This window comes from Flavobacterium sp. (assembly GCF_025352425.1).
Lineage (GTDB): Bacteria > Bacteroidota > Bacteroidia > Flavobacteriales > Flavobacteriaceae > Flavobacterium.
In genome coordinates this window covers 1-57,671 of sequence record NZ_JANXTI010000008.1, presented here as the reverse complement: position 1 = coordinate 57,671, position 57,671 = coordinate 1, and the positions used below count along the sequence as shown (strand labels likewise).

At 37.1% G+C, this 57,671-nt stretch carries 58 protein-coding genes and 1 pseudogene (1 of these 59 running past the window's edge); 52 read left to right on the top strand and 7 right to left on the bottom strand.

Annotated features, from left to right (window positions below; all coding sequences use genetic code 11):
• On the bottom strand, positions 1-5,868 hold the 5' portion of the coding sequence (locus tag Q0Q99_RS01035; RefSeq protein ID WP_293890079.1) for a PKD-like domain-containing protein. The gene continues 105 nt to the left of window position 1, outside the view; only the first 5,868 of its 5,973 coding nucleotides appear in the window; its start codon is at positions 5,866-5,868; the stop codon falls past the left edge of the window.
• A 325-nt stretch (positions 5,869-6,193) separates the two neighbouring features.
• Here Q0Q99_RS01035 and Q0Q99_RS01030 point away from each other — a divergent pair, with 325 nt between their 5' ends.
• From Q0Q99_RS01030 to Q0Q99_RS01010, 5 genes are read left to right on the top strand one after another with little or no spacing between them, the layout of a single operon-like run.
• A complete protein-coding gene (locus Q0Q99_RS01030; RefSeq protein ID WP_293890077.1) occupies positions 6,194-6,856 on the top strand; it encodes a lipopolysaccharide assembly protein LapB in 663 nt (220 codons plus the stop codon).
• Position 6,857: 1 nt separating this feature from the next.
• Complete coding sequence (murC, locus tag Q0Q99_RS01025; protein WP_293890076.1) at positions 6,858-8,213, top strand: Mur ligase family protein; 1,356 nt, start codon at positions 6,858-6,860, stop codon at positions 8,211-8,213.
• A 35-nt stretch (positions 8,214-8,248) separates the two neighbouring features.
• Positions 8,249-8,941 (top strand): DNA repair protein RadC, encoded by a 693-nt coding sequence (gene radC / locus Q0Q99_RS01020; RefSeq protein WP_293890074.1) that lies wholly within the window; start codon positions 8,249-8,251, stop codon positions 8,939-8,941.
• Between the two features lies 1 nt (position 8,942).
• A complete protein-coding gene (locus Q0Q99_RS01015; protein WP_293890072.1) occupies positions 8,943-9,626 on the top strand; it encodes a YjjG family noncanonical pyrimidine nucleotidase in 684 nt (227 codons plus the stop codon).
• Positions 9,627-10,367 (top strand): hypothetical protein, encoded by a 741-nt coding sequence (locus Q0Q99_RS01010; protein ID WP_293890070.1) that lies wholly within the window; start codon positions 9,627-9,629, stop codon positions 10,365-10,367.
• Here the strand turns inward: Q0Q99_RS01010 and Q0Q99_RS01005 are convergent.
• Entirely contained in the window at positions 10,364-11,641 is a 1,278-nt protein-coding gene (locus tag Q0Q99_RS01005; RefSeq protein ID WP_293890068.1) for a replication-associated recombination protein A, read from the bottom strand. The two genes, Q0Q99_RS01010 and Q0Q99_RS01005, sit on opposite strands and share 4 nt — an antisense overlap.
• A 168-nt stretch (positions 11,642-11,809) precedes the next feature.
• Between Q0Q99_RS01005 and Q0Q99_RS01000 the strand changes: the two genes are divergently transcribed.
• Positions 11,810-12,577 carry a rhomboid family intramembrane serine protease gene (locus tag Q0Q99_RS01000; protein WP_293890066.1) on the top strand — a complete coding sequence of 256 codons (768 nt, stop codon included), beginning with the start codon at positions 11,810-11,812 and terminating at the stop codon, positions 12,575-12,577.
• A 128-nt stretch (positions 12,578-12,705) separates the two neighbouring features.
• On the opposite strand, the gene rlmB is transcribed toward Q0Q99_RS01000, so the two are convergent.
• The 4 genes from rlmB to Q0Q99_RS00980 form a co-directional block, all read right to left on the bottom strand.
• The gene (rlmB, locus tag Q0Q99_RS00995) at positions 12,706-13,440 is read right to left on the bottom strand and encodes a 23S rRNA (guanosine(2251)-2'-O)-methyltransferase RlmB (protein WP_293890064.1); all 735 of its coding nucleotides are present in this window, start codon (positions 13,438-13,440) and stop codon (positions 12,706-12,708) included.
• Positions 13,441-13,510: 70 nt separating this feature from the next.
• Positions 13,511-14,965 carry a SusD/RagB family nutrient-binding outer membrane lipoprotein gene (locus Q0Q99_RS00990; RefSeq protein ID WP_293890062.1) on the bottom strand — a complete coding sequence of 485 codons (1,455 nt, stop codon included), beginning with the start codon at positions 14,963-14,965 and terminating at the stop codon, positions 13,511-13,513.
• Positions 14,966-14,967: 2 nt separating this feature from the next.
• The gene (locus tag Q0Q99_RS00985) at positions 14,968-18,243 is read right to left on the bottom strand and encodes a SusC/RagA family TonB-linked outer membrane protein (protein WP_293890060.1); all 3,276 of its coding nucleotides are present in this window, start codon (positions 18,241-18,243) and stop codon (positions 14,968-14,970) included.
• 208 nt (positions 18,244-18,451) lie between these two features.
• Positions 18,452-20,119: a hypothetical protein gene (locus Q0Q99_RS00980; protein WP_293890058.1), complete on the bottom strand. Its 1,668-nt coding sequence runs from the start codon at positions 20,117-20,119 to the stop codon at positions 18,452-18,454.
• Between the two features lie 276 nt (positions 20,120-20,395).
• On the opposite strand from Q0Q99_RS00980, the gene rpsL reads away from it, so the two are divergent.
• From rpsL to carA, 33 genes and pseudogenes are all read left to right on the top strand, one after another.
• Positions 20,396-20,779 (top strand): 30S ribosomal protein S12, encoded by a 384-nt coding sequence (gene rpsL / locus Q0Q99_RS00975; RefSeq protein ID WP_007136570.1) that lies wholly within the window; start codon positions 20,396-20,398, stop codon positions 20,777-20,779.
• Between the two features lie 23 nt (positions 20,780-20,802).
• Positions 20,803-21,279 carry a 30S ribosomal protein S7 gene (gene rpsG / locus Q0Q99_RS00970; RefSeq protein WP_136151630.1) on the top strand — a complete coding sequence of 159 codons (477 nt, stop codon included), beginning with the start codon at positions 20,803-20,805 and terminating at the stop codon, positions 21,277-21,279.
• Positions 21,280-21,289: 10 nt separating this feature from the next.
• Positions 21,290-23,446 (top strand): elongation factor G, encoded by a 2,157-nt coding sequence (gene fusA, locus Q0Q99_RS00965; protein ID WP_293890052.1) that lies wholly within the window; start codon positions 21,290-21,292, stop codon positions 23,444-23,446.
• Positions 23,447-23,457: 11 nt separating this feature from the next.
• Positions 23,458-23,763: a 30S ribosomal protein S10 gene (gene rpsJ, locus Q0Q99_RS00960; RefSeq protein WP_136151632.1), complete on the top strand. Its 306-nt coding sequence runs from the start codon at positions 23,458-23,460 to the stop codon at positions 23,761-23,763.
• Between the two features lie 101 nt (positions 23,764-23,864).
• A complete protein-coding gene (gene rplC, locus Q0Q99_RS00955) occupies positions 23,865-24,482 on the top strand; it encodes a 50S ribosomal protein L3 (protein WP_293890051.1) in 618 nt (205 codons plus the stop codon).
• Positions 24,482-25,111, top strand: coding sequence for a 50S ribosomal protein L4 (rplD, locus tag Q0Q99_RS00950; protein ID WP_293890050.1), 630 nt, complete (start codon positions 24,482-24,484; stop codon positions 25,109-25,111). Before rplC ends, rplD begins: the two co-directional genes overlap by 1 nt.
• 7 nt (positions 25,112-25,118) lie before the next feature.
• On the top strand, positions 25,119-25,409 hold the full coding sequence (rplW, locus tag Q0Q99_RS00945) for a 50S ribosomal protein L23 (RefSeq protein WP_293890049.1): 291 nt from the start codon (positions 25,119-25,121) through the stop codon (positions 25,407-25,409).
• A gap of 6 nt (positions 25,410-25,415) precedes the next feature.
• On the top strand, positions 25,416-26,240 hold the full coding sequence (gene rplB, locus Q0Q99_RS00940; RefSeq protein WP_293890048.1) for a 50S ribosomal protein L2: 825 nt from the start codon (positions 25,416-25,418) through the stop codon (positions 26,238-26,240).
• A gap of 6 nt (positions 26,241-26,246) precedes the next feature.
• Entirely contained in the window at positions 26,247-26,525 is a 279-nt protein-coding gene (gene rpsS / locus Q0Q99_RS00935) for a 30S ribosomal protein S19 (RefSeq protein WP_007136562.1), read from the top strand.
• Positions 26,526-26,531: 6 nt separating this feature from the next.
• Positions 26,532-26,942: a 50S ribosomal protein L22 gene (gene rplV, locus Q0Q99_RS00930; protein WP_293874525.1), complete on the top strand. Its 411-nt coding sequence runs from the start codon at positions 26,532-26,534 to the stop codon at positions 26,940-26,942.
• Between the two features lie 5 nt (positions 26,943-26,947).
• The gene (gene rpsC / locus Q0Q99_RS00925; protein ID WP_293890008.1) at positions 26,948-27,706 is read left to right on the top strand and encodes a 30S ribosomal protein S3; all 759 of its coding nucleotides are present in this window, start codon (positions 26,948-26,950) and stop codon (positions 27,704-27,706) included.
• A 19-nt stretch (positions 27,707-27,725) separates the two neighbouring features.
• Positions 27,726-28,151, top strand: a complete 426-nt coding sequence (rplP, locus tag Q0Q99_RS00920; protein WP_136151639.1) for a 50S ribosomal protein L16 — start codon at positions 27,726-27,728, stop codon at positions 28,149-28,151.
• A gap of 13 nt (positions 28,152-28,164) precedes the next feature.
• Complete coding sequence (rpmC, locus tag Q0Q99_RS00915) at positions 28,165-28,356, top strand: 50S ribosomal protein L29 (RefSeq protein WP_293890005.1); 192 nt, start codon at positions 28,165-28,167, stop codon at positions 28,354-28,356.
• 14 nt (positions 28,357-28,370) lie between these two features.
• Positions 28,371-28,631, top strand: a complete 261-nt coding sequence (gene rpsQ, locus Q0Q99_RS00910) for a 30S ribosomal protein S17 (protein WP_293890003.1) — start codon at positions 28,371-28,373, stop codon at positions 28,629-28,631.
• Between the two features lie 2 nt (positions 28,632-28,633).
• Positions 28,634-29,002, top strand: coding sequence for a 50S ribosomal protein L14 (rplN, locus tag Q0Q99_RS00905; protein ID WP_007803649.1), 369 nt, complete (start codon positions 28,634-28,636; stop codon positions 29,000-29,002).
• An 11-nt stretch (positions 29,003-29,013) separates the two neighbouring features.
• A complete protein-coding gene (rplX, locus tag Q0Q99_RS00900) occupies positions 29,014-29,298 on the top strand; it encodes a 50S ribosomal protein L24 (RefSeq protein WP_293890001.1) in 285 nt (94 codons plus the stop codon).
• Between the two features lie 2 nt (positions 29,299-29,300).
• Complete coding sequence (rplE, locus tag Q0Q99_RS00895; protein WP_293889999.1) at positions 29,301-29,852, top strand: 50S ribosomal protein L5; 552 nt, start codon at positions 29,301-29,303, stop codon at positions 29,850-29,852.
• A gap of 3 nt (positions 29,853-29,855) precedes the next feature.
• Positions 29,856-30,125, top strand: a complete 270-nt coding sequence (gene rpsN, locus Q0Q99_RS00890; protein ID WP_293889997.1) for a 30S ribosomal protein S14 — start codon at positions 29,856-29,858, stop codon at positions 30,123-30,125.
• 72 nt (positions 30,126-30,197) lie between these two features.
• Positions 30,198-30,596, top strand: coding sequence for a 30S ribosomal protein S8 (gene rpsH / locus Q0Q99_RS00885; protein ID WP_293889995.1), 399 nt, complete (start codon positions 30,198-30,200; stop codon positions 30,594-30,596).
• 15 nt (positions 30,597-30,611) lie between these two features.
• Entirely contained in the window at positions 30,612-31,154 is a 543-nt protein-coding gene (rplF, locus tag Q0Q99_RS00880) for a 50S ribosomal protein L6 (protein ID WP_293889993.1), read from the top strand.
• 11 nt (positions 31,155-31,165) lie between these two features.
• Positions 31,166-31,519, top strand: coding sequence for a 50S ribosomal protein L18 (rplR, locus tag Q0Q99_RS00875; protein WP_293889991.1), 354 nt, complete (start codon positions 31,166-31,168; stop codon positions 31,517-31,519).
• A 3-nt stretch (positions 31,520-31,522) separates the two neighbouring features.
• Complete coding sequence (gene rpsE, locus Q0Q99_RS00870; protein ID WP_121312864.1) at positions 31,523-32,047, top strand: 30S ribosomal protein S5; 525 nt, start codon at positions 31,523-31,525, stop codon at positions 32,045-32,047.
• A 12-nt stretch (positions 32,048-32,059) separates the two neighbouring features.
• Entirely contained in the window at positions 32,060-32,242 is a 183-nt protein-coding gene (rpmD, locus tag Q0Q99_RS00865) for a 50S ribosomal protein L30 (RefSeq protein WP_136151647.1), read from the top strand.
• Positions 32,243-32,253: 11 nt separating this feature from the next.
• Entirely contained in the window at positions 32,254-32,706 is a 453-nt protein-coding gene (gene rplO, locus Q0Q99_RS00860; RefSeq protein ID WP_293889988.1) for a 50S ribosomal protein L15, read from the top strand.
• A 10-nt stretch (positions 32,707-32,716) separates the two neighbouring features.
• On the top strand, positions 32,717-34,060 hold the full coding sequence (gene secY / locus Q0Q99_RS00855; RefSeq protein WP_293889986.1) for a preprotein translocase subunit SecY: 1,344 nt from the start codon (positions 32,717-32,719) through the stop codon (positions 34,058-34,060).
• 6 nt (positions 34,061-34,066) lie between these two features.
• On the top strand, positions 34,067-34,282 hold the full coding sequence (infA, locus tag Q0Q99_RS00850) for a translation initiation factor IF-1 (protein ID WP_026714631.1): 216 nt from the start codon (positions 34,067-34,069) through the stop codon (positions 34,280-34,282).
• 11 nt (positions 34,283-34,293) lie between these two features.
• A complete protein-coding gene (gene ykgO / locus Q0Q99_RS00845; RefSeq protein ID WP_081932050.1) occupies positions 34,294-34,410 on the top strand; it encodes a type B 50S ribosomal protein L36 in 117 nt (38 codons plus the stop codon).
• Between the two features lie 2 nt (positions 34,411-34,412).
• A complete protein-coding gene (gene rpsM, locus Q0Q99_RS00840) occupies positions 34,413-34,787 on the top strand; it encodes a 30S ribosomal protein S13 (RefSeq protein WP_264520636.1) in 375 nt (124 codons plus the stop codon).
• An 8-nt stretch (positions 34,788-34,795) separates the two neighbouring features.
• On the top strand, positions 34,796-35,179 hold the full coding sequence (rpsK, locus tag Q0Q99_RS00835; RefSeq protein WP_293889974.1) for a 30S ribosomal protein S11: 384 nt from the start codon (positions 34,796-34,798) through the stop codon (positions 35,177-35,179).
• An 82-nt stretch (positions 35,180-35,261) separates the two neighbouring features.
• Positions 35,262-35,867 (top strand): 30S ribosomal protein S4, encoded by a 606-nt coding sequence (gene rpsD, locus Q0Q99_RS00830; protein ID WP_293889972.1) that lies wholly within the window; start codon positions 35,262-35,264, stop codon positions 35,865-35,867.
• Between the two features lie 21 nt (positions 35,868-35,888).
• A complete protein-coding gene (locus tag Q0Q99_RS00825) occupies positions 35,889-36,881 on the top strand; it encodes a DNA-directed RNA polymerase subunit alpha (RefSeq protein WP_136151653.1) in 993 nt (330 codons plus the stop codon).
• A 62-nt stretch (positions 36,882-36,943) separates the two neighbouring features.
• Positions 36,944-37,351 (top strand): annotated as a pseudogene (gene rplQ, locus Q0Q99_RS00820) (50S ribosomal protein L17); the annotation flags it as partial.
• 707 nt (positions 37,352-38,058) lie between these two features.
• Positions 38,059-39,186 carry a glutamine-hydrolyzing carbamoyl-phosphate synthase small subunit gene (gene carA, locus Q0Q99_RS00815; protein WP_293889968.1) on the top strand — a complete coding sequence of 376 codons (1,128 nt, stop codon included), beginning with the start codon at positions 38,059-38,061 and terminating at the stop codon, positions 39,184-39,186.
• Here the strand turns inward: carA and Q0Q99_RS00810 are convergent.
• Entirely contained in the window at positions 39,183-40,256 is a 1,074-nt protein-coding gene (locus Q0Q99_RS00810) for a hypothetical protein (RefSeq protein ID WP_293889966.1), read from the bottom strand. The genes carA and Q0Q99_RS00810 overlap by 4 nt on opposite strands.
• Positions 40,257-40,476: 220 nt before the next feature.
• Here Q0Q99_RS00810 and eno point away from each other — a divergent pair, with 220 nt between their 5' ends.
• The 13 genes from eno to Q0Q99_RS00745 form a co-directional block, all read left to right on the top strand.
• Positions 40,477-41,769, top strand: coding sequence for a phosphopyruvate hydratase (eno, locus tag Q0Q99_RS00805; RefSeq protein ID WP_293889964.1), 1,293 nt, complete (start codon positions 40,477-40,479; stop codon positions 41,767-41,769).
• A 245-nt stretch (positions 41,770-42,014) separates the two neighbouring features.
• On the top strand, positions 42,015-43,544 hold the full coding sequence (gene guaA / locus Q0Q99_RS00800) for a glutamine-hydrolyzing GMP synthase (RefSeq protein WP_293889962.1): 1,530 nt from the start codon (positions 42,015-42,017) through the stop codon (positions 43,542-43,544).
• Positions 43,545-43,640: 96 nt separating this feature from the next.
• Positions 43,641-45,701, top strand: coding sequence for a LysM peptidoglycan-binding domain-containing protein (locus Q0Q99_RS00795; RefSeq protein WP_293889960.1), 2,061 nt, complete (start codon positions 43,641-43,643; stop codon positions 45,699-45,701).
• Positions 45,701-46,105: an OsmC family protein gene (locus Q0Q99_RS00790; RefSeq protein ID WP_293889958.1), complete on the top strand. Its 405-nt coding sequence runs from the start codon at positions 45,701-45,703 to the stop codon at positions 46,103-46,105. The genes Q0Q99_RS00795 and Q0Q99_RS00790 overlap by 1 nt, the downstream gene beginning before the upstream one ends.
• A gap of 93 nt (positions 46,106-46,198) precedes the next feature.
• Complete coding sequence (locus tag Q0Q99_RS00785; protein ID WP_293889956.1) at positions 46,199-46,432, top strand: DUF3820 family protein; 234 nt, start codon at positions 46,199-46,201, stop codon at positions 46,430-46,432.
• Positions 46,433-46,487: 55 nt separating this feature from the next.
• The gene (locus Q0Q99_RS00780) at positions 46,488-48,101 is read left to right on the top strand and encodes a CTP synthase (RefSeq protein ID WP_293889954.1); all 1,614 of its coding nucleotides are present in this window, start codon (positions 46,488-46,490) and stop codon (positions 48,099-48,101) included.
• 26 nt (positions 48,102-48,127) lie between these two features.
• Positions 48,128-50,023 carry a membrane protein insertase YidC gene (yidC, locus tag Q0Q99_RS00775; RefSeq protein WP_293889952.1) on the top strand — a complete coding sequence of 632 codons (1,896 nt, stop codon included), beginning with the start codon at positions 48,128-48,130 and terminating at the stop codon, positions 50,021-50,023.
• A gap of 71 nt (positions 50,024-50,094) precedes the next feature.
• Positions 50,095-50,895 carry a pyrroline-5-carboxylate reductase gene (proC, locus tag Q0Q99_RS00770; protein WP_293889950.1) on the top strand — a complete coding sequence of 267 codons (801 nt, stop codon included), beginning with the start codon at positions 50,095-50,097 and terminating at the stop codon, positions 50,893-50,895.
• A gap of 63 nt (positions 50,896-50,958) precedes the next feature.
• Positions 50,959-51,732 (top strand): hypothetical protein, encoded by a 774-nt coding sequence (locus tag Q0Q99_RS00765; RefSeq protein ID WP_293889949.1) that lies wholly within the window; start codon positions 50,959-50,961, stop codon positions 51,730-51,732.
• 102 nt (positions 51,733-51,834) lie between these two features.
• Positions 51,835-53,022: a tRNA 2-thiouridine(34) synthase MnmA gene (mnmA, locus tag Q0Q99_RS00760; RefSeq protein WP_293889947.1), complete on the top strand. Its 1,188-nt coding sequence runs from the start codon at positions 51,835-51,837 to the stop codon at positions 53,020-53,022.
• Between the two features lie 26 nt (positions 53,023-53,048).
• Positions 53,049-54,674, top strand: coding sequence for a S8 family serine peptidase (locus Q0Q99_RS00755; protein ID WP_293889945.1), 1,626 nt, complete (start codon positions 53,049-53,051; stop codon positions 54,672-54,674).
• Positions 54,675-54,722: 48 nt separating this feature from the next.
• Complete coding sequence (locus Q0Q99_RS00750; protein WP_293889943.1) at positions 54,723-55,667, top strand: nitronate monooxygenase; 945 nt, start codon at positions 54,723-54,725, stop codon at positions 55,665-55,667.
• A 384-nt stretch (positions 55,668-56,051) separates the two neighbouring features.
• A partial coding sequence (locus Q0Q99_RS00745) for a hypothetical protein (protein WP_293889941.1) occupies positions 56,052-57,671 on the top strand: 1,620 nt, incomplete at its 3' end.

Below are 57,671 nucleotides of genomic sequence, written 5' to 3'. Positions count from 1 at the left end.
TTCATTTGTTTTAATTCCGGAATTAATCCCTTGAATCTGATTTAATGTCGCACTATTAAAGGTAACAGTTCCTTGTCCAGGTGTAAAAGTACCGCTGTTTTTCCAATCCCTGCTAACATACAAATTCGAGCTGGTCGCCATGGTCACTGATGCGGCATTGGCAATTATTACGTCCTGTGCGTTGGCGATACCGCTATACAATGACGCATAGCTTGAAGTTGAAGGGTCAACAATTGGATATCGGGATAATCCGTTAGGAATTTGTGCATTTATGGTTGCCGATGGTAATCCGCCAGCCCAGTTTTTACAATCAAACCAATCGTTGCTTACTAATCCTGTCCATAGTCCTGCAACGCCGTTTAGTGTAGTAACCACCGCTGAACCAGTCAAATCTTGCGGTTTTGCAGTACATTTTGAGTCGCTTAAAGCTGTTATAGTATAGGTTTGATTAACGGTGATCCCTGAGATACTAAATACATACGGATTCGTATTGATATTATTTACTGTCGTTGAAGTGGTTCCATTACTATAGGTTACGCTCCAAGGTGCGACACCGGTTAAAGCCACGCTAAAAGTTGCCGTTCCTCCGTTACAAATGGTTTGTGATGGGCCAATAGAGGCGGTTGGCCGCTGATTGACGGTAACTGTTATATAAGTAGTTCCATTAGGGCCGGTACTTGTACATCCGTTTAAGTGAGAGGTAATAGCGTATGTTGTAGTTATTGTTGGACTTACTACTGCAGTTGCTGTCGTACTTATTACCAACCCTGTCGAGGAATCTACCCATTCTGATGTCAAATTTAAAGGAGCGTCCGGGATATCAATATTGTCGATCGCCCAGGAGCTATTGGCATTTCCATTATATACAAACCTAATTCTTAAATTTGTTTGCCCAATATAATTGCTCAAATCAATAGTTTCAAGCGGGAAAGCGTTATACGGACTTCTTGTGCTTGCACCCAAATATTGAGCTAATACGACTGTATAGGTTACACCGCCATCCAATGATAACTCTACCGATATGGATGCACCGGTTTGAAGATTAAAGGCATGATTGAAACTTAAAGTACCAGATGAGAGTCCCAAAGTGCTGAAAATAGGCGTTTGCATTATTGAGTTAAAATTTCCGCTAGCGATAGCAAATTTACCAGATGCCGTATAATTAATACCTGCATAGGTACCTCCGTTGCTGGCACTTAATCTAAAAGGGCCGGTAGAGTTGTTACTTGCATTTAAACAATTCCCGCAGCCATCAACTAACCAGTTAACAGGATTAGAGTTGCTAAATGTACCGCCCGTTGCGATGAACGCATTAGTAGCAAACCCACTTTCTGAATATAAATTTGATGAATCGCCAGCACAAATAGTCTGAGGTGTAGCAGTTACCGGCGTGGGTTTGATATTTGGAATAACATTTACCATTGTTACCAGTGAATAAGCCAAATTACAGGCAGCACCATTTTGTATCACAGCTCTAAATATAGTTGACTGTGTAATGTTTGTGTAAGTATTGCTTGCAGTCGTGTTTGCAATAGGCACCCATATTGATCCTCCATTACTACTATATTCCCAACGTACGACATTGCCAACATGACCGGTTAGATAAACTGTTCCGGTAGCGAAGTGACATTCTGTTATGGTTCTGACAACCGGAGTAACTCCCGGTAAGGAACTTGAAACAGTACCGCCAACAGAAGAATTATTAACAATAACGGTAGATGTAATTTGATTTCCGACACAACCATTAGATGTAGGAGTGAAAGTATAGATAACACTTTGCGCAATTGCGGTATTATTGGTCAAAATTTGAGAAAGTGAAAACGTGCTACCGGCAGCAATTACCCCCGAAGTTCCACTTGTGGTGCCGGACACATTAGTAGTATTATCTCGCGTCCAGGTATAAGTCGTAGCTAGGTTATTAGTATTGCCGACAACAATCGCTGAAAATGCAATTCCGGAACAAGCTGTTTGAGTAGCTATATTTACGGTTGTTGTCGGTTTTGGGTTGACAGTAACCGTTAAGGTGAATGTACTTCCATTACAATTTCCAGAAGTTGGAGTTATGGTATAAGTCGCTGTTTGCGCACTAGTTGTAGGGTTTGTTAAAGTCTGAACAACCGAAGCCTGATTACTTCCAGCTGTTCCACCCGTAATTCCGCCTGTAACCACAGGAATTCCCCATGAATATAAAGTTCCAGTTGGAATGATATTTCCACTGCCATTTGTTGGCGTAAAAGTTAAACTGTTTTCGGTACAAACTGTCGCAGTTACATTTTGTACAAATGGTTTAGGTTCTACCGTTACAATTACAGTGAACGATGAGCCGCTACAAATTGGCGAAATTCCGGAAGCAGGTGTAACAGTATAGGTGGCTGTTTGATTTACGTTGGTATTATTGGTTAAAGTTCCGACAATAGAAGTTTGTCCGTTCTGTAAAGCGCCACCCGTCATTCCGCCGGTAACACTCGGTGCTGACCACGAATATAAAGTGTTCGATGGCACAACGGTACTCGCGTTTGGAACTCCGTCAATAGGTGTAAGACTAAATCCACTTTGACTACAGGTAGTAACGGTTTGAGTTGGAATAACCGCCTTTGGACTGACTATGAGTTGCGCATCATTTGAGGTAACACTAGGAGCACAGCTTCCGCTAACGACACATTTATAATTCGATGAAGCATTTGATGCGCTTATAGGATTTATTGTTAAGCTTGCGGATGTTGCTCCTGAAACTGAACCACCATTAGTCATAGTAGTCGCTCCATTAAACCATTGGTATGTTAAATTAGATCCCGTCGCAGTTACCGAAAAGCTAACGGAACTCCCGGAACATATAGTTTGAGAAGCTGCCGGTTGGGCGGTAATTGCAGGAAGTTGGCTGACAACCAAAGCCGCGTTATTTGAAGTTGCCGCAGCACACGGACTTGTTCCTGAAACAACACATTTATAATTGGTTGCCGCATCTCCGGTAACGACTGGATTAATTGTTAAGGCTGCCGATGTTGCGCCTGAAATCGATCCGACATTAGTTAAGGCAATTGCTCCTTTATACCACTGATAACTCAATCCGGTTCCGGTTGCCGCAACTGAAAAAGTAGCTGAGCTTCCAGCACATATAGTTTGGGTAATGACAGGTTGACTTGTTATGGAAACAATTTGGTTAACTATTAATGCCGCATCATTTGAAGTAACACTAGGAGCACAACTTCCGCTAACAACACATTTATAATTTGTTGAAGCATCTGAAGTGCTTGCGGGATTTATCGTTAAGGTTGCTGATGTGGCTCCTGAAACCGAACCACCATTAGCAATAGGAGTCGCTCCATTGAACCATTGGTATGTTAAATTAGTACCTGTTGCCGTTACCGAAAAGCTAACGGAACTCCCGGAACATATAGTTTGGGAAGCAGCCGGTTGGGAGGTAATTGCAGGAAGTTGATTCACAACCAAAGCCGCATTATTTGAAGTTACCGCCGCACACGGACTTGTTCCTGAAACCACACATTTATAATTCGTTGCTGCATCGCCGGTCACGACAGGATTTATTGTTAACGTTGCCGATGTTGCACCTGAAATGGATCCACCGTCAACTAAGGCTGTCACACCTTTATACCACTGATAACTTAATCCGGTTCCTGTTGCCGCGACTGAAAAAGTAGCTGGGCTTCCAGCACATATAGTTTGGGTAAGGACAGGTTGACTTGTTATGGAAACAATTTGGTTAACTATTAATGCCGCATCATTGGAAGTAACATTAGGAACGCAGCTTCCGCTAACGACACATTTATAATTTGCTGAAGCATCTGAAGTGCTTGCAGGATTTATTGTTAAGGTTGCTGATGTGGCTCCTGAAACTGAACCACCATTAGTCATAGTAGTCGCTCCATTAAACCATTGGTATGTTAAATTAGATCCCGTCGCAGTTACCGAAAAGCTAACGGAACTCCCGGAACATATAGTTTGAGAAGCTGCAGGTTGGGAGGTAATTGCAGGAAGTTGGTTGACAACCAAAGCCGCGTTATTTGAAGTTGCCGCAACACACGGACTCGTTCCCGAAACCACACATTTATAATTGGTTGCTGCATCGCTGGTCACCACTGGATTTATTGTTAACGTTGCTGATGTTGCACCTGAAATGGACCCGCCGTCAACTAAGGCTGTAACACCTTTGTACCACTGATAACTCAAACTGGTTCCAGTAGCAGCAACTACAAATGTTGCAGTATCTCCTGTACATAAAGTTTGAGTTGCAACAGGTTGAGAAGTTATAATAACTTTTTCTATTACTATCAACTCAGCATTTGCTGAAGTTGCAGCTGGAGAACAAGTTCCGCTTACAATGCAATTGTAATTTACTGATGCATCGCCTAAAGCAACTGGATTTATAGTAAGAGTAGCACTTGTTGCACCCGCAATTGAACCCACATTATTTAATGCAGTAGCGCCATTGTACCATTGATAGGTCAATCCTACTCCAGTCGCACTTACCGAAAAGCTAACTGAACTTCCTGAACAAATAGTTTGTGTAGCAATAGGTTGTGAACTTATTGCAGGTAATGCCAATACATTTACAGTATTGGTTGTTTTACTACAATTTGTGGTTGAATTGGTAAAAGTGAAAGTTGTACTTCCTGGTGCAAGACAATTTACAAGTCCGGTATTATCAATCGTTGCTTTGGTATTATCACTGCTAGTCCAAGTTCCTCCTGAATTGGGGCTTAATTGAATAGAATTTCCAATACATACACTGGTTGGTGATGAAACCACAGGAAGTGCATTAACAGTAACTGTAGTATTTACAGAACTTGTACAACCATTTCCATTAGTATAAGAATAAGTGATAATTGAAGTACCTGCGGAAACAGTCGAAACAACGCCACTTGAATTTATGGTGGCAACTCCAGTTGAAGCACTATTCCAGCTACCGCCCGAAGTTGAATTTGACAAGGTAGTAGTAGAACCAATACAAACTGATGTGGTTCCTGTAATAGGATTTAAAACAGGTAAAGGATTTACAGTGAAATTACTGGCACTGGTTCCTGTTCCTGACGGCGAGTTAACTGTTATAGTTCCGGTTGTAGCACTAACAGGTAAGGTTGCCGTAATTTGTGTATTGCTGTTAACTGTAAATGAAGCAGAAACACCATTAAAACTAACATTAGTAGCTGTATTAAAATGATTTCCTGTAATAACTATTGAAGGAGTTGAGCCAATACAGGCATTTGTAGCTGTAAAACTTGAAATCGTTGGCGCAGGTGTATAATAGACCTTAATTTGAATATAATCCACAGAAGCAGTAAGCGAATTGTTCGCAGTTACGGATAATACAGCGCCGAAATTTGAAGCATTAATATCAGAAGCTAACCATGTTAAACCCCATTTATCAGTCGGGCTTCCATACGTTGCAGTAGTTAAGGCAGTTGGATAACCAACGCCAATTGCCGCATTGTTATTGCCAAGAACAGAACCGTTTTTTACTAATTTAACAACACTGTCACTAGTAACCCTGCCACCATTATTAGCACTTGTTCTTCTATTGATTATAACTTCAATACCATTAATTACTACACCAGCCGGAATAGAAAAACCATAATTGCTTCCATGGATATAATTGGTGAATGCACCACTTGTAACAGCAACTGTAGCATTAACGCCGTCAGCAGCAGTAATATTTCCTGAATTTGTCCATCCGATTGTTCCGGTTGCAGCATTGTTAGCACCAGTTCCGGCATTGTTTGGTCCGGCTGTTTGAGCTATCGTAAAGTTTCCTGGGAAAAGAATGAGCGTAGCTAGAAGTAAGATATATTTTTGTTTCAAAAATAATTCTAGCAGAAATTTTGTTTTTTGTGATAAGTAGTTTTTTTTCATTGGGCAATGAATTTTAAACTATTAATAATAATGCGAAGGTATGTCGAGTTTTTAACCTTAAATAATTTTTCGGACACACTGCTTTAAAAACCCGATAAAGTGCATTTTCCTATTTTTTTATTGTTATATTAATTTTAAAAATCTGTTATTCAACAACATGCATATTTTAGTAAGGCGCATTTCAACGAACGAAATAGAACTTTCATAGATATTTTGGATTATCAATCCTTCTATCAATCTTAACAATTACTATTTCAACAAATAGGATTAATCACTTATATTTGTTTCGATGAAAATTTCTAGCGCTTTTTTACTTTTTTTGCCCATGGCAATCTTTTCCCAAACTAATTTTGAGAAAGCCGAAAAACTATTTAAGCAAGAAAAATTTGCTGCAGCAAAGCCTATTTTTGAAAGCAGTTACAAGGAAAATCCAAATCAGTTAAAGACTATTGAGTATCTTGGCGATATTGCCAGTAATACTAAAGATTGGGATAAAGCGGCTTTTTATTATGAAAAACTAAAAACATTAAAGCCTAATGAAGCGGATTATTACTATAAGTATGGTGGCGCTTTAGGAATGAGAGCACAAACTGGCGGAAAATGGGTTGCCATCAAACTCATAAGTGATATTAGAGGATCATTTGAAAAAGCACTGAGCCTTAATCCAAACCATATCGGAGCACGATGGGCTTTAATAGAATATTATCTTCAGTTACCCGCTTTTGTTGGCGGTAGCGAAAGAAAAGCGCAACGATATTCGAATGAATTATTTAAAATTTCGCCTGTAGATGGATATCTTTCCAAGGCACATATTGACGAATATTTTAAGCGATATAAAAGTGCTGAAAAAAACTATATTAAAGCTCTACAAATGGGCGGCTCAAAAAACACCTATCAACGATTAGCAGATTTATATAGGGAAAAACTACATCAACCCGAAAAAGCCCTTCAGGTTTTACAGGAATATAAAGAAAAAAACAAGTCATAAAATGCGTACACATTTCATAGCCATTGGAGGAGCGGCAATGCACAATCTTGCTTTAGCATTACACAATAAAGGATATCAGGTAACCGGAAGCGATGATGCTATTTTTGAGCCTTCAAAAACAAGATTGGAAAAGAAAGGCTTACTGCCAAATGAATTTGGCTGGTTTCCCGAAAAAATAACTTCAGAAATCGAAGCCATTATTCTCGGTATGCATGCAAAAGCAGATAATCCTGAATTATTGAAAGCTCAGCAATTAGGTTTAAAAATCTATTCCTATCCGGAATTTTTATACGAACAATCCAAAAACAAAACCCGCGTCGTTATTGGCGGTTCACACGGAAAGACAACCATCACATCAATGATTCTGCATGTTATGCATTATCACAATATTGAAGTCGATTATATGGTTGGCGCACAATTGGAGGGCTTTGACACTATGGTTCATTTGACTCATGAAAATGATTTTATTGTTTTGGAGGGCGACGAATACCTGTCGTCTCCAATTGACAGAAGGCCAAAGTTTCATTTGTACCAGCCAAATATCGCTCTAATTTCGGGCATTGCCTGGGATCATATCAATGTGTTCCCGACGTTTGAGAATTATGTAGAGCAATTTGAAATCTTTGTTAACCAAATCACCAAAGGCGGAATTTTGGTGTACAATGAAGAAGACGAAATGGTTAAAAAAGTCGCCGAAGAAACTACAAATACCATCAGAAGAATACCTTATAAAACACCAAGTTATAACGTTGAAAGTGGAACCACTTTATTAGACACACCTGAAGGACAAATGCCAATTGAAGTTTTCGGAGCACACAATCTCAATAATTTAGCTGGTGCCAAATGGATTTGTCAAAACATGGGCGTTGACGAAGCCGATTTCTACGAAGCCATTGCCAGTTTCAAAGGCGCATCCAAACGTTTAGAAAAAATTGCGGAAGGCAAGGGCAAAGTCGCTTACAAGGATTTTGCGCATTCACCAAGCAAGGTATCGGCAACAACCACAGCTGTTAAAGCACAATATCCAAACAGAAAATTAGTGGCTTGTCTGGAACTTCACACGTACAGTAGTTTGAATGCCGAATTCTTGAAAGAATATGAAGGCGCACTTGATGCTGCAGATGTTGCGGTGGTTTTCTATTCGCCTGATGCAGTGAAGATAAAGCAACTGGAAGAAGTGACTTATAACCAAATTGCGCAATCCTTCAAACGCGATGATTTGATTATTTATACCAATCCCGCTGAGTTTAAGGATTTTCTTTTTAATTATGATTTAAGTAATTCGGCGCTGTTATTAATGAGTTCCGGGAATTATGGCGGATTGAATTTTGATGAGGTGAAAGCGTTAATTATTTAAATCAAATTCTTACATTTATCATTAATTAAATAATGATGAGTGAACAAAAATTTTCCATAAAGAATTGGGCGGAAGATGATAAGCCACGAGAAAAGCTGATGCTAAAAGGAAAAACTGCTTTGAGTGACGCCGAGTTGGTTGCTATTCTCATTGGTTCGGGAAGCAGAAACGAAAGTGCTGTCGGTTTAAGCAAAAGGATTTTGTCTAGTGTAGATAATAACCTAAATGCATTAGGAAAATTATCATTGAAGCAATTAATGGAATTCAAAGGAATAGGCGAAGCGAAAGCTGTTTCAATCGTTGCCGCTTTAGAATTAGGCCGACGACGTAGAGCAGAGGAAACTGTCGACCTCCAAAAAATAACTTCAAGCAAAGCTGTTTTTGAAATTATGCAACCCATAATTGGCGAGCTGCCACACGAAGAATTTTGGGTGTTGTATCTTAATAATTCTAATAAAGTAATATACAAGTCACAGCTTTCCAAAGGCGGAATTACAGGAACTGTGGTCGATGTGCGATTAATATTCAAAACTGCTTTGGAACAAGGCGCAATTTCCATAATTTTGACCCACAATCATCCTTCGGGCAAACTTCAAGCGAGCGATGCGGATAAGGATATTACCAAAAAACTAAAAGTGGCTGGCGAACAATTAGATATCAAAGTCCTCGACCACATTATAATTACCGAAACTGGCTATTTCAGTTTTCAGGACGAAGGCATTTTTTAAAATGAAAAACATAACAGATATTTTCTTCGATTTAGATCACACGCTTTGGGATTTTGATGCAAATTCGGTTTTGGCTTTTGATAAAATCTTTGCAGAACATCATCCAACAATTGCCACCAATGCGTTTATCAAAATCTACGCACCAATAAACCAGGCGTGCTGGAAGTTGTATCAGGTTGATGAAATTACGCATGAAGAGTTGCGATATAGTCGTTTGCGACAATCTTTTGATGCTTTAAATTATACTATTTCTGATGAAGAAATAAATCACATTGCCCATTATTACATCGAGTATATGCCCGATAACAATCAGTTATTTGATGGCGCAATTGAAGTTTTGGAATATTTAAAGCCAAAATACAACCTTCATATTATTACCAATGGGTTTGCCGAAGTGCAAGGGAAGAAGATCAATAATTCGGGTTTAGGGAAGTATTTCAATACCATTACCAATTCGGAAATGGCAGGTGTGAAAAAACCACACGCTACCATATTTGAATATGCGCTATCTTTGGCGAATGTTAAAAAAGAAAATGCTATCATGATTGGTGACTGCATTGATGCGGATATTCGCGGCGCGATAAATTTTGGTATGAAAGCTATTTTGTTTGATGAAAAAGGAATCTACGCTGCAGAAGGGTTGCAAACTATAAATCATTTATTAGAATTAAAAAAAATATTGTAAATGAAGAAAATTGTATTGTTGTTTATTTTAATCTCGGGTTATGCATTTTCGCAAAACATTAATGATTTCCAATATGTAATTGTGCCTGTAAAGTTTGATTTTTTAAAAAAAGATGACCAATACGGACTAAATACATTAACCAAATTATTGCTGCAGAAATATGGTTTTAAAGCTTATTTAAGCTCTGAAGAAATTCCGTTAAATGTTGACAATCAGAGATGCAATTTTTTATATGCTGATGTTACAGATGACAGCGGAATTCTGATGACTAAAGTTAAGGTAGCCTTGAAAGACTGTAAAGAGCAACTGCTTTTCGAAACTCAATTTGGTAGTAGCCGAGAGAAAGAATATGCAGCGGCATATAATCAGGCATTGCGTGAAGCTGGAAAATCATTTGATAAACTGGATTATAAATATAGTGGAAAAAGTGAAGCTACGCTTGAAGTAATAGAGACCAAAACAGCAGTTACAATTCCTAAAAAATCAATTGAACCAACTGAGATTTCTTCATTGTATTCGGAGCCGCTTTTTGCAAAACCATATGGTGAAACTGGATTTCAATTACTGACGAATAACACCGACGTTCCCCGATTCGTAATGACAATTTATAAGACATCATCACCCGATTGTTATCTTATAAATAATGGTGTTTTGCTACGAAAATCGGGTAAATGGTTTTTAGAATATTATAAAGAAGACAAATTAATTTCCCAACTAGTATCTATAGTAAACCTTAATTAATAACCATACTTATCCTTCCAGCGATTCTTTAAGAAGTTACCCAATTCATTTTCACGTGCATTATTCCCAGGTTTGTAAAAAGCGGTATTTTTGATTTCATCAGGCAAATATTCCTGGGCCGAAAAATTGTTTTCATAGCTGTGTGAATATTGGTATTCTTCACCATAACCCAATTCTTTCATCAGTTTTGTTGGCGCATTACGCAAATGTATCGGCACCGATAAATCGCCGGTTTGTTTTACCATTTGCTGCGCCTCGCCAATAGCCATATAACTTGCATTGCTTTTAGCCGATGTTGCCAAATAAACAGCACATTGGCTCAGGATAATCCGGCTTTCGGGATAACCAATGGTCGAAACTGCCTGAAACGTACTATTTGCCATAATGAAGGCTGTTGGATTTGCGTTTCCGATGTCTTCGCTTGACAAAATTAGCATTCTTCGGGCAATGAATTTCACATCTTCGCCGCCTTCAATCATTCGGGCCAACCAATACACCGCGCCGTTTGGATCGCTTCCGCGTATGGATTTTATAAATGCCGAAACAATATCGTAATGCTGTTCGCCGGTTTTATCATAAAGAACCGTGTTTTGTTGCACCAATTGCAAAACTTTAGCATTGGTTATTGTAATTAGGCCTTCTGGGCTGGCGTTAACGACAAGTTCAAAAACATTTAATAGCTTTCGTCCATCGCCGCCGGAAAGCCTGATTAGCGCTTCGGTTTCTTTTAGTTTTATTTTTTTGGAAACCATAAATACATCTTCCTTCATGGCTCGATTTAATAAAGCCAACAAATCATCTTTTGAAAACGGATTTAAGACATACACCTGACAACGTGACAAAAGCGCGGGAATGACCTCAAAGCTTGGGTTTTCGGTTGTGGCTCCAATAAGCGTTATCCACCCTTTTTCTACAGCGGCCAAAAGCGAATCCTGCTGCGATTTGCTAAACCGGTGAATCTCATCAATAAACAGGATTGGGTTTTTTGCAGTGAATAAGCCGCCGCTTTGTTTGGCTTTGTCAATCACATCGCGAATGGCTGCCACACCACTATTTATGGCGCTTAACTCATAAAACGGACGATTACTTTGCTTAGCTATAATCTGTGCCAAAGTAGTTTTTCCGGTGCCGGGTGACCCCCAAAATATCATAGATGGAATTATACCACGGGCAATTTGTTGGGTCAACGAACCATTTTCACCAACAAGGTGTAATTGGCTTATATAATCCTCCAATTTTTGTGGTCGAATGCGCTCGGCAAGTGGTGCTTCCATGATGTAAAAATACGGCTTTACCAATCAATGGGCAACAATTCTTTCCCGAAACCTTCTCGCTATGTATCGGCAAACTTTCGGGAAGCTTTGGTTTAAACTGACAAATTAGCATTACTTTTAGTTTGGCTATATTTTTGACAATAGCAAAAAATAATTTTAGCTTTAGCAATGAACGATTACCATCATTTTAAGTTTACCCCTTCTGTTTGGCTGGTGCCTTCATTGCTGCTTATTCTGATGTGGGCAGTTTTCTTCTTCGAAAATAGTTTCAATATTGATTTGACTTCACACGGAATTTTACCAAGAACCGTATCAGGCTTGCAAGGTGTAATCTTCAGTCCGTTTCTTCATGGCGATTTGAACCATATTGCTAACAATTCGATTCCTTTATTTATTTTGGCAACGGCACTTATTTATTTCTACAGGGATATTTCGTTGAAAATTTTGTTTTATGGGATTTTCCTTTCCGGATTAATAACCTGGATAATTGGACGGGATTCCTATCATATTGGTGCCAGCAGTTTAATATATGTACTTGTTTCCTTTATTTTTTTCAAAGGAATGATGACGCAATATTACCGATTAATGTCGTTATCGTTGACAGTTGTGATGCTCTACGGTGGATTGATTTGGTATGTTTTTCCAGAAGTGGATAAGCAAATTTCCTGGGAAGGACATTTGGCAGGTTTGATTACGGGTTTCTTTTTCGCTATAAAATTTAAAACACCCGATTATAAAAAAGCGATACAATACAATTGGGAAAAACCCGATTTCAATCCGGAAGATGATGCTTTCATGAAGCACTTTGATGAGAATGGAAACTTTGTCAATACTCCGAAGCCTGATGAAGAAACGGAAGAAATTATTGCATCTCCGGCGATTGGTTATTCTTATGTTTATAAGGAAACGACAAACGATACCAAACCAAACGATTAGTTCTTTTCTAGCCCCGATAGTAATGAAAATAAAAATGTCACGACACTTCGTGACATTTTTATTGTATTGAATAGCGGGAATAAGGATAACTGATAATCCCGAACCATTCGCTTCTAAATATCAAATATTTACTGTCTTTGACGAACAGCTTCATAAAGAAAAGCACCACAAGCCACAGAAACATTGAGCGAGCCAATACTTCCAAACATAGGAAGCTTTGCTTTTTCATCTACGATTTTTAATACGGATGGATTGATTCCTCTGTCTTCACTTCCCATGATAATTGCGACGGGTTCGTTTAACGAAATATCGTAAATGTTTTGGTCTGTTTTTTCGGTGGCGGCTACGGTTTTTATTCCGCTTCCCTGAAGATGAAAGATAGCATCTTTGATATGTTCGACTTTGCAGATTGGAACATTAAATACAGCGCCGGCTGAAGTTTTTACGGTATCACCATTAACAGGAGCAGAACCCGCTTTTTGAACTATGATTCCATCAACACCGGTACATTCAGCGGTTCTTATGATGGCACCGAAATTTCGGGCATCGGATATTTGGTCAAGTATCAGGAATAAAGGTGTTTTTCCCGATTCCAGCACTTTTTCGATTAAAGTTTCCAAATCGTGGAAGGCAATAGGGGAAATTGTAGCAACCGCGCCTTGATGATTGTTGGAAGTTAATCGGTTTAGTTTTTCAACGGGAACATAGGAGAAATTGATGCTTTTTTGTTTCATCACTTTCATAAGTTCCTTCATTAATTCGCCTTGCGTGTCCGATTGAATAAACACTTTGTCAATAGCTGCACCCGACTGTATTCCTTCAATAATTGCTCTAATCCCGAAGATTTGATGTTCTTTTTCCATGGCGCAAAGATATAAAAAAACCATCCCGTTTTAGAACGAGATGGTTTTGATTATAAAAACATTCTTAAGATTAATTAACGTCCCAGAATATATGAGTTGTCAGCGTATTTCCTCCAATAGCCGTAGAAGCAGCTTCCACATTAGTTGCATTTAAAGTTTCTTCTCTAGCAGGGTAAGTTAAACGTGTAGGCACTTCAGTTTCATTTGCATCTGCCGGAGCAATTAAAACTGGGTAATTCAATCTTCTCCAAGATATCCATGCTTCGAAGCCTCTGTTGTAAAGAGCCAGATAAGCTTGTTCGCCTATTTTTTGCTGCCATGGTCCTGTTGCTGTTGCATAGGCTACGCTTGGCTGCGCTAAATAAGCTGCAATGGCTACAGGGGAAACACCCCAGTAACTCATTGATGCAGTAATCGCCGCATTATAATGGGATTCAGCGGTACCCGCGATAGGTATTCCTCTTTCAACAGCTTCCGCTAATAAAAACTCGACTTCAGCAGCATCCATTATGGTTCCTTCAAATGTTGGTTCCACTATCATGGTACCAATATGTGAAAAATTGGCAAAGTTGTTACTGTCTCCAGGAGTACCACCTTCATAAATGCCGCCAATCTGTGTGAAATACGCAGCTCTTCTTGGGTCATTCAGGGCATTCATTTTATCAATAATAGTACTTGTTGGAACAAAGTCGTCTCTTCCTGTAGATATTACATCCACAAAAATAGGATTCGTATTTGGTTTTGCTGCTAAGTACGACAGGTCAGTGTTATCATTATTAGTTAAAATTACACCATCCGTTACCGCAGAAACAACCTGAGCAGAAGCATAAGTATGATCGATGTCATCCATATTGATAGCCATTCTTAAACGTAAAGAGTTAGCAAATTTTTGCCATTGCGAAGTGTCGCCACCATAAATCAAATCTTGTGTGTCGAAACTTCCATGACTGGTGTCTAATCCATGCGAAGCAATGGTTAACTTTGAAATTAAATCTTTATATATAGTTTTAGCATCATCATAAGCAGGCAGAGGATGATCTAAAGGATCTAATGCTTCAGTATATGGAACATTACCAAAAGTGTCTACTAATACAGAATAAGCATAAGCCGTCATGATGTCTATCAAGTGCCCTTTATTTGTTCTTTCAATTTCCTTATCGGCAATTTCCTGAGTTGTACCTGTATAGACTTCAGTAGCCAAAACTTTTCTGGATTCTTTTAAATCTCTTAATACATCTCTGTAGATAGCTTGCCAGTGATTGTCTGGAATTGTTCTTGTAGCGACATCATAGTTACTTTCATCAGTATATGTTGTTTCAGTCCATTGTTGCATAAACAACCTGAACACATTAAGATTAACACTCGTATTGACCATTTGGTCCACCATGTTTTTCTCAGCATTGGAAAACAAAAACTCCGCCGGAACCGCGGTAGGGTTTACAGTGTCTTCGTTTAGATCTGTTATATCGTCTGTGCAGGAATAAAAACCCGCAAAAACAAACATTAATAAAAATATCTTTTTCATAATTAAAATTTAAGCGTTAAGTTACCTCCAATATTTCTTGTGGTTGGTAATGACCCCACTGAATAACCAGATGAAAGATTACCTGAGCCTAGACCACTTTCGGGGTCAGCATCTGGTAAGTTTTTGTGAATTATCCATAAATTGGTTCCAACCAAGCTGAACGTCATGTTGTCTATCCTCAAGTTGTCTATCCATTTTTTAGGGAAATTGTACGATATAGAAACTTCTCTTAATTTAACATAGGAAGCGTCATAAATAAAAGCTTTGTTTGGCTGTCTTCTGTATCCAAAACTGTTTCCAAAGTTAAACGGTCCAGGGGCTCTTGTTTCGTTTGGAGTTCCATCTGCATGAACACCTGGAAGTATAATACCTCCGGAGTCAGTTCCTGTTGTTATAGGATTCCGGATTGGGTTTCCAAGGTCATTTAGTGCCGCGGTTTCATCAGGTAAACCGGTTGCTAAACCATACGATCTGTCCAAAGAGAAAATATCTCCTCCTTTTTGTGAATCAATTAAGAAACTGAATGCAAAATCCTTATAAGTAAATTTGTTTCTAAGACCACCTGTCCAATCCGGATTGATATCACCAATATTGTTATTAGAGCTGGAGTTTAGTACATATCTACCATTAGCTCCAACAATTCTCTGACCGTCTAAATAAGTAAAGTCAGTTCCTTTAATAATACCGTAAGGTTGTCCTACACTGGCGTTGATAGATACACCACCTTGGAAGCTTCCTAATTGCAGATTATCAATACCTTTTGCAAGTGAAACAACTTCATTTCTGTTTCTTGCCCAGTTTACATTAATATCCCATTGGAAATTTGCGGTCTTTACTGGTGTAATGTTCAATTGTACTTCAACTCCTTTGTTTTCTATGGAGCCTGCATTAACGTATCTTGAAGTAATACCTGTTGCCTCAGAATATGGAACCCTGTAAATTTGATCCTTACTCAAAGAACGATAGTAACTCACATCAAATCCCAATCTTTTATCAAACATCTGCATTTCTATACCCGCTTCATAACTGGACGTTACAGTTGGTCTTAAATTTGGATTGTTTTTGATAGAATTTACAGAGAATAATCCATTCCCATTAAACGCGGGGAATTTAGAATAAGTATCAGCTAAAGCTTGGTCCGGCGCGCCGTTACCTACTTCTGCCCAATTTAATCTTAATTTACCAAAGGACATCCATTTTTGTTTAATTAAGTTAGAGAACAATAAACTACCTGAAATTGATGGATAAGTTACAACATTATTATCTTTAGGCAAGGAAGAGTAAGCATCACGTCTCACGGTACCGTCTAAAAATATAAAGTCATTAAAACCGAAAGAAGCCTGAGCATAGTAACTGTTAATTCCGCTTTTTGGACGCAATTCATAAGGATCATTAATAGGCTGAACTGAGTTTAATAAACTATATACTCCAGGAACAATGAGCCCACCATTTGTGGAAGCAAATAAAATATTTTGGTTTATTCTGTTGATTGTACCTCCAAATAAACCTGTAAAATTAATTTTGTCCCAAGTTTTTTTGAAATTGAACATCAAATCATAGTTGTTTTCACGGTAGTTTTTTTCAAATCTTTGATAACCAGATTTCTCATCTTGGCGAACATTATCAGCATTTGGGACTCCAAACTCGGAAGAAACTGAGCCTTTGGCTCTTCTTTCTTCCTGTGTTTCAAAGTAAGTGTCCGTAGATACTCTCGTTGTAGCTGATAACCAACTGTTAATCTTATAATCAAATTTAGCATAACCTAAGAATCTGTCTCGGCTATCATTTTGATAGTTTTTATATCTTTGGAAATAGGGGTTATCCCAGTATGCTGGTGATAAGTCTGTTGGTGACTTGATATTCCAGGTAACATTTTGGCCGCCCGAGGCATTGTAAACTTGTTCCAATTCTTTTATGTCAACGTTTGTTTGCCACCATTGACGGAAGTTTGACATGATGTTGTCGTTATATCCTGTGGAGTTTCTACCAACGGCTTTTTGTGTAGTGTAATTAGCAAAAACTGATACAGTAAACCTGTCGGTTAAATTATGGTTTAATTTTACGCTAAAGTTATTTTTGTTGATTTCGCTATTTGGTAGTAGCCCAGTTTGTTTTAAATTACTAAAGTTAAAAACAAAATTGGACTTCTCATTCCCATCTTCTATAGAGATGCTATTATTTAAAGAAAGAGGAGTTTCGAAAAAAGTAATCGGACCATTTTTTGCCACTTTCCACTCTGTTTTTTGACCAAAGTTTGGAGAATATGGAGTGAAGGCATCCCATTGGTAAACAAGACTATTGTCAAAAGGAGCTCCAAAAGAGGCATCTTCATAAAAAGGAACTAAATTATCTAAAGTTCCATCACCATCAATATCTTCTTGATTGAAGTAACCATCTTCGTCTGGTCCGTAATACAATCCATATCCTGCACCATACTTGTTTTGATATTTGATAAAAGTACTTTTGTCAATACTTCCTACAACGGCTTCAGTTGAGAAAGTTACTCCCATACCTTTTTTACCCGCTTTTCCTTTTTTAGTAGTAATTAATAAAACCCCGTTACCCGCTTGATAGCCATATAAAGCACTCGCAGCAGCACCTTTAAGTACATTTACAGATTCGATATCTTCGGGATTAACATCCGCAGCTGCATTACCGTAGTCAAAAGTTGTTCCTCGACCTGTTACCTGGGCTCGTGAATTGGTATTCGAATTATTTACAGGAACACCATCAATTACCACCAGCATCTGATTGTTACCAGTCAAACTTTTTACACCACGTGAAACAAGATTAGTAGAACCTCCAAAGTTGTTGTTTCTTCTAACCTGTAGACCAGCAACTTTCCCCGACAAGTCGTTTAAAAAGTTCCCTCCTGCGGTACCTGAGTTTAAATCGGCTCCTTTAATTTCCTGAGTGGCATAACCAAGAGATTTTTTTTCTCGTTTAATACCCAAAGCAGTAACAACAACACCTTCTAATTCGATAGCGTCATCACTCATCTTTGCATTAACTGTTGTCGACGAAGCCACAATTTCTTGGGATTTCATTCCAACAAAATTAAAGATAAGTGTTTGGGTTGGACTAGCACTAATGGAATATCTTCCATCAATATCGGTTTGAGTACCCGACGTAGTTCCCTTCACGAGAACATTTACTCCAGGGATTGGTAAGCCGCTGTTGTCTGAAACAACTCCAGTAACAATCCTTTCTTGTGCAAAAGAGATTTGCACCAACAACGCTATAAAAAGCGTCAAGAATCCATTTAACTTTGTTTTCATCTTATAATTTGGTTATAATTAGTCTATCAAATGTCATAAACATTTATCAGAAATCCTAATGAATAGTTAAAATACCGTGTTAAATTTTACAAAAAATGGGAATTATGTAAAATAACTCAGAAATTATGCAAAATCACCTAAAAATTCGCAACGAAACGTCGTCGAACTACATATTTTATTAACGATTGATTGAGGTAGAATTTCGGAATTAAAAACTTGCTTTAAAACTGATGTGTACAATGGAGTTTGAAAGTTTTATGACTTGCTCATTCGTGCTTCCGTTAGCGTAGACGATGTTAAAAAGTCCATTTTTAGTTGATAAACCAAAGCCAAAACCCAAACCGAGAAGGTTTTGATCGCTATTTGAAGTTTTGTCCTGAAGATAGCCGTAGTCAATAATCGAGTGAACATAAAGGTTGGAGGTGAGAACATATCGATATTCAGAGAGAATTGAATTAAACAAATTTCCCTGCAAACTATTTTCGTTAAAACCCCGAATGGAGTTTATTCCGCCAAAGCGTTGTAATTCATTTATTATGTAGTTACCACTTTGAAGATAAAAATTTTGAGATTTGATATTTACGATGTTTTTCTGATTAAGATAGAAATTGTGTTTTACAAATAGACTTCCGAAAAACTGATTGTCAGAAAGAAGTTTTGTATCTCTTTTCCCGGTGCCTATTTTCAAATCGAAAGAAGTTTTCTCTGGAAAAAGAAAATCATCATTCTTGAAATCGAGATATTCTAGCGCAGTTGTTATATACGAATTATTAAAATCACTTAAGGTGGAAGTATTTACATTCTGAATATCGCTTGACTCTGTAGATTGATAACCCAGAAACAACCTCGTATTATAATTAAAAAAATAACCTAAGTTTATGGACGTTTTTGTGTTCTGAAAAGTGCTGTCCTGCTTAAATATATTTAATTCTGCTTTTATTCCCAATGGGCTTTTAAAAATATAGGGCAATTCAACACCAAGATTAAATGTTTTTTGGTCCTGCCCGTCACTCTTCCAATATAAGGCCAATTTTTCTCCGGAATTCAAAATATTGTTCAAAACCAAATCCACATAACCGCTAAAAACCACTTTCTTGTTTTCATCATTGGTAAAACCGACGTAACCGTCAAAAGTATTTGGCTTTGTCTTTTCTAAATAAACGTAAATTTTTGTTGAGTCTTTTGTAAAAAGAATTTCGGGATATTTACTTTGCTTGACGAATCGGAATTTTTCAAAATCATTATAGAGCTTATCCAAATTCTTTTGATTAAAAACTTTATTGCGATATAAGCGTATGATATTTTTTTTATGACTTTCAGGAAATTTATCATAGCCATTAATTACAATATCGTTTACTTGCCTTTTTATTTCTGTTTCAATTGATAAGTCAGCAGTAATGGAGTTATTTTTCTTTTGTAGATTTATGAGTTTGACTTTTGCCATGGAAAAACCATTGCTTTCTAATTTTTTTATAGTTGCATTTAAAAAGCCCTCGGTTTCATCGTAAGGAAGTGTTAAGGTATCATTTTTTATACTGTAATTTCCAGCGATATTTTCTTTTGATTTTACACCTATATATATGCGCGCATATTTTATTTTATTTCCAAGGCTGTATTTGAAGCTAAAAGTAGAGTCATTTAGCTTGAAATTTTCTATAAGCTGACTTTCCAAATAGCCTACTTTGCTAAGCTTTTCGTAAAATAAATTGTTTTCATCCAGAATTGATTTTGCATTTTTATGTTTCAGAACATAGCCAATACTGTCAATAATTTTGGTTTCTTTTTCGGTTTGCCCTATAATTTTCAGATGGAATTCCTGGGCAGAAATATTTCCGCTGATGATAATTATGAAAAAAAAGAGCAAAATCTTTTTCAAAATCTCTAATTGTTTGCTTCAAAATAACGCAAAAAATCTGTTTTTATTGTTGTTAATGATTGCGAATAACAATTTGTTTGAAATAGCCATTCGCGGGACTTAGGTTTTTAAAGGCATAGGCAATTTAATGGCTATTCTTTATCTCATTAAAAGACAAATATTTAATTGATAAAAAAATTAATTAATTACGATTTGTTTCATTCAAAATAATTACTACATTTGCAACCCCTAAAAAAGCGGGAATTTAATAAATAAAAGAAAAATTAGTATTTAATTATGCCAACAATTCAACAATTAGTAAGAACAGGAAGAACTCAGATCACTAAGAAGAGTAAATCGGTTGCTTTAGATTCTTGTCCTCAACGAAGAGGTGTTTGTACGCGTGTTTACACTACTACTCCAAAAAAACCAAACTCTGCAATGCGTAAAGTTGCGCGGGTACGTTTGACTAATGGAAATGAGGTAAATGCATACATCCCCGGAGAAGGACACAATCTACAAGAGCACTCGATAGTATTAGTGCGAGGCGGAAGGGTAAAAGATTTACCAGGAGTTAGATACCACATTGTGCGTGGTGCGCTTGATACATCAGGTGTAGCAGGAAGAACACAACGAAGATCTAAGTATGGTGCTAAACGCCCAAAAGAAGCAAAAAAGTAATCTAAAAACTTTAAAGTAAAGACATGAGAAAAAGAGCGGCAAAGAAAAGACCACTTTTACCAGATCCAAAATTTAACGATCAGTTAGTAACACGTTTCGTGAACAACTTAATGTGGGATGGTAAGAAATCGACAGCTTTCAAAGTATTTTATGATGCTATGGAAATTGTAGAAACAAAAAAGAACAATGATGAAAAATCGTCATTAGAAGTATGGAAAGATGCTTTAACAAACGTTATGCCTCACGTAGAAGTACGTAGCCGTAGAGTTGGTGGAGCTACATTCCAAATCCCTATGCAAATTCGTCCGGACAGAAAAATCTCTATGGCCATGAAGTGGATGATACTTTATGCTCGTAGAAGAAACGAGAAATCGATGTCAGGTAAATTAGCTTCTGAAATTTTAGCAGCGGCTAAAGAAGAAGGTGCTGCTGTTAAAAAGAGAATGGATACTCACAAAATGGCAGAAGCAAATAAAGCTTTCTCTCACTTCAGATTTTAATATTTAAGAAATGGCTAGAGATTTAAAATTTACAAGAAATATCGGAATTGCTGCTCACATTGATGCTGGTAAAACAACAACAACGGAGCGTATATTATTCTATACCGGAAAATCACACAAAATTGGTGAAGTACACGATGGTGCTGCAACAATGGACTGGATGGCACAAGAGCAGGAAAGAGGTATTACCATTACTTCGGCTGCTACTACTTGTGAATGGAATTTTCCAACAAAACAAGGTACAGTTTTGCCTGAATCTATTCCTTATCACTTTAACATTATTGATACCCCGGGTCACGTTGACTTTACCGTTGAGGTAAACCGTTCGTTACGTGTGTTGGATGGTTTGGTTTTCTTGTTTAGTGCTGTTGATGGTGTCGAACCACAATCAGAAACTAACTGGAGATTGGCTGATCAATACAGAGTGCCACGTATGGGATTCGTAAACAAAATGGACAGACAAGGGTCTAACTTTTTGATGGTTTGTCAACAAGTTAGGGATATGTTGAAGTCGAATGCTGTTGCAATTACATTGCCAATTGGTGATGAAATCGATTTTAAAGGTGTAGTAGATTTGGTTAAAAATCAAGCTATTGTATGGCATGATGAAACTTTAGGTGCTACTTTTGATATTGTGCCTATCCCGGAAGACATGCTCGCAGAAGTAAAAGAATACAGATCAATTCTTATTGAAGCAGTTGCGGATTATGATGAAAATCTTTTGGAGAAATTCATGGAAGACGAAAACTCAATCACTGAGGAAGAAATCAACAACGCATTACGAGCAGCTACCATGGACATGGCCATCATTCCTATGATTGCCGGTTCTTCTTTCAAAAACAAAGGAGTTCAATTCATGTTAGATGCAGTGTGTAAATACTTGCCATCTCCAATGGATAAAGAAGGTATTGAAGGAATTCACCCTGATGATGCTGATTTATTAGAAGAAGATCAAACTAAAATATTACGTAAACCAGATGTAAAAGAGCCGTTCGCTGCTTTGGCATTTAAGATTGCTACCGATCCATTTGTTGGGCGTTTGGCTTTTTTCCGTGCTTATTCTGGCCGTTTGGATGCAGGTTCGTATGTTTTAAACACACGTTCTGGAAACAAGGAAAGAATCTCACGTATCTACCAAATGCACGCTAACAAGCAAAACCCAATCGATTATATCGAAGCAGGTGATATTGGTGCAGCAGTTGGATTTAAGGATATCAAGACCGGAGATACATTGTGTGATGAAAAACATCCAATTATTCTTGAGTCAATGAAATTCCCGGCACCGGTAATTGGTATCGCTATCGAACCAAAAACTAAAGCTGACGTTGATAAAATGGGTATGGCTTTAGCAAAATTAGCCGAAGAAGATCCAACATTTACAGTAAGAACTGATGAAGCTTCAGGTCAAACGATTATCTCAGGAATGGGTGAGTTACACTTAGACATTCTTGTAGATCGTATGAAAAGAGAATTCAAAGTTGAAGTAAACCAAGGTGAGCCTCAGGTTGAATACAAAGAAGCTTTCACAAAATCTGCTCAACACAGAGAAACTTACAAGAAACAATCTGGAGGTCGTGGTAAATTCGGTGATATCGTATTTATTCTTGCGCCAGCGGATGAAGTGGATGGTAAAATACCAGTTGGTTTACAGTTTGTAAATGCAGTTAAAGGTGGTAACGTTCCCAAAGAATTTATTCCTTCTGTGGAAAAAGGCTTCAGAGAAGCTATGAAAACGGGTCCGTTAGCCGGATACCAGGTTGATAGTTTAAAAGTAACTTTATTAGATGGATCTTTCCACCCAGTGGATTCTGATGCTCTTTCATTTGAATTAGCAGCAAGAATGGGTTACAGAGAAGTAGCAAAAGCTGCCGGAGCTGTAATTCTTGAGCCAATCATGAAAATGGAAGTTATTACTCCGGAAGAAAACATGGGAGATATCGTAGGTGATATCAACCGTCGTAGAGGCCAGGTGAATGATATGGGTGACAGAGCCGGAGCTAAAACTATTAAAGCTAATGTTCCTTTATCTGAAATGTTTGGTTATGTAACCACATTAAGAACACTGTCTTCAGGTAGAGCAACTTCTACAATGGAATTTTCACACTACGAACAAACTCCTTCTAACATTTCAGAAGAAGTAATCAAAAAAGCAAAAGGTAACGCTTAATATTTATCAAGATGAGTCAAAAAATTAGAATTAAATTGAAGTCTTACGATCACATGTTGGTAGATAAATCTGCTGAAAAAATCGTAAAAACTGTGAAAAGCACAGGTGCTGTTGTAACAGGTCCAATTCCGTTACCTACGCACAAAAAAATATTTACTGTTCTACGTTCTCCGCACGTTAACAAAAAAGCAAGAGAGCAGTTCCAGGTAAGTTCATACAAAAGATTACTTGACATCTATAGTTCTTCTTCGAAAACTATTGATGCGTTGATGAAACTTGAATTACCAAGTGGCGTTGAAGTAGAAATCAAAGTATAATTATACTTGAATACAAAACAGGAATTAAGTGTTGGATTCTGTCCGACACTTAATTCTTTTTAAAAGAAAAAATAAATTTATTAATTAATAATTAGTTTAATATGTCTGGGTTAATAGGAAGAAAAATCGGCATGACTAGCTTATTCGATGAGAACGGGAAGAACATTCCTTGTACAGTAATCGAAGCTGGACCTTGTGTCGTTACCCAAGTCAGAACCAAAGAGGTTGACGGGTATGAAGCACTTCAACTTGGTTTCGATGACAAAACAGAAAAACACGCAACTAAAGCTGCTCTCGGGCACTTTAAAAAAGCGGGTTCTTCTGCTAAGAAAAAAGTCGTTGAATTCCAAGGTTTCGAAAGTGATTTTAAATTAGGTGACAATGTTACCGTGGAAGTATTCAGCGAAGGAGAATTTGTTGATGTACAAGGTGTATCAAAAGGAAAAGGTTTCCAGGGTGTTGTTAAACGTCACGGTTTTGGTGGTGTTGGACAAGCAACTCACGGACAACACAACCGTTTGAGAGCGCCAGGTTCTGTAGGAGCATCTTCTTATCCATCACGTGTATTCAAGGGAATGCGTATGGCAGGAAGAATGGGAGGAGATAATGTGAAAGTACAAAATCTTAGAGTTTTAAAAGTAGTAGCTGAAAAGAACCTGCTTGTTGTTAAGGGAGCAATTCCAGGATGCAAAAACTCTTATGTAATCATTCAGAAGTAATGGAAGTAAAAGTAATAGATATCAACGGAAAAGAAACTGGAAGAAAAGTTCAACTTTCTGATTCAGTTTTCGCAATCGAGCCAAATAATCATGCGGTTTATCTTGATGTTAAACAATATTTAGCAAATCAAAGACAAGGAACGCACAAAGCTAAAGAAAGAGCTGAAGTTGCAGGTTCTACTCGTAAGATTAAAAAACAAAAAGGTACTGGTACAGCTCGTGCCGGTAGTGCAAAAAACCCTTTGTTCAAAGGTGGAGGTACTGTATTTGGACCGCGTCCAAGAAGTTATTCTTTCAAATTGAATAAAACGGTAAAGAGATTAGCAAGAAAATCTGCTTTCTCTATCAAAGCAAAAGAATCAAATATAGTAGTTGTTGAAGACTTCAATTTTGAAACGCCAAACACCAAAAATTTCATCAATGTTTTGAAAGCATTGGGGTTAGAAAACAAAAAATCTTTGTTTGTGTTGGGGGAATCAAATAAAAATGTATATTTGTCGTCACGTAATTTGAAAGCTTCTAGCGTCGTAACTAATTCAGAACTAAGTACTTATGCAATTTTAAATGCAAATAACTTAGTTCTTTCAGAAGGCTCTTTAGAAGGTATTGAAGAAAATTTAAGTAAATAACAGCGTCATGAGTATCATAATTAAACCTATCATAACAGAAAAAATCACCAAAGAAGGTGAAGTTTTCAATCGTTTTGGTTTTGTTGTTGACAAAAAAGCAAACAAAGTTCAAATTAAGAAAGCTGTTGAGGCTGCTTATGGAATTTCTGTTGTTACTGTAAACACGATGAACTATAGAGCTGACAGAACTACGAAATTCACAAAAAGTGGTTTGATCAGCGGAAAAACGAATAGCTATAAGAAAGCTATCGTTCAAGTAAAAGAAGGAGAAACAATAGATTTTTACAATAATATCTAATAGAAAATGTCAGTTAGAAAATTAAAACCTATTACCCCGGGTCAGCGTTTTAGAGTTGTGAATGGTTTTGACGCCATCACGACTGATAAGCCGGAGCGTTCATTGATCGCACCGATAAAAAACTCAGGCGGTAGAAATAGTCAAGGAAAAATGACCATGCGTTATACGGGCGGTGGTCACAAGCAAAGGTATCGTATGATTGATTTCAAAAGAACTAAAGATGGTATTCCAGCTTCAGTGAAATCAATTGAATATGATCCAAACCGAACGGCGTTTATTGCTTTATTAGCTTATGCTGATGGACAAAAAACGTATATCGTTGCTCAAAACGGATTGCAGGTTGGTCAGACAGTTGTGTCTGGTGAAGATGCTTCTCCGGAAATTGGAAACACGTTGCCATTAAGTAAAATTCCTTTGGGAACAGTTATTTCTTGTATTGAGTTACGTCCGGGTCAGGGAGCAGTTATTGCTCGTTCGGCTGGAACTTTTGCTCAGTTAATGGCGAGAGACGGAAAATACGCTACAATCAAAATGCCTTCAGGTGAAACAAGATTAATCTTGTTGACTTGTTCAGCAACTATTGGAGCTGTATCAAATTCTGATCACCAACTTATTGTATCTGGTAAAGCAGGTAGAACAAGATGGTTAGGAAGAAGACCAAGAACAAGACCTGTTGCAATGAACCCTGTCGATCACCCAATGGGTGGAGGAGAAGGACGTTCATCAGGAGGTCATCCACGTTCTAGAAAAGGACTACCAGCTAAAGGTTACAGAACTCGTTCTAAAGTTAACCCTAGTAATAAGTATATTGTAGAACGTAGAAAGAAATAATAAGATATGGCACGTTCATTAAAAAAAGGACCTTTTGTTCATTACAAATTAGATAAAAAAGTTCAGGAAAACATTGCAGGTGGAAACAAAGGAGTAGTAAAGACTTGGTCTAGAGCTTCTATGATTACTCCGGATTTTGTTGGACAAACTATCGCAGTACACAATGGTCGTCAGTTTGTACCGGTTTACGTAACAGAAAACATGGTAGGTCACAAATTAGGAGAGTTTTCACCAACTAGATCTTTTAGAGGTCACGCTGGAGCAAAAAATAAAGGTAAAAAATAAGAAGCAATGGGAGTTCGTAAAAGAGAAACAGCAGATGCGAGAAAAGAGGCTAATAAGTCGATTGCTTTCGCGAAATTGAATAACTGCCCTACTTCACCTAGAAAAATGCGCTTAGTAGCGGACTTGGTAAGAGGTCAGAAAGTGGAAAGAGCTTTGAATATTTTAAGATTCAGCTCAAAAGAAGCTTCAAGAAAATTAGAGAAATTAGTATTATCAGCTATCAACAATTGGGAGCAGAAAAATGCTGACGGAAACGTTTCAGAAGCAGGCTTATTTATAAAAACGATCACTGTAGATGGTGGAATGATGTTGAAAAGACTTCGTCCAGCTCCACAAGGAAGAGCACACAGGATTAGAAAACGTTCAAACCACGTGACAATCGTGTTAGGAGCTAATGATAACACACAAGCAAATTAATTAAGATGGGACAAAAGACAAATCCAATAGGAAACAGACTTGGTATCATCAGAGGATGGGATTCAAACTGGTATGGTGGAAATGATTACGGTGACAAAATCGCCGAAGATTATAAAATCAGAAAGTATATCCATGCTCGTTTATCAAAAGCTAGTGTATCAAAAGTAATCATCGAGAGAACTTTGAAACTTGTAACCGTTACTATCACAACTGCCCGTCCTGGTATCATTATCGGAAAAGGTGGTCAAGAGGTAGACAAGTTGAAAGAAGAACTTAAGAAAGTTACTGACAAAGAGGTTCAAATCAACATCTTTGAAATTAAAAGACCGGAGTTAGATGCATATTTAGTTGGAACTAGTATTGCACGTCAAATCGAAAGCCGTATTTCATACAGAAGAGCTATTAAAATGGCTATCGCAGCAGCAATGCGTATGAATGCAGAAGGTATTAAAGTTTTGATTTCTGGTCGTTTGAACGGAGCTGAAATGGCACGTTCAGAACAATTCAAAGAAGGAAGAATTCCTCTATCAACTTTCAGAGCCGATATTGATTATGCTTTGGCTGAAGCACATACTACTTATGGTAGAATGGGTATCAAAGTATGGATCATGAAAGGTGAGGTTTATGGAAAAAGAGATCTTTCTCCACTTGTAGGCATGGACAAAAAACAAGCCGGTAAAGGTGGCGATTCTCCTAGAGGTGGCGGTGACCGTAAGCCTTTCAACAAAGACAGAAAACCTGCGGGAGACCGTAAAAGAAAGTAAATTTTTAAATTAAAGAAAAATGTTACAGCCTAAAAGAACAAAATACCGTAAGGTACAGAAGGGTAAAATGAAAGGGAATGCTCAAAGAGGGCACGAACTTTCTAGTGGAATGTTTGGAATTAAATCTGTACACGAAAACGGAATGTTTTTAACTTCACGTCAAATCGAAGCTGCGCGTATTGCTGCAACCAGATATATGAAAAGAGAAGGTCAATTATGGATCAATATTTTCCCAGACAAACCAATCACCAAAAAGCCTCTTGAGGTACGTATGGGTAAAGGAAAAGGTGCGGTCGAATATTGGGCTGCAGTTGTAAAACCAGGAAGAATAATGTTTGAAGTTGGTGGAGTTCCACTTTCTGTCGCTAAAGAGGCACTACGTCTTGCAGCTCAAAAACTTCCGGTAAAAACTAAGTTTGTCGTTGCTAGAGATTTCGAAGCATAATCTAAAATTAATTATGAAACAATCAGAAATTATAAATCTATCCGCAGCTGAGTTACAAGAAAAACTTAGTCAATTGAGAAAAGCATACGCTGATCTAAGAAATGCTCACGCTATTTCACCAATTGCCAATCCACTTCAAATTAGAAGTGCCAGAAGAGCAGTTGCCAGAGTGGCAACAGAGCTAACTAAAAGAGAGTTACAATAATTGTATTCTGCAAAATGGAAGATAAAAGAAATTTAAGAAAAGAAAGAATTGGTGTGGTTACCTCAAACAAAATGGACAAGTCTATTGTTGTGGCACAGGTTACCAGAGTAAAACACCCATTATACGGTAAGTTCGTATTGAAAACTAAAAAGTTTCATGCACACGACGAAACAAATGACTGTAACATCGGCGATACAGTAAAGATCATGGAAACAAGACCTTTATCAAAAACCAAATGTTGGAGATTAGTTGAAATCATGGAAAGAGCTAAATAATTATGGTACAACAAGAATCAAGACTAAAAGTCGCAGATAACACAGGAGCAAAAGAAGTTTTGACTATCCGTGTATTAGGAGGAACGAAACGTCGTTATGCCTCTGTTGGAGATAAAATTGTAGTTTCTATCAAAGATGCAACACCAAACGGCAACGTTAAGAAAGGTGCTGTTTCAACTGCAGTAGTTGTACGTACCAAAAAAGAAGTGAGAAGAGCTGATGGTTCTTATATCCGTTTCGATGACAATGCATGTGTTCTTTTGAATGCTGCGGGTGAAATGAGAGGAACTCGTGTTTTTGGTCCGGTTGCAAGAGAACTTCGTGAAAAACAATTCATGAAAATTGTATCATTAGCACCAGAAGTGCTTTAATTCATAGTAAGATGATAAAGTTAAAAGTAAAATCTGGCGACACTGTAAAAGTAATAGCTGGTGACCATAAAGGGTTAACAGGAAAAATTACGCGTGTTTACAGAGAGAAAAACAAAGCGATCGTTGAAGGTGTGAACATGGTGTCGAAACATACGAAACCAAGTGCAAAAAGCCCTCAAGGAGGAATCGTTAAGAAAGAAGCTCCTATCCACATCTCAAACCTTTCATTGGTGAGCAGTGCTGATACAGCTAAAGGCGGAGCAAAAAAAGATTCAAAAAAAGCTAATAAAGCATAGTTATGGCATATACACCCAGACTTAAGCAAGAGTATAAGGACAGAGTAATTGCTGCCCTTAAGGAAGAATTCGGTTATAAAAACGTAATGCAGGTTCCTAAATTGGAGAAAATCGTTTTAAGCCGTGGCGTTGGAGCAGCCGTATCTGATAAAAAACTTGTTGACTATGCAGTTGATGAGTTGACAAAAGTTACCGGACAAAAAGCAGTATCTACAATCTCAAAGAAAGACGTTGCGTCTTTCAAATTGAGAAAAGGTATGCCAATTGGAGCGAAAGTAACGCTTAGAGGAGAGAGAATGTATGAGTTTTTAGACAGACTTATCACATCATCTTTACCACGTGTTAGAGATTTCAGCGGTATCAAAGCGACTGGTTTTGACGGAAGAGGTAATTACAACCTTGGTGTTACTGAGCAAATCATTTTCCCTGAAATTGATATTGACAAAGTAAACAAAATATCAGGTTTGGATATTACATTCGTAACTTCAGCAGGCACAGATAAAGAAGCAAAATCATTGTTGGCAGAATTAGGTTTACCTTTTAAAAAGAATTAAGACATGGCTAAAGAATCAATGAAAGCCCGTGAGGTTAAGAGAGAAAAAACGGTGGCAAAGTATGCTGAAAAAAGAAAGGCTTTATTAGAAGCCGGAGATCGCGAAGGCTTACAAAAATTACCTAAAAATGCTTCACCGGTTCGTTTACACAATCGTTGTAAATTAACAGGTAGACCAAGAGGGTACATGAGACAATTCGGTCTTTCACGTGTAACATTCCGTGAAATGGCTAACCAAGGATTGATACCGGGAGTTAGAAAAGCTAGCTGGTAAAAAAAATTATAAATTGATTAAAGGTTCAATTAGTGAGTACTTTTTGAAAACCATAGTCGCAAATTAATACAAATGTATACAGATCCAATTGCAGATTATCTTACGAGAGTTAGAAATGCAGTGATGGCAAACCACAAGGTGGTTGAAATCCCAGCTTCGAACCTTAAAAAAGAAATCACAAAAATTTTATTCGATCAAGGGTATATTTTAAGTTACAAATTTGATGACAATTCCGTTCAGGGAACCATCAAAATTGCTCTTAAGTATGATAAAGATACTAAAGACTCTGTAATTAAAGATATCCAAAGAATTAGTAAACCAGGTTTACGTAAGTACGCAGGTGCTTCAAAATTACCTAGAATCCTTAACGGTTTAGGAATTGCCATTGTTTCAACTTCAAAAGGTTTAATGACCGGGAAACAAGCTAAGCAATTAAATGTTGGTGGAGAAGTAATTTGTTACGTATACTAATTAAAACAGAAAACAATGTCAAGAATAGGTAAAAATCCAATTTCGATTCCTGCTGGTGTTACTGTTGAAGTTAGCGATACAGTAATTACAGTTAAAGGAAAATTAGGTCAACTTACACAGAACTACGCAGACGTAACTGTTAATGTTGAAGAAGGTCAACTAGTAGTAGAAAGACCATCTGATAGTAAAGATCACAGAGCAAAACACGGATTGTACAGATCATTAATCAATAATATGGTTATGGGTGTATCCGAAGGGTTTACTAAAGAATTAGAATTGGTTGGGGTAGGTTACAGAGCTTCGAATCAAGGTCAAAAATTAGATTTAGCTTTAGGTTTCTCTCATAATATTGTTTTGGAAATTGCTCCAGAAGTAAAACTAGAAACAATATCTGAGAAAGGTAAAAACCCAATCGTGAAGTTAACATCTTTCGACAAACAATTAGTAGGTCAAGTCGCTGCCAAAATCAGAGGTTTCCGTAAACCAGAGCCTTACAAAGGTAAAGGAGTTAAGTTTGTTGGTGAAGTATTAAGAAGAAAAGCAGGTAAATCAGCTTAAAAATTAGCATTATGTCATTAACAAAATCTGAAAGAAGACAAAGGATACAATACAGAATCAGAAAGATTGTAAGCGGAACCGCTGCAAGACCAAGATTATCTGTATTCAGAAGTAATAAAGAAATCTATACACAACTAATTGATGATGTGAATGGAGTTACTTTATTGGCTGCTTCATCAAAAGATAAAGGAGCGGATACTAAAGGTACCAGCATTGAAGTTGCAGCTGCAGTTGGAAAACTAGTTGCAGAAAAAGCGTTAAAAGCCGGGATTGATACAGTAACTTTTGATAGAGGAGGTTATTTATACCACGGTCGTATTAAATCATTAGCAGAAGGCGCAAGAGCGGCTGGGCTTAAATTCTAATATATTATGTCTAAATACAAAAATGTAGAATTGGTAAAACCTAGTGGTCTTGAATTAAAAGATCGTCTGGTAAGTGTAAATCGTGTTACCAAAGTAACAAAAGGAGGAAGAGCATTTGGTTTTTCTGCAATTGTTGTTGTAGGTGATGAAAACGGAGTTGTTGGTCACGGATTAGGAAAATCTAAAGATGTTTCTGAAGCTATTGCAAAAGCAGTAGAAGATGCAAAGAAAAACTTAGTTAGAATTCCTTTGAGCGGACAATCAGTTCCTCACGAACAAAAAGGAAAATTTGGTGGAGCTGCAGTATTTTTGATGCCGGCATCTCATGGTACCGGAGTAATTGCAGGTGGAGCTGTTCGTTCTGTTCTTGAGTCAGTTGGTATTCATGATGTATTATCAAAATCACAAGGTTCATCAAACCCTCACAACGTGGTAAAAGCAACTTTTGATGCTTTATTACAAATGAGAAGTGCCGTTACTGTTGCAAAACAAAGAGGTATTTCTTTAGAAAAAGTTTTTAAAGGTTAATTCAAGGAAATTATGGCTAAATTATTAGTAAAACAAGTTAGAAGCAAAATCAATTGTCCGCTTACACAAAAAAGGGGATTAGAGGCTTTGGGTCTTCGTAAAATGGGACAAACTGTGGAGCATGATTCAAATCCTGCAATCCTTGGAATGATAAATAAAGTTAAACACTTAGTTTCCGTTGAGGAAGTTAAATAACAAATACAGTAATGAATTTAAGTAACTTACAACCTGCTGAAGGTTCTACACACAATCAAAATAAAAGATTAGGTAGAGGAGAAGGTTCCGGAAAAGGTGGTACTTCTGCAAGAGGACACAAAGGAGCTAAGTCTCGTTCTGGTTATTCAAAAAAGATTGGTTTTGAAGGTGGTCAGATGCCACTTCAAAGACGTGTGCCTAAGTTTGGTTTCACAAACATCAATCGTAAAGAATATCAAGGTGTAAATCTTGACAATCTTCAATTGTTAGTTGATAACGGAATTGTTACCGATACTGTAGATTTTACAGTATTTGTTGAAAACCGTTTGGCTACTAAAAATGAAATGGTTAAAATTCTTGGAAGAGGAGAATTAAAAGCAAAATTAAAAGTAACCGCACATAAATTTACTGCTACTGCAAAAGCCGCTATCGAAGCTGCTGGTGGAGAAGCTGTAACCTTATAATTATAGAACAATGAAGAAATTTTTTGAATCATTTATAAATGTTTGGAAAATAGAAGAACTAAAGAATAGAATTGTTTTAACTCTTCTAATGCTTTTAGTTTATCGATTTGGTGCGCACGTTACGCTTCCGGGTATTGATGCTACACAATTGCACAGCTTGGCTGGTCAGACAGATAAAGGTATTGGATCAATACTTGACATGTTTACCGGTGGAGCTTTTTCAAAAGCGTCAGTATTTGCGTTGGGTATCATGCCATACATTTCTGCTTCAATTGTTGTTCAATTAATGGGTATTGCCATTCCATATTTGCAAAAACTGCAAAAAGATGGTGAAAGCGGCAGAAAGAAATTAAATCAAATTACAAGATGGTTAACCATCGCAATTACTTTAGTTCAAGGTCCGGGTTATATCTATAACTTATACAGAACTTTACCAAGTAGTGCATTCCTTTTAGGATTTGATTCGTTCTCTTTCTTATTTTCATCAGTTTTAATTTTAACTACAGGTACTATTTTCGCCATGTGGTTAGGAGAAAAAATCACTGATAAGGGAATTGGAAATGGTATTTCATTATTGATTATGGTAGGTATTCTTGCCAGGTTACCACAAGCATTATTTCAGGAATTTACTTCAAAAGTTACCAATAATAATGGTGGACCAATGTTGTTGGTAATTGAAGTAATTGTTTGGTTATTGGTAATTATTGCGTGTGTTCTACTAGTTATGGCAGTTAGGAAAATTCCTGTACAGTATGCGCGTCGTACAACAACCGGAGATTTCGAACAGGATATGATGGGCGGAAACAGACAATGGATTCCGTTAAAACTGAATTCTGCCGGAGTAATGCCAATCATTTTTGCCCAGGCAATTATGTTTATACCCGCTGCAGTTGCAGGTCTTTCAAAATCGGAAACATCGCAATCAATTGCAGGAACATTCAGTAATATGTTTGGTTTTTGGTATTGTTTGGTTTTTGCCTTATTGATTGTAATCTTTACATTCTTTTATACGGCAATTACCGTCCCAACAAATAAAATGGCAGATGATTTAAAAAGAAGCGGCGGTTTTATTCCAGGTGTTAAACCGGGAATTGAAACTGGAGACTACTTAGATAGAATCATGTCTCTAATAACGTTCCCTGGCGCTCTGTTTCTTGCATTAATAGCTGTGTTCCCAGCAATTGTTGTAGGCTTTGGTGTGCAACAATCTTGGGCAATGTTCTATGGTGGAACTTCACTTATTATTATGGTTGGAGTTGCAATTGACACTATCCAACAGGTAAATTCTTATTTGTTGAATAAACACTATGACGGATTGATGAAAAGTGGTAAAAATAGAAAAGCAGTAGCTTAATTTTTTATGGCGAAACAATCAGCAATAGAACAAGACGGATCAATAATTGAAGCATTGTCAAATGCGATGTTCCGTGTAGAGTTAGAAAACGGACATGTTGTAATTGCTCATATTTCTGGAAAAATGCGTATGCATTACATTAAATTGTTACCTGGTGACAAAGTAAAGTTAGAAATGAGTCCTTACGATTTGTCAAAAGCAAGAATTACTTATAGATACTAAAGATATTCAAAATGAAAGTAAGAACATCAGTTAAAAAAAGAAGTGCCGAGTGCAAGATTGTACGAAGAAAAGGCAGATTATACGTAATCAACAAAAAGAATCCTAGATTTAAACAAAGACAAGGATAGTTATGGCAAGAATAGCAGGGGTAGATATACCTAAAAACAAAAGAGGAGTTATCGCTTTAACCTACATCTTCGGAGTGGGAAAAAGTAGAGCAATTGAGATTTTAGAAAAAGCTCAAGTAAGCCAAGATACAAAAGTTCAAGATTGGAATGATGACGAAATCGGAGCAATCCGGGACGCGGTATCATATTACAAAATTGAAGGTGAACTTCGTTCAGAAGTTTCACTACACATCAAACGTCTAATGGATATTGGATGCTACAGAGGAATCCGTCACAGATCTGGTCTTCCATTAAGAGGACAAAGAACTAAGAACAATTCCAGAACAAGAAAAGGGAAAAGAAAAACTGTTGCTAACAAGAAAAAAGCAACTAAATAATAAGTAATATGGCTAAAGCAACAACAAAAAAACGTAAAGTTATCGTTGAATCAACGGGTGAGGCTCATATTAGTGCAACCTTTAACAACATCATCATTTCGTTAACAAACAAAAAAGGTGAGGTTATTTCTTGGTCTTCAGCTGGTAAAATGGGTTTCAGAGGTTCTAAAAAGAATACTCCGTATGCAGCTCAGATGGCAGCAGAAGATTGCGGTAAAGTAGCATTGGAAGCTGGACTTAAAAAAGTAAAAGTGTATGTAAAAGGACCAGGAAACGGACGTGAGTCTGCTATCAGATCTATACACAATGCAGGAATTGAAGTAACAGAAATCATTGACGTTACTCCAATGCCACACAACGGATGTCGTCCTCCTAAAAGACGTAGAGTTTAATATATAGTATAATCAAGATAGAATAAAAGGTTATCGAAGGATTCGACCTGAATTCATAACCTCTGTCTTAAAACAATTTAAAATGGCAAGATATACTGGTCCAAGTACAAGAATCGCCCGTAAATTTGGAGAAGCGATATTCGGAGAAGACAAAGCCTTCGAAAAAAGAAATTATCCTCCTGGACAACACGGGATGGCTAAAAAAAGAGGTAAGAAATCTGAGTACGCTGTCCAATTGATGGAAAAGCAAAAAGCTAAATATTCTTATGGAATTTTAGAAAAACAATTCAGGAATTTATTCGAAAAAGCAGCAGCTTCTAAAGGTGTAACAGGTGAAATCCTTTTACAATTATGCGAAGCTAGATTAGATAACGTAGTTTTTAGAATGGGAATTGCTCCGTCAAGAAGAGCAGCACGTCAAATCGTTTCTCACCGTCACGTAACTGTGAACGGAGAATTGGTTAACATCCCTTCTTACCACTTAAAACCAGGTGACAAAGTTGCTGTTCGTGAAAAATCTAAATCTGTTGAAGCAATTGGTACTTCATTATCAAACTCTTCTCATGTATATGAGTGGATTACCTGGAATAATGATACCATGGAAGGAACTTTTGTTTCTGTTCCAGCAAGACTTCAAATCCCAGAAAATATTAAAGAGCAGTTAATCGTCGAATTGTACAACAAATAATAATTGACATTAGTCTAAATTATGGCAATATTTAATTTTCAGAAGCCCGATAAAGTTATCATGATCGATTCAACCGATTTTGAAGGTAAGTTTGAATTCAGACCTTTAGAACCAGGATACGGATTGACAGTTGGTAATGCACTTAGAAGAGTTTTACTTTCTGCGTTAGAAGGTTATGCAATTACATCTATCAGAATTGATGGTGTTGAGCATGAGTTTTCTACCATTTCAGGAGTTGTAGAAGATGTTACTGAAATTATCCTAAATCTAAAACAAGTGCGTTTCAAACGTCAGATTGAAGATGTAGATAATGAAACAGTTTCTATCTCAATCTCCGGAAAAGATCAGATTACAGCTGGCGATTTCCAAAAATTCATCTCTGGTTTTCAGGTGTTGAATCCGGAATTGGTTATCTGTAACTTGGATAGCAAAGTAAATCTTAATATGGAATTAACCATCGAGAAAGGTCGTGGTTATGTTCCTGCAGAAGAGAACAAAAAACAAAACGCAGCAATAGGAACAATATTTACTGACTCAATTTTTACTCCGGTAAAAAATGTAAAGTATGCTATTGAAAACTTCCGTGTGGAGCAAAAAACAGATTATGAAAAATTAGTTTTCGAAATCAAAACTGATGGTTCAATCAATCCAAAAGATGCTTTAACTGAAGCTGCCAAAGTTTTAATTCACCACTTTATGTTATTCTCTGATGAGAGAATAACGCTTGAAGCTGATGAAATTGCTCAAACAGAGTCTTATGATGAGGAATCATTACACATGAGACAATTGCTTAAAACAAAACTTGTTGATATGGATTTATCCGTAAGAGCATTAAACTGTTTGAAAGCTGCAGAAGTTGATACACTTGGAGATCTTGTATCATTCAACAAAAATGACCTTATGAAGTTCCGTAACTTCGGTAAAAAATCACTAACTGAGTTAGATGAATTGGTTGCCAACAAGAATTTAACTTTCGGAATGGATTTAGGTAAATACAAATTAGATAAAGAATAAATGTCTTCATATTTTGCTCTCCAAAGCGGATTGTAGCAAGATGAAGGCTTAAAAAAAACGTCATGAGACACGGAAAAAAATTCAATCACTTAAGCAGACAGACCGGACATAGAAAAGCTATGTTGGCTAATATGGCTTGTTCTCTTATCGAGCACAAACGTATTAACACTACTGTTGCTAAAGCAAAAGCGTTAAAACAATTCGTTGAACCGCTTATTACAAAATCAAAAGAAGATACAACTCACAATCGTCGTATCTGTTTCGCTTACCTACGTAGCAAATATGCAGTAACTGACTTGTTCAGAGACGTAGCTGCCAAAGTTGGTGATCGTCCGGGTGGTTATACTCGTATCATCAAAATGGGTAACCGTCTTGGAGATAATGCAGATATGGCAATGATTGAATTAGTTGACTTTAACGAACTATACAACGGAGGTAAAAAAGAAGAGAAAAAAGGTAGAACTCGTCGTCCTAAGAAAACGACTGAACCTACTGCAACTCCTAAAGCACCTGCTCCGGTTGTGGAAGAAGTTATTGCGGCACCTGTTATTGAAGAAGCTGCTCCAATTGTAGAGGAAGTTGTTGACTCGAGCGCAAGCGAACAGGCGGAGCAAACTCCCGCTGCAGAGGTTATTGAAACTCCCGCTGTAGAGGAAACTCCAACGGTAGAAGAAACTCCGGTGGCTGAAGTGGAAACTCCTGAAGTAGTTGAAGAAGTTCCTGCAGTTGCAGAAGTAGAAGAGACTCCGGCTGATGAGACACCAGAAGCTCCGGCTACTGAAGACGATTCTAAAGAAGAAGAGGCATAATGGTTGCCAACTCATAAATATAAAAAAGGATAAGCAGTTTTGTTTATCCTTTTTTTTTTGTATAGTCATTGCGAGGAACGAAGCAATCTTATAATTAGGAGCATAAACTTTGAATTTCAATTTGCGTTTTGTCCCGCTATCCGCTGCAATCTTTTTATTGTTTTTTGTCACATCGAGCCCAGTAGAGATGCTTTTCTTAAAAACAATAAAAAGGATTTTCACTACTATCGGGGCTAAAAAAGAAACTATAGGAATGTTTATAAACTATAATAATTCTTTTCTAAAAATTGAACCTAAATAAATAAATTTGCCCACAACAACTAAATTGTCACCCTGAGCGCAGTTGAGGGGCCAAACACAACTACACTATGCAACACACAACAAAATCAAAAGCCATCTTACTATTAGCCGACGGAACCATATTCCACGGTAAATCTATCGGAATTCCAGGGAAAACCTTTGGAGAAGTCTGCTTCAACACGGGCATGACCGGTTACCAGGAAATCTTTACCGATCCTTCTTATTTCGGGCAAATTATGGTAGCCACCAATCCCCATATTGGAAACTACGGCGTTAACGCCAACGAAATAGAAGCAGACCAAATTATGATTTCAGGATTGGTTTGCAAAAATTTCAGCTTTAATCATTCGCGTCCGGATTCTGAAAGCAATCTGTATGACTACTTCCAAAAACAAAACCTAATCTGCATTTCCGATGTTGATACCAGAGCTTTGGTAAGTTATATACGTGATCACGGCGCGCAAAATGCCGTAATTTGCACAGACGGAACTGCGGTATCCGAATTGAAAGTACTCTTGGGGAACGTTCCCGATATGAAAGGATTAGAATTGGCTTCCAAAGTTTCTACAGTAGAACCGTATTTCTTCGGAAACGAAAACGCCAAATATAAAATATCAGCTTTAGATTTAGGAATCAAAAGAAACATCCTGCGAAACTTGGCTAAAAGAGATTGTTATATAAAAGTATTTCCATACAACGCAACATTTGAAGAATTGAAATCTTTCAATCCTGATGGCTATTTCTTGTCAAATGGCCCAGGCGATCCTGAACCGTTAGAGCAAGTAATCGGCACTGCTCAAAAAATAATTACTTCTGACAAACCCGTTTTTGGAATCTGTTTAGGACATCAAATCATTGGTCTAGCTAATGGAGTTTCGACATATAAAATGTTTAACGGGCACAGAGGAATCAATCATCCGGTTATGAATATCTTGACAGGAAAAGGAGAAATCACTTCCCAAAATCACGGGTTTGCGGTCAACAGGGAAGAGCTTGAAAATCACCCCGACTTAGAAATAACTCATTACCACATTAACGATAATACTGTGGCCGGAATGCGAATGAAATCAAAGAATGTTTTTTCTGTTCAATATCATCCGGAAGCAAGTCCTGGTCCGCATGACTCGGCGTATCTCTTTGATGATTTCATTGCTAATGTTACGAAAGCTAAAAGTGTACACAAAAAGGTTGTTTAACTCTTATCGCTCTCGCTAACAATAGTATTGGCATAAATACTGTCGAATTTCGCATTTCTTTTCAGAAACGAACTATTAGTATCTAACCAATTGTTATATAATTTGTCTTTAGTTGCTTGTATATTATTAAATACGGTATAGAACAATTTCTTTTTTGCGTTAAAATTTATAACGGCATTGTTGTATTCGTCAATTGTTTCGGTTGTCTCCGGTGACACTTTATCTTTTAACCTTTTAAGGGAGTTGTACTGATCAGCGTAGTCATTAAACAAGGGACTAAGTTTGGCTTTTTGTTCCGCTATAAAATCAGCATATTGCGCGCTGGCATCATTTAACGATGTATCAGTATAATCGTTGCGATATTCAGCTGTTTTATCCATAGTCTCCAAATTCATAGCATCGAGCATGCGCAAACACTCCGAAAATCCTGCTTTATCTTTTTCCATTACAATTGATACAAGCTTCTCATCCAATACATTCATTTTATAAAATAACAGATTTTGAAAGGCGTTGTAAACGAGGATATTCTTTCTTTTAATGACCTTCAAAGGAAATTTATTCTGTTGTGCAAAGCTTTTTTTGGTTGCTTCATAAATTTCAAGCTCATCGTAGTAGGAACGTAATTCTCTTTCTTTTCGGACAAAATTTTCTGCAATCTCCGCTAATGGTAAACTAGCCTGATATTCATAATCACTCAAAATTAACGTTCCATTTTTCAGGCAATCTATTGTTTTTTGATTCATTTTTATAAAACCATCCCGAAGCGACGTGTTCCCTTCAAACCCTTTATTGTTGGTTTTCAACATGGTATTGACATTTTCCAATTTGGTTATGATTCTTTCAGCGGCATATTGTGTCCGTGTATATAGTTTGGATTCAACAATAGTAACCGAATAATCCATCAGCGATTTTTTGACATATAGTTCATTTTTTGCAAAATCTTCCATATAGGCATTTATGGTTCTATAATCTTGCGAAAAAATGAGTGATGGGAAAAGACCCAGAAATAATAGAACGAAAGTAGATTTATGCGGAAAGAATCTAGCGTGTGAAGACGTATAATTTTTCATAATATTAGTAGGTTAAATATTGGCGTAAAGTTAGGGATGGCAAAGAAAAGCCTTATTACACTATAATTGCATAAACTTATATAATTATCATATGACGTGCAGTTCATCGATTGTTGGGACTAAAACGATTGCGTTTATAAGTTCTGCAAATAATTGCACCTCTGTTTTTTTAATTTCCTAAATTTGTAAACCAATTAAAAAATCTTAAACTAAAATAAAAATGAGCATAATTATTAAAGTTCACGCAAGACAAATTCTTGACTCACGAGGGAATCCAACAATAGAAGTTGATGTAATTACCGAAAATGGTGTTTTAGGAAGAGCAGCGGTTCCTTCCGGAGCTTCGACTGGTGAGCACGAAGCCGTTGAATTGCGTGATGGCGGTAAAGCTTATATGGGCAAAGGAGTTTCAAAAGCTGTAAAAAACGTGAATACTATTATTGCTCCTGAATTAATGGGCGTTTCTGTATTTGAACAAAATCATATCGACCAACTGATGATTGAACTTGACGCAACTCCAAATAAGTCAGAGCTTGGTGCTAATGCTATTTTAGGAGTCTCTCTGGCTGTTGCCAAAGCTGCTGCGAACGAATTGGGCTTGCCATTATACAGATATGTTGGTGGCGTTTCGGCTAATACCTTGCCCGTGCCAATGATGAACATCATTAACGGCGGTTCACATTCTGATGCGCCAATTGCGTTCCAGGAATTTATGATTATGCCCGTTAAAGCAACTTCGTTTACGCATGCAATGCAAATGGGTACTGAGATTTTCCATAACCTGAAAAAAGTTTTGCACGATAGAAATCTTTCTACAGCTGTGGGCGATGAAGGTGGTTTTGCACCAAACTTAGCGGGTGGAACGGAAGATGCTTTGGACACAATTAAAACAGCAGTAGAAAACGCCGGTTATACATTTGGTGACGAAGTTATGATTGCTTTGGATTGTGCTGCTTCTGAATTTTATGTTGATGGAAAATATGATTATACCAAATTTGAAGGAGCAACCGGAAAAATAAGAACCTCAAAAGAGCAAGCAGAATATTTAGCTTCGTTAGCAGCAAATTATCCAATCATTTCTATCGAAGATGGAATGTATGAAGACGATTGGGAAGGATGGAAATACTTAACCGAATTAGTTGGAGATAAAATACAATTAGTTGGAGATGATTTATTCGTAACCAATGTAGACCGCTTGTCCCGCGGAATTAAGGAAGGAATTGCTAATTCAATCTTAGTAAAAGTTAATCAAATCGGAACCTTAACAGAAACAATTGCAGCAGTAAACATGGCACACAACGCTGGATATACTTCCGTAATGTCCCACCGTTCAGGAGAAACCGAAGACAATACTATTGCCGATTTAGCCGTAGCATTAAACTGTGGACAAATCAAAACCGGCTCAGCTTCGCGTTCTGACCGTATGGCAAAATACAATCAGTTATTAAGAATAGAAGAAGAGTTGGGCGATACGGCTTATTTTCCTGGTGTAAGAGCTTTTAAGCAGAAGTAACTCTTTACACTATATTAATTACACCTGACAGGTTTCTGAAACCTGACAGGTGTTTTGTTTTCCCGAAACCTTCAAGCTATGTAGCGACAACTTTCGGGGACACCCGAAACCACAAATCTACATAGCGGCAAGCTTTCGGGAAGACATGGAGGCTCCAAGCTAGGTAGCTTTGGGTTTTCGTGATTTTTGTTTCATTTATTCCAAATTTGAATTTTTATTTTCAAAGTGGAATTGTACTTTTGCACATGCAACACAACGTACTTATTTTAGATTTCGGTTCGCAATACACACAACTTATTGCGAGAAGGGTTCGGGAATTAAATATATTCTGCGAAATCTTTCCTTACAATCATTTTCCAGCTGATTTATCACCTTACAAAGCTGTTATCCTTGGCGGAAGCCCTTATTCTGTTCGCTCTGAAGACGCTTTGCAAATAGATTTATCCGATATCCGTGGCAAATTGCCATTACTTGCGGTTTGTTATGGCGCTCAGTATTTGGCACATTTTTCAGGTGGAGAAGTAGCAGCTTCAAATATCAGGGAATATGGAAGAGCAAATTTATCCTATATCAAAGTAGGGGAAACGTTCTTGGAAAACGTTAATCTAAATTCCCAAGTTTGGATGAGCCACAGTGACACCATCAAACATTTACCAACCAATGCTGTGAAATTAGCCAGTACCAAGGATGTAGAAAACGCAGCCTATAAAATAGAAGGCGAACCAACTTATGCAATTCAGTTTCACCCCGAGGTTTATCATTCTACCGATGGGAAGCAAATCCTTGAGAACTTTTTGGTAAAGATTGCCCAGGTTCCTCAAAACTTTACTCCAAACGCTTTCGTAGAAGACTGCGTAAAAGAATTACAGGAAAAAGTTAAAAATGACAAAGTCGTTCTTGGACTTTCCGGCGGCGTAGATTCAACTGTTGCTGCAGTATTATTGCATAAAGCCATTGGCAAAAACCTCTATTGTATTTTTGTCAATAATGGCTTGCTTCGTAAAAATGAATTCGAAAACGTTTTGCATCAATACAAAGACATGGGACTGAATGTAAAAGGCGTTGATGCTACTGCCAGATTTATGAATGCGTTAGATGGTGTTGAAGAACCGGAAGCCAAGAGAAAAGCCATAGGCAATGCTTTTATCGAAGTCTTCGACGAAGAAGCACATTTAATAGAAAATGTAACCTGGTTGGCTCAGGGAACAATTTATCCGGATGTAATCGAATCGGTTTCGGTAAAAGGACCATCAGCAACCATCAAATCCCATCACAATGTCGGCGGTTTACCTGATTATATGAAACTAAAAATAGTAGAACCTTTGCGCATGTTGTTCAAAGACGAAGTGCGTAGGGTTGGTAAAACATTGGGCATTGACCCGGAACTTTTGGGCAGGCATCCATTCCCCGGACCAGGATTGTCAATTAGGATTTTGGGAGCTATTACACCTGAAAAAGTTAGAATCCTGCAGGAAGTTGATGCCGTTTTTATCAACGGATTAAAAGAACACGGATTATACGATAAAGTTTGGCAAGCCGGTGCGATTTTGCTTCCTGTAAATAGTGTTGGTGTAATGGGAGACGAGCGTACTTATGAGAAGGTAGTTGCGCTTCGTGCTGTAGAATCAACCGACGGAATGACAGCGGATTGGGTTCATTTGCCCTATGAATTTTTGATGAAAATCTCTAACGAGATTATCAATAAAGTAAAGGGTGTGAATAGAGTAGTGTATGATATCAGCTCCAAACCACCAGCAACAATCGAATGGGAATAGTTTTTGTTAACACAAAAAAGTTAATGAAAAAATTCGCATTTTATATTGGGTTTAAAAAGATTTGTTAACTTTAGACGTTAAATAAACAATAAGTAAATGAAAAACCGTATCCTTTTTTCTATATTTCTAACGCTGTTTTCTTTTGTGTTTACAGTTTCTGCAAAGCAGGAAAAATATACTAAACATACTGTCGCTAAAGGTGAAACTATTAATATGATAGCTCAAAAATATAAGGTTACACCCTACGATATTTATAGTTTAAATCCCGATTCCCAAAATGGAATTCAGTTGAACAGCGTTTTATTGATTCCGCCTTCACCTGTAATACATTCTTCCCAAAGTCCAACACAAAGCGATACTCCAAAGAGTCATTTGGTGCAGCCTAAAGAAACATTGTACAGCATTTCCAAACAATATGGCGTCACTGTTGATGCGATAAAGGCAGCCAATGGAGATATGTTGAATAACGGTTTGAAGATAGGACAGAATATTAAAATCCCTTCCGGTAATGGACAAAATACTGTTGCTGTCTCTAAACTTGCTGAATCAGCCAAAGTAGTTGCTCCCGCAGTTACAAAACCTGCTGTTGTGAAAGCAGCACCAAAGGTTGAAATCCCAAAAGGAGAAACCACCTACCATATAATTGAACCAAAAGAAACAAAATACGGGATTTCTAAAAAGTATGGAATGACGATTCCTGAATTAGAACGTTTAAATCCTCAAATTGTCTCTGAATTTCCAATTGGCTTTAAATTGGTAGTTTCGGGCAATGCCGTAAATCAAGCCGTTGTAGAAATTACAAAACCAGCTGTTGATAATACAAAACCTAATGTTGAAACTACAAAGCCTTCCGTCGAAACGACAGCTTCAACTTCAAGCACTAAAAAATATTTAGAAGAATATGTAGTTAAACCAAAAGAAACCATTTTGAGTATTGCCAACGATTATGGAATGTCGGAACAAGAATTGATTTCATTGAATCCGGAACTGAAAAGAGGAATTAAACTAGGAATGATACTCCGTGTGCCCAAAGGCCAACGAAAAGAACCCGTCAAAAAGGAACAGGGAAATTTACTAAAAACTATTAACACTAATGCGAGGAAACAACTCGCATTACTTTTGCCTTTTAATATTTCAAAAATTGAAAGCGACACCATAAATTCGACGCAGGCCCGATTGAAAAAAGATAAGTTTTTGAATCTGACCTTGGACTTCTATTCCGGAGCTTTGATGGCGATTGATTCAGCGAAAGTATTAGGGATGAACGTTGACATCAAAATTTTAGATTCTCAGGAAACAAAAAACTCCTCCAATGTGTCAGCTTTGGTTCGACAAAATAATCTTGAAAGCATGGATGCGATTGTTGGACCGTTCTATCAGTCGAATGTTGAAAAATTAGCTGAACTGGTTGAGCCAACAAAAACTCCGGTTATTTCTCCGTTATCAAAAGAAGATGGGAAAAAGTATTCTAACTTATACCAATCGATGCCATCGACAGAGCTTTTGCGAAGTTCCATTTTTGATTTTATGAAAGCCAGAAATGGCAATATCATAGCCGTTATTGACTATAAGAAAGGCAGTGTGAAACAATACATTCAGGAAATGCAACCCGATGTAAGGATTGCAGGTTTAAGTGCTAAAGGAAGTTTTGTTGCTGATAGTTTAAAAGTCTTGTTCCAAAAAGATAAACTCAATTATGTGGTTTTGGCTTCGGAAAGTACAGGAATGATTTTAGCCACTACATCAGCAATGCTTACCGCTCAAAAAGAGTATCAGGTGCAGTTGGTAATTTTGGAACCAAACGACACCTTTGATTTTGAGGAAATTTCGTTGACACGATTAACCAAATTAAAGCTTTTGTATCCATCGCTTTCCAGACCAAACGAAACGGATGAAGCGAATCAATTTGATGTGAAGTATAAAAAGATCAATAAAATTATACCCAATCAATATGCCATTCGAGGTTTTGATGTAACGTTTGACACCTTGCTTCGATTATCGCAGGACAAAACTTTTGAAGAAACAATTCAGGCTTCTCCATCAGAGCAAATAGAAAACAAGTTTGATTACGTTCAAAATGCAACTTATGGTTATTCCAATAATGGAATTTACATCTTGTATTACGACACCGATTTAACCATAAAAGAAGCATTGTAATGACCACATCAATTATTAGATATTTAGGAGAATTAAGAACTTCGTCCATGCATTTACAATCGGGAACAGAGATTCTGACCGATGCTCCAACTGATAATCACGGTAAGGGTGAAGCGTTTTCACCAACAGATATGGTGGCTAATTCTTTAGGAACCTGTATGATTTCGATTATGGCTATAAAATCGAAAGATCTGGACATTGAATTAAAAGGATCAACAGCCGAAGTTACTAAAATTATGCAGTCCGAACCCAGGAAAATTGCCCGAATAGAAGTGATTTTAAATATGGCTGTAGCGACTTCTGATAAAAACAAAACTATACTTGAACGAAGTGCAATGACCTGCCCTGTTTTTTTAAGTTTACATCCGGATATTGAAAAAGTGATTACTTTTAATTGGAAATAAAATAGGAATATAGATAAAAGAACATAGAATATAGATTTCTTTTTCCAACATAATTATCTTTTCTCTTTCATCTTTTTTCTATTTGTTTTTTAAATGAACCCACAGCAACTACTCCTCATCAAACTCGCTCATACTAAAATGCCGTTCGGCAAATATGAAGGCTATTATTTAATTGATTTGCCTGAGTATTATGTAGTTTGGTATAGCCAAAAAGGTTTCCCAAAAGGACAACTCGGCGAGCAACTTCAACTTGTCTACGAACTTAAATTAAACGGCTTGGAAGAATTGGTTCGGAATATAAAAAAACAATATCCGAAACCAATTTAATTCATTATTTTTGCCTCGTTTTTACAACAACTACAACACAACAACTACAAAAAAAATGAATCAGACAAAATACGTTTTTGTTACCGGTGGTGTGACTTCTTCTTTGGGAAAAGGAATCATCGCAGCATCTCTGGCCAAGTTACTACAGGCGAGAGGCTATCGAACGACCATTCAAAAATTTGATCCTTATATTAATGTTGATCCGGGAACGTTGAATCCTTATGAACACGGAGAATGTTTTGTGACGGATGATGGAGCAGAAACCGATTTGGATTTGGGGCATTATGAACGATTTTTAAATGTTCCTACTTCGCAAGCCAACAATGTTACCACAGGAAGAGTGTATCTTTCGGTAATTGAAAAAGAACGAAGAGGCGAATTTTTGGGCAAAACAGTGCAGGTTGTCCCTCATATAACTAATGAGATTAAGGAACGCATGCAATTGCTTGGAAAGTCAGGTGATTTTGATATTGTGATTACTGAAATCGGAGGTACTGTTGGAGACATTGAATCATTGCCTTATATCGAATCGGTGCGTCAATTGGTTTGGGAATTAGGGGAACACAATAGCATTGTAGTTCATTTAACCTTGATTCCTTATTTGGCAGCAGCCGGAGAATTAAAAACAAAACCAACGCAACATTCTGTTAAAACCTTAATGGAAAGTGGAATTCAGGCGGATATTTTAGTTTGTAGAACCGAACACGAATTATCAGATGAATTGCGTCAAAAAATAGCCTTGTTTTGTAATGTAAAACGCGAAGCGGTTATTCAGTCTATTGATGCTTCAACAATATATGAAGTGCCAAATTTGATGCTTGATGAAGGTTTGGATGTTGTGGCGTTAAAGAAATTAAACTTACCTAAAAAAGCAGCTCCCGATTTAAAAAACTGGAACACTTTTCTGCACCGATTGAAACATCCAAAGCAAACAGTAAATGTTGGTTTGGTTGGAAAATACGTAGAGTTACAGGATTCTTATAAATCTATTTTAGAGTCATTTATACATGCCGGTGCGGCAAATCAAACTAAAGTGAATGTGATTTCTATTCATTCTGAATATTTAGATGCCAAAACTGCAGAAGAACAGCTTCAGGATTTAGACGGGATACTCGTTGCCCCTGGATTTGGAGGTCGTGGAATTGAGGGTAAAATCGATACGGTTCGTTATGCACGGGAAAAAAATATTCCATTTTTCGGTATTTGCCTCGGAATGCAAATGGCAGTTATTGAATATTCGAGAAATGTTTTAGGGTTGAAAAATGCGAATTCCACCGAAATGGATGAGAAAACCAAGAATCCGGTGATTTCTATTATGGAAGAACAAAAAAATATTACTGATAAGGGAGGAACTATGCGTTTAGGTGCTTGGAAATGTGATATTGTAGCAGGAACTCTAGCTCACAAAATATATGGAGCTACTCAAATTCAGGAGCGCCACCGTCATCGTTATGAATTCAATAATGAGTATAGAAAACAATTAGAAAAAGCAGGATTAGTTTGCTCTGGGATAAATCCGGAAACAGGTTTGGTAGAGATTATTGAATTAGAAAACCATCCTTTTTTTATAGGCGTACAATACCATCCGGAATATAAGAGTACCGTTGCAAATCCGCACCCAATTTTTGTTAGCTTTGTGGCCGCAATGGTAAAACATAAAAATAAATAAGGAACTGAAATAAGTTCAGCAGTACTATGGAAGAAAAGAAATTTGATTTTAATACAATTATCGGTTTTGGTTTGATATTCGTTATCATCATTTGGATGATGTATAACAATAGCAATAATGAAGCGAAAGAGCAACAGGAAAAAGCCAAAACAGAGAAAGCAGCAAAGACATCTGTATCTGCAATTCCAAAAGAAACTACTACAACCGTAACAGATACTGCCGTTGCTGATTCAGTTAAAATTCAAAAACTTCAAGGCACACTAGGAAGCTTCGCTTACTCAGCAACTTTACCTTCTGCAAAAGAGAACTTTACCACTTTAGAAAACGAATTTGTACGCTTAAAAATAGCTAACAAAGGAGGATATGTTGTTGAAGCGATTTTAAAAAAATATGAAAAGTTTAAGAAGAATTCAGGGCAATTAGTAGAGTTGATTAAAGATAATAATGCCAGTTTTAATCTTCAGTTACAGACAAAAGATAATAGAGTTTTAAATACGAAAGACTTATTTTTTGAGCCGACTTTGACCAAAGTAGGAGCGAACCAAATTCTTTCGATGAAGTTAAAAGCAGGAGCAAATGAGTATTTGGAATACAAATATGTTTTGGCACCAGATAAATATTTAGTTGATTTTGATATTCGTTCACAAGGACTGAATACTGTTTTAAATACTTCTAAACCGATTGATTTAGAATGGGATTTGAAAACGTTTCGCAATGAGAAAAGTATCGCTTATGAGAATCGTTTTGCGGATATTCGTTATGAATATGAAGACGGAAAAAACAATAATGTTGGTTTGGGAAAAGATGCTGAAGAAACACCGGAAAAGGTTTCTTATATAGCTTACAAGCAACATTTTTTCTCAACAATTCTTTTGACAAAAATGCCATTTGCGACTTCAAAATTGCATTCGAATAATTTAATCAAAGACGAAAAAGTTGATACCACTTTTACCAAACAATTCAAAACTAATGTTCCGTTAGCCTTCAATAATAATGAGTTAGATTATAAAATGAGTTGGTATTTTGGCCCAACAGATTATAAAACTTTAAAGAATTACAACAGAAATCTTGAGAAGATTGTTCCGTTAGGATGGGGAATTTTTGGTTGGATAAATAAGTTTATTTTCATTCCGTTATTCGGCTTTTTAAGCTCGTTCATGGGATTAGGAATTGCAATTATTGTCTTCACTATTTTGATCAAAATTGCAATGTCGCCAATTACTTTTAAATCATTTTTGTCGCAGGCGAAAATGAAAGTGTTACGTCCCGAAATTATGGAAATTGGAGAAAAATTCAAAAAAGATCCAATGAAAAAACAACAGGAAACTATGAAGCTTTACAATAAAGCGGGAGTGAATCCAATGGCCGGCTGTATTCCGGCTTTGATACAAATTCCGTTTATGTATGCATCGTTTCAGTTTTTCCCGTCAGCATTTGAGTTGAGACAAAAAGGATTCCTTTGGGCAGACGATTTATCATCCTTTGACCAAATAGTAAAATTACCTTTCAACATTCCATTATATGGTGACCATATTAGTTTGTTCCCAATTTTGGCAGCAATCGCGATTTTCTTTTACATGAAAATGACTTCTGGTGACCAGGCGATGGCCCAACCACAGCAAGATGGTATGCCTGATATGGCGAAGATGATGAAAATCATGATTTATGTTTCCCCGGTAATGATGTTGATTTTCTTCAATAGTTACGGTTCTGGATTGAGTTTGTATAACTTTATTTCCAACTTAATTACGATTGGAATTATGTTGGTCATTAAAAGATACTTCATCAATAGCGATAAGATTCATACTCAAATCCAGGAGAACAAAACTAAAGTAAAATCCGAAAGTAAGTTCCAAAAGAAGATGAGGGAAATGATGGAACAAGCTGAAGCTCAAAAGCAATTGCAAAATAAAAAGAAATAATTCTCAGTAATACATTTTCAAAACTCTGTTTAAAAACATATCTTTAAACAGAGTTTTTAATTTTAAACGTAATGAAAGTACTAATAATTGGTCACGGAAATATGGGTAAAACGTATGCTAATAGTTTTATCAGTTCCCGATTCATCAAACCGGAAGATATTTTTGTTTTGGTCAGAAATAGTGATTTTTCCAAAATCGAAAGTGCTATTCCGAAAGCCAATTTTTCAACTTCGGTTTCTGAAAAAATAGGCGATTTTGACATTGTTATTCTAGCCGTGAAGCCACAGGATTTTACTGTTTTGGCAGTATCAATTAAGCCTTACTTAAAAGACAGTCAGATTATTTTTTCGGTTATGGCCGGAATTACAATAGCTAAATTAGAAACTCAACTTTCTTGTTCAAAAATAGTGCGGTCCATGCCAAATATTCCCACTCAAATCGGAATGGGAATGACTGTTTTTACGGCTTCTGCCAATGTAGACAGAAAGGAATTGTTCATCATTCAAAACCTCATAAACACTACCGGAAAGTCAGTTTATGCAGAAAATGAAAAACTCATTGATGCCGCCACCGCAATTTCCGGAAGCGGACCAGCTTATGTGTTTTATTTTATGCAATCCATGATAAAAGCGGCAGTCGATTTAGGATTTAATGAATCGGAAGCGGAGTTGTTAGTAAATCAAACTTTTATGGGTTCAGTAGCAATCCAAAATAGTTATTCTTTATCCAATGAAGAATGGATTGCTAAAGTGGCATCAAAAGGAGGAACAACTGAAAGTGCTCTGCGTATTTTTGAAAAAGGAATATTGGAAAAAACCATTATTGAAGCGGTAAAAGCTGCCAATGACAGAGCGATGGAATTGGGGTCGTAAATTTTTGGAACTGTTTTTGAATACTAAAAACCTCATTTTATCGTTATACTAAAAATCTGCATCATGAAATATATTATTGCATTACTTTTTTTAACATCGATTGGTTTCGCCCAGGACATCAATAAATTGGATGAAGGCGGCAAAAAGAATGGCTTGTGGAAAGGTGTATATGAGGAATCAAAACGACCTCGGTATGAAGGAACTTTTGAGCACGGAAAAGAAACCGGAATTTTCAAATTCTTTGATGATACCAAAGCAGGAACCGTAATAGCTACAAGGGAATTTAATGCCAAAGACAATTCGTGCTACACTATTTTTTACAATCAAAATAAGAATAAAGTAAGCGAAGGAAAAGTTGTCAATAAACAATTTGATGGAGAATGGAAATATTACCACGAAGATTTGCCAACAATTATGACGCTTGAAAAGTATGTAAATGGAAAACTGAATGGTGTGAGAAAAGTATTTTATAAAAGCGGTGAAGTAGCTGAAGCGACAACTTATAAAGACGGAATCAAAAACGGAGCTTATAAAAGTTATGCCGAAAATGGCATCGTACTTGAGGAATCTATTTATAAAAATGGACAATACGATGGATTGGCGATTTTTAGAAATGTAGATAATCAAGTCGCCGCCCAAGGACTTTTTAAAAACGGAAAGAAAGTAGGTATGTGGAAAATGCTTGTAAAAGGAAAATTGAAAGATGTCAATATGAACTACGAAAATAAAAACTTCAAAAAACCAAAAATGCCGAGTCAGTCAGATGTTAAGGTTGAAGTTAAAGATGCGGAAAAGCCGAATCCCGACTTGGAAAAAGAACTGAAAAGCAAAATGTGAAGCTAAATAAGTTTTGCCAACGGTTGAATTGTTTTAACTGATATTATTGTATACCATTTTACAGAATTTGCGGTAACTTTGCCGCAAATTTTTTGTTTTAAAATGAAAAGAGTAGTTGTTGGACTTTCCGGTGGGGTTGATTCGAGTGTTGCTGCTTATCTTTTAAAAGAGCAAGGCTATGAAGTCATTGGTCTTTTTATGAAAAATTGGCATGATGATTCGGTAACCATTTCTAATGAATGTCCGTGGCTTGAAGACAGCAACGACGCACTTTTGGTTGCTGAAAAACTTGGAATTCCTTTCCAAACAGTTGATTTAAGCGAACAATACAAAGAAAAAATCGTGGACTATATGTTCAAGGAATACGAACAAGGACGAACTCCTAATCCCGATGTATTGTGCAATCGCGAAATTAAGTTTGATGTTTTTATGAAAATTGCTTTAAGCCTTGGTGCGGATTATGTTGCCACGGGACATTATTGCCGAAAAGGAGAAATTAAAGTCGATGGAAAACCTGTTTATCAATTATTAGCAGGAAAAGATGGGAACAAAGACCAGTCTTATTTTCTTTGTCAATTATCGCAGGAACAATTAGCAAAATCTTTATTTCCAATTGGAGAATTAACCAAACCAGAGGTTCGGGATATAGCGGCAAAATTAGATTTGGTTACAGCAGAAAAAAAAGATTCACAAGGATTATGCTTTATTGGAAAAGTTCGTTTGCCTGATTTTTTGCAGCAACAATTACAACCCAAAGAAGGTTTGATTTATGAAATTGACGTTGATAATTCTAAATATAACCAAGAACAACCGGATTTTAATTCTTTGGAAGAAAAACTAATTTTTGAATCCACTTCGATATCCTATTCACCGGAAAATGGAAAAGTAGTAGGCAAACATCAGGGCGCACATTACTTCACTATTGGACAACGCAAAGGATTGAATGTTGGTGGAACAAAAGAAGCGCTTTTCATTATTGCTACTGATGTAAAATCAAATGCAATTTATACCGGTCAAGGTGCGAATCATCCTGGTTTATTCAAAAAAACATTAAAAGTTCAACCTTCAGAAATTCATTGGATACGAAAGGATTTAGCATTAAAAAACGGGGAAACGATGCAGGTCATGGCCCGTATTCGTTACCGTCAGGCTTTGCAAAAAGCAACTTTATATCAATTTAAAAGTGGTTTGTACGTTTCTTTTGACGAACCACAATCAGCTATTACCGAAGGTCAGTTTGTTGCCTGGAATATTGATGATGAATTAGTTGGTTCAGGAGTAATTTCATAAATTAGCGCTTCCAATGAGTCACAGCTATGAAAAAACTATTGTTCCTTGCCTTTTTTCTTTTAAGTTTTCATGGATATTCTCAGGAAGATGCCTGGGTTTATTTTACAGACAAACCCAATGCACAATTCTATTTTGACAATCCGTTGGAAATGCTTTCACAGCGTGCTTTAAACAGAAGAACCAATCAGGGAATTGCTTTGGATATAAAAGATGTGCCTATTTATCAACCATATGTTGACGAGATTATCGCTGCTTCAGGAATAGAAGTAAAAGCTAAATCAAAATGGTTTAACGCAGTGCATGTTCGGGGCGACATTATAAATATTCAAAACTTAGCATCTTTATCTTTTGTGGATCATATTTATTTTGCGGATAGAAGTCTGAATACTTCGGCTAAAATGAAAAATAAGTCCAAAACGGCCGTTGCCAATAAAATAAATAAGGTTTTGGAAACTACTATTTTATTTCCTTACGGTAATTCTGCCAATCAAATTCAAATGCTGAACGCACATTTGCTGCACCAGCTGGATTATACAGGAACAGGTAAAATAATTGCGGTGATGGATGCAGGATTTCCGAATGTAGATGTTGTTCCGCCATTTCAAAGATTACGGGATAACAATCAAATTCTCGGAGGTTATAATTTTGTAGATAGAAACAATAATTTTTACACAGGAAACTCACATGGAACTTTGGTACTTTCTACCATGGGCGGCTATGTTGAAAATCAATTGGTGGGAACAGCACCAGATGCGCAATACTACTTGTTTATCACAGAAGATGTAGCTTCTGAAAATCCGGTTGAAGAAAGCAATTGGGTGGAAGCTGCTGAGGTTGCAGACAGTTTGGGTGTCGATGTGATTACAACTTCCTTAGGTTACTTTGACTATGACAATCCTAATTATAGCTATACCTATGAAGACATTAATGGAATAACTTCTTATATATCTAAAGGGGCAGACATTGCTTTTAGCCGGGGAATGATTTGCATAGCCAGTGCAGGAAATTCGGGTAATAGTGCAGATCCTCATATTGGTGTTCCTGCCGATGCGATACATGTTTTGGCGGTTGGTGCTGTAAAACCAGATGAAACCTATGCTACTTTTAGTTCAATTGGACCTACATTTGACGGAAGAGTCAAACCGGATGTAATGGCACAAGGACAAAGTTCTGTAGTTTCTAATACTTCGGGAAATATTGTAACTGCAAGCGGAACTTCGTTTTCCGGGCCAATCATGGCTGGGGCAGTTACTAGTTTTTGGCAGGCAATTCCATGGGCAACTAACCAACAAGTTGTAGATTTTGTTAAGCAATCTGCCGATAGATTTGCTAATCCAACGGATCAATATGGCTATGGAATTCCGGATTTTCAATCAGCATTAAATAGTGCCCAGCTTTCTGTAAACCAAAATTCAGTGGGGAGATTTTTAGTATATCCAAATCCGGTTTCTGATGAACTTTTTATTTCATTTCCGCCTTTTTTTAGTGAAGCAAAAATTAGGTTTTACAATACTTTAGGTCAGATTATTTTTGAAAAGGCGATTCAAAATTCGGACACATCATTTTCAATGGAAAACATCAATTCCGGAATTTATTTCTATAAAATAAAAAGCAATTCATTTGTGCAAACTGGAAAAATCATTAAAAATTAATATTGAGACAAGCGACGTTAACTGACGCAGTAAATTAATTCAGCATAAATGAATAAAATCACGCACCTTTTCAATATAAAATACCCAATTATTCAAGGCGGAATGATTTGGAATAGCGGTTACAAATTAGCCAGTGCCGTGAGTAATTCGGGAGGGTTAGGATTGATAGGTGCGGGTTCAATGTATCCTGATGTTTTGCGTGAACATATCCAAAAATGTAAAAAAGCGACGGATAAACCATTTGGAGTTAACGTTCCGATGTTGTACCCTAATATTGAAGAAATCATTCAGATTATTATTGAAGAGGAAGTGAAGATTGTTTTCACATCAGCAGGGAACCCAAAAACCTGGACCAGTTATTTAAAAGAAAAAGGAATTATAGTTGTTCATGTTGTAAGTAGTTCAAAGTTTGCCATGAAAGCGCAAGAGGCCGGAGTTAACGCGGTCGTAGCCGAAGGGTTCGAAGCCGGCGGACACAATGGTAGAGAGGAAACTACTACGTTTACTTTAATCCCGATGGTAAAAGAACAAATTAATATTCCGTTGATAGCTGCGGGGGGAATTGCTTCAGGAAGAGGAATGCTGGCAGCAATGGTTCTCGGTGCCGATGGAGTGCAAATGGGTTCTCGATTTGCAGCTTCTTTTGAAAGTTCTTCTCATGATAATTTTAAAAAAACCATCACTGAGATTAAGGAAGGTGATACCCAATTAACGTTAAAGGAACTAGCTCCCGTACGATTGATAAAAAACAAATTTTACGATGATATCCAAAATTTGTATTTAAAGTCTCCAACAGCCGAAGAGTTAAAAGCATTATTGGGTCGGGCCAGAGCCAAAAAGGGAATGTTTGAAGGAGATTTAGAAGACGGAGAGTTAGAAATAGGCCAAATAGCGGGATTAATTCATGAAATAAAATCTGTAGAATCTATTATTGATGACATAATCCAGGAATTTCGAATAGTCTCAAAGGGCATCGAGAATATTACTTTTTAATTCATATTAGTTTTGCAACTAATTGTTAATAGGTTTCGATTGTTAGTAAACTTATTAACAAATTTTTTATTTCTAAATGAAAATTAAATTCTTAATAACCTTAAAATTCGATTTTAATATTTCATAAAATATTAGATTTCAATATTATAAATCAATTTTTACGAATCGATTTATCGGCAATTGTGTTGATAATTTTGTTTATAACATTTTAATAAGTCAAATTCCATTATTATTATTATGAGTAATATAGTGGAAGTATTTTTTTGCTCGGAGTATGCTGTCGAATATCAAATTAAATCATTTTTACCAATAAGATGTGAAAATTGAAGGATATGTAAAGAGTGTACCAGAATTAGCAAAGAATTGTCAAAAATTGAATTGCTTATGAGAATCACTACTCTTGTTAAAAATTATCACTTCTATATTGTTTTATTAGTATCTCTTTTTGGGTGTAATGATTTTGTATATTCTCAATGTCCAACAGTAACAAATGCAACCCAAACTTTCTGTGATACGCAATCACCTACAGTTGCTAGTCTTGTTGCAACGGATAATGGTGGGGGTATAAAATGGTATGCTAATGCAACTGGTGGACCGGCTTTATCAAATGCTACAGGTTTAACAAATGGTGAGGATTATTTTGCAGATGCAGCAACCGGACCTTGTGCAACAAGACAAAGTGTTGTAGTTACAATATATTCTGCACCAACAGGAGCAAATTTTCAAGGCGTTTGTGTTACTAACGCCAACCAGGCAACTCCATCCAATCCACAATTCGTGATATCGGGTAACGGTTTAAGATGGTATACGGTGCCAAGTGGTGGAACTGCTCTATTGCCTAACGCGGTTTTGACAGATAATACCATTTATTATATTAGCCAAACTAATCCCTCCACAGGATGTGAAACTTCGAGACTTCAACTGTTTGTAAATGTTGGAATTGTTCCGGTTCCTACCGGACCGGCAATTCAGGAGTTTTGTAATGACAATCCTCCAACGATAAATGACTTAGTGGCCTCAGGTAATAATAATTGGTATTCGACATCTACTTTTGGAATTCCTTTGGATCCATCGACTCCACTTGTAAATGGGCAACATTACTATGCGACTACAGTTGATCCACCATGTGAAAGTAGTAATAGGCTTGATGTTTTAGTTAATATTTATGAGCCAAATGATGCAGGTAATGATGGTAATAGAGGAATATGTATAGACCAGGTTTCTTCCACTGCTCCATTCGATTTATTTAATTTATTAGGTGGAACACCAGATAATACAGGAGTTTGGACAGGTCCCATTGCTACAACTAATGGTTCTCAAGGTACACTTAACATCTCAACCATGACTTTGGCAGGAAGTCCTTATGTATTTACGTATACAGTTTCTTCAGCTATATGTGCAACGGATACAGCAACTGTAACTATAACAATAAACCCAAAACCAACGGTAACAGTAAGCAGTGCGCCTGTTTGTGCCGGCACACCGGCAACAGTAACTGCAACACCAACACCCGCAGGAACATACTCTTATGCATGGACAGTTGCATCGGGAGCAACGAATCCTGGAAATGTGGCTACATTCACAACGACTACGGCGGGAGTTTATAGTGTTATCATTACCAATACCACTACAAGTTGTCCAAGCCAACCGGGACAAACCACAGTGGTTATCAATCCAACACCAACGGTAACAGTAAGCAGCGCCCCGGTTTGTGCCGGCACACCAGCTACAGTAACTGCTACACCAACACCCGCAGGAACATACTCATATGCATGGACAGTCCCATCGGGAGCAACGAATCCCGGAAATGTAGCTACATTCACAACAACTACGGCAGGAGTTTATAGTGTTATCATTACCAATACTACTACAAACTGTCCAAGCCAACCGGGACAAACCACAGTGGTTATCAATCCAACACCAACGGTAACAGTAGCCAGTGCGCCTGTTTGTGCAGGCACACCAGCAACAGTAACTGCTACACCAACACCTGCAGGAACATAC

Coding starts and splice junctions, on each gene's coding strand:
- Q0Q99_RS01030 (WP_293890077.1), top strand. CDS start 6,194: ATGGCAATCTTTTCCCAAACTAATTTTGAGAAAGCCGAAAAACTATTT.
- murC (WP_293890076.1), top strand. CDS start 6,858: ATGCGTACACATTTCATAGCCATTGGAGGAGCGGCAATGCACAATCTT.
- radC (WP_293890074.1), top strand. CDS start 8,249: ATGAGTGAACAAAAATTTTCCATAAAGAATTGGGCGGAAGATGATAAG.
- Q0Q99_RS01015 (WP_293890072.1), top strand. CDS start 8,943: ATGAAAAACATAACAGATATTTTCTTCGATTTAGATCACACGCTTTGG.
- Q0Q99_RS01010 (WP_293890070.1), top strand. CDS start 9,627: ATGAAGAAAATTGTATTGTTGTTTATTTTAATCTCGGGTTATGCATTT.
- Q0Q99_RS01005 (WP_293890068.1), bottom strand. CDS start 11,641: ATGGAAGCACCACTTGCCGAGCGCATTCGACCACAAAAATTGGAGGAT.
- Q0Q99_RS01000 (WP_293890066.1), top strand. CDS start 11,810: ATGAACGATTACCATCATTTTAAGTTTACCCCTTCTGTTTGGCTGGTG.
- rlmB (WP_293890064.1), bottom strand. CDS start 13,440: ATGGAAAAAGAACATCAAATCTTCGGGATTAGAGCAATTATTGAAGGA.
- Q0Q99_RS00990 (WP_293890062.1), bottom strand. CDS start 14,965: ATGAAAAAGATATTTTTATTAATGTTTGTTTTTGCGGGTTTTTATTCC.
- Q0Q99_RS00985 (WP_293890060.1), bottom strand. CDS start 18,243: ATGAAAACAAAGTTAAATGGATTCTTGACGCTTTTTATAGCGTTGTTG.
- rpsL (WP_007136570.1), top strand. CDS start 20,396: ATGCCAACAATTCAACAATTAGTAAGAACAGGAAGAACTCAGATCACT.
- rpsG (WP_136151630.1), top strand. CDS start 20,803: ATGAGAAAAAGAGCGGCAAAGAAAAGACCACTTTTACCAGATCCAAAA.
- fusA (WP_293890052.1), top strand. CDS start 21,290: ATGGCTAGAGATTTAAAATTTACAAGAAATATCGGAATTGCTGCTCAC.
- rpsJ (WP_136151632.1), top strand. CDS start 23,458: ATGAGTCAAAAAATTAGAATTAAATTGAAGTCTTACGATCACATGTTG.
- rplC (WP_293890051.1), top strand. CDS start 23,865: ATGTCTGGGTTAATAGGAAGAAAAATCGGCATGACTAGCTTATTCGAT.
- rplD (WP_293890050.1), top strand. CDS start 24,482: ATGGAAGTAAAAGTAATAGATATCAACGGAAAAGAAACTGGAAGAAAA.
- rplW (WP_293890049.1), top strand. CDS start 25,119: ATGAGTATCATAATTAAACCTATCATAACAGAAAAAATCACCAAAGAA.
- rplB (WP_293890048.1), top strand. CDS start 25,416: ATGTCAGTTAGAAAATTAAAACCTATTACCCCGGGTCAGCGTTTTAGA.
- rpsS (WP_007136562.1), top strand. CDS start 26,247: ATGGCACGTTCATTAAAAAAAGGACCTTTTGTTCATTACAAATTAGAT.
- rplV (WP_293874525.1), top strand. CDS start 26,532: ATGGGAGTTCGTAAAAGAGAAACAGCAGATGCGAGAAAAGAGGCTAAT.
- rpsC (WP_293890008.1), top strand. CDS start 26,948: ATGGGACAAAAGACAAATCCAATAGGAAACAGACTTGGTATCATCAGA.
- rplP (WP_136151639.1), top strand. CDS start 27,726: ATGTTACAGCCTAAAAGAACAAAATACCGTAAGGTACAGAAGGGTAAA.
- rpmC (WP_293890005.1), top strand. CDS start 28,165: ATGAAACAATCAGAAATTATAAATCTATCCGCAGCTGAGTTACAAGAA.
- rpsQ (WP_293890003.1), top strand. CDS start 28,371: ATGGAAGATAAAAGAAATTTAAGAAAAGAAAGAATTGGTGTGGTTACC.
- rplN (WP_007803649.1), top strand. CDS start 28,634: ATGGTACAACAAGAATCAAGACTAAAAGTCGCAGATAACACAGGAGCA.
- rplX (WP_293890001.1), top strand. CDS start 29,014: ATGATAAAGTTAAAAGTAAAATCTGGCGACACTGTAAAAGTAATAGCT.
- rplE (WP_293889999.1), top strand. CDS start 29,301: ATGGCATATACACCCAGACTTAAGCAAGAGTATAAGGACAGAGTAATT.
- rpsN (WP_293889997.1), top strand. CDS start 29,856: ATGGCTAAAGAATCAATGAAAGCCCGTGAGGTTAAGAGAGAAAAAACG.
- rpsH (WP_293889995.1), top strand. CDS start 30,198: ATGTATACAGATCCAATTGCAGATTATCTTACGAGAGTTAGAAATGCA.
- rplF (WP_293889993.1), top strand. CDS start 30,612: ATGTCAAGAATAGGTAAAAATCCAATTTCGATTCCTGCTGGTGTTACT.
- rplR (WP_293889991.1), top strand. CDS start 31,166: ATGTCATTAACAAAATCTGAAAGAAGACAAAGGATACAATACAGAATC.
- rpmD (WP_136151647.1), top strand. CDS start 32,060: ATGGCTAAATTATTAGTAAAACAAGTTAGAAGCAAAATCAATTGTCCG.
- rplO (WP_293889988.1), top strand. CDS start 32,254: ATGAATTTAAGTAACTTACAACCTGCTGAAGGTTCTACACACAATCAA.
- secY (WP_293889986.1), top strand. CDS start 32,717: ATGAAGAAATTTTTTGAATCATTTATAAATGTTTGGAAAATAGAAGAA.
- infA (WP_026714631.1), top strand. CDS start 34,067: ATGGCGAAACAATCAGCAATAGAACAAGACGGATCAATAATTGAAGCA.
- ykgO (WP_081932050.1), top strand. CDS start 34,294: ATGAAAGTAAGAACATCAGTTAAAAAAAGAAGTGCCGAGTGCAAGATT.
- rpsM (WP_264520636.1), top strand. CDS start 34,413: ATGGCAAGAATAGCAGGGGTAGATATACCTAAAAACAAAAGAGGAGTT.
- rpsK (WP_293889974.1), top strand. CDS start 34,796: ATGGCTAAAGCAACAACAAAAAAACGTAAAGTTATCGTTGAATCAACG.
- rpsD (WP_293889972.1), top strand. CDS start 35,262: ATGGCAAGATATACTGGTCCAAGTACAAGAATCGCCCGTAAATTTGGA.
- Q0Q99_RS00825 (WP_136151653.1), top strand. CDS start 35,889: ATGGCAATATTTAATTTTCAGAAGCCCGATAAAGTTATCATGATCGAT.
- carA (WP_293889968.1), top strand. CDS start 38,059: ATGCAACACACAACAAAATCAAAAGCCATCTTACTATTAGCCGACGGA.
- Q0Q99_RS00810 (WP_293889966.1), bottom strand. CDS start 40,256: ATGAAAAATTATACGTCTTCACACGCTAGATTCTTTCCGCATAAATCT.
- eno (WP_293889964.1), top strand. CDS start 40,477: ATGAGCATAATTATTAAAGTTCACGCAAGACAAATTCTTGACTCACGA.
- guaA (WP_293889962.1), top strand. CDS start 42,015: ATGCAACACAACGTACTTATTTTAGATTTCGGTTCGCAATACACACAA.
- Q0Q99_RS00795 (WP_293889960.1), top strand. CDS start 43,641: ATGAAAAACCGTATCCTTTTTTCTATATTTCTAACGCTGTTTTCTTTT.
- Q0Q99_RS00790 (WP_293889958.1), top strand. CDS start 45,701: ATGACCACATCAATTATTAGATATTTAGGAGAATTAAGAACTTCGTCC.
- Q0Q99_RS00785 (WP_293889956.1), top strand. CDS start 46,199: ATGAACCCACAGCAACTACTCCTCATCAAACTCGCTCATACTAAAATG.
- Q0Q99_RS00780 (WP_293889954.1), top strand. CDS start 46,488: ATGAATCAGACAAAATACGTTTTTGTTACCGGTGGTGTGACTTCTTCT.
- yidC (WP_293889952.1), top strand. CDS start 48,128: ATGGAAGAAAAGAAATTTGATTTTAATACAATTATCGGTTTTGGTTTG.
- proC (WP_293889950.1), top strand. CDS start 50,095: ATGAAAGTACTAATAATTGGTCACGGAAATATGGGTAAAACGTATGCT.
- Q0Q99_RS00765 (WP_293889949.1), top strand. CDS start 50,959: ATGAAATATATTATTGCATTACTTTTTTTAACATCGATTGGTTTCGCC.
- mnmA (WP_293889947.1), top strand. CDS start 51,835: ATGAAAAGAGTAGTTGTTGGACTTTCCGGTGGGGTTGATTCGAGTGTT.
- Q0Q99_RS00755 (WP_293889945.1), top strand. CDS start 53,049: ATGAAAAAACTATTGTTCCTTGCCTTTTTTCTTTTAAGTTTTCATGGA.
- Q0Q99_RS00750 (WP_293889943.1), top strand. CDS start 54,723: ATGAATAAAATCACGCACCTTTTCAATATAAAATACCCAATTATTCAA.